This window comes from Pseudomonas fjordensis (genome assembly GCF_976987115.1).
In genome coordinates this window covers 3,064,945-3,122,615 of record NZ_OZ336860.1, presented here as the reverse complement: position 1 = coordinate 3,122,615, position 57,671 = coordinate 3,064,945, and the positions used below count along the sequence as shown (strand labels likewise).

The following is a 57,671-nucleotide window of genomic DNA, read 5'->3' as shown; positions in this document are numbered from 1 at the left end:
GGTTTCTCCTTCGGCGCTTCCTGCTGGCCGGACAACGCGCGCAGCACGTCTTGGCTGGGCCCGAAGGCTTGCAGATGCCCGTCGTTGAGTACCAACAGCTTGTCGGCCTGGGCCAACGCCGAAGAACGGTGGGTCACCAGCACCACACTGCTGCCCTGGGCCTTCATCTGCACGATGGCACTGGCCAACGCCGCTTCTCCGACGGTATCGAGGTTGGAGTTGGGTTCGTCCAGCACGATCAGGCGCGGTCCGCCGTACAGGGCGCGGGCCAGGGCCACGCGTTGTTTCTGGCCGCCGGACAAGCCACCGCCGTTGTCGCCCAGCACGGTGTCGTAGCCTTGGGGCAGGCGCAGGATCAGTTCATGCACGCCGGCCTGTTGCGCAGCCTTGACCACCCGTTCCGGGTCGGCTTCGCGAAAGCGCGCGATGTTGTCGGCAATGCTGCCGCTGAACAGCTCGATGTCCTGGGGCAAATAACCGATATGCGGGCCGAGGTCGTCGCGGTTCCAGCGGTGAATATCCGCGCCGTCCAGGCGTACGGTACCGGCCAGGGTCGGCCACACACCCACCAGAACGCGAGCCAGGGTGGACTTGCCGGAGCCCGACGCGCCGAGTACACCCAGCACCTCACCGGCCGCCAGGTTGAAGCTGACCTGGTGCAGGGTCGCCATGCGCCGCCCCGGTGGGCCGGCGCTGACCTGTTCGAAACTGACCTGGCCGTTGGGCGCAGGCAAAGCCATGTGCTCGGCCTCTGGCGGGAATTCACGCAGCAGTTCGTCGAGGCGCTGGTAGGCCAGCTTGGCCGAGCTCCATTGTTTCCACACCGCAATCAATTGGTCGATGGGGCTGAGTACCCGGCCCATCAAGATGGAGCCTGCGATCATCATGCCGGCGGTCATGTCGCCCTTGATCACCAGGTAGGCGCCCAGGCCCAGCACCAAGGATTGCAGGCACAGGCGCAGGGATTTGCTTAAGGAGGTGATGATCGAACCGGTGTCGCTGGCCTGGTTCTGCAAGCCCAGGAACCGCGAATGCACGCCAAACCAGCGTTGGCGCAGCGCGCCGAGCATGCCCATGGCCTGGATGGTTTCGGCGTTGTGCAAATGGCTGGTGGCCAGCTGGGTCGACTGCTGCGAATAACCGCTGGCCTCACCCAATGGCTTTTTGGTCAGGTATTCGTTAAGGCACGCCAGGCCAATCAACAACACCGCGCCCGCAGTGGCCAGTACGCCGAGCCACACGTTGAACAGGAAAATCACGAACAGGTAGATCGGGAACCACGGCGCATCGAAAAACGCGAACAGCGCCGGCCCCGTGATGAATTGGCGCAGAGCGGTCAGGTCGCCCAAGGATTGCCCGGCATGCCCCTGGCCGCGCTGCAGGTTGCGCTCGAACGCGGCTTTGTACACGCGCAAGTTGAACCGTCGCTCCAATTGGCTGCCGATGCGGATCACGATAAAGCTGCGCACCACTTCCAGCAGGCCGATAAACGCAAAGAAGCCCACGACCATCAGCGTCAACATCACCAGAGTGGTTTCATTCTGGGAGGACAGCACACGGTCATACACTTGCAGCATGTAAATCGAGGGCACCAGCATTAATAGGTTAATCAATGCCGTGAAACAGCCAACGCTGATCAAAATACTCTTGTACTCACCCAGCGCCCTGAATAAGGGCGCAACCCCATGGGACTTCGCCATATTAATTGTTTTTCCTTGCAGCGAATTACGCAAAAGGGTCACCCCTACCAAGTAGGGTACGGCCGCCTAACAAATCGAGTTATATGCTTATAACTTTTAATTAAGGTTTTCGTTGCAGCGTTACAACTTCGCCAGCTTTAGTGCGGGCTTGATAGTCGCCCTCTTTCTGGCGATTCAAATGGGTGATCCCTGAACCTTCAGCGTTAAACAGCCAGATACCATCCGGCGTGGGTGACCATGTCTGCGGCTTGTCGCCCAGCCATTGCTCGACACAGGCGATATCGCCTTCCAGGGCATTGGCTTGCTCCACTAACTTGAGCGCGCACACCTGATCCTGCTGCTTCAGCTCCCACTGCCCGGCAAGCTGCGCGGAGGTAGGTAATACAAGACTGCTAGCCATTGCGTGGGCTCCTGCCGACACGAACAACACCTGCACGACGCAGGCGACCAAATGGGGAAAACGTGGCATATCCAACTCCAGCCTGGAGCGCGGTGCCGAAGCACCGCGCGCTTTACATCAGGCTACGATGTCACTGGCAGCCGCCTGGCCAACGGTGGTGACGAGGAAATCCGCCACGCCGTGCCCGGAGAAGTCCACCGCCAAGGTGCCCAGGTTGGTACCTGAGGCATAGGTCAGTACAGCATCGCCGGCATGCCCGGTAAAGGCGTTGACGAAGGTCACGCCCGCACCCTTGGTGATACCGGACAGGTCGATCTTGTCAGAACCCGAGGTGAAGTCGAAGATCTTGTCCGCAGCCCCTGGCTTGGAGTCGGAACTGGCACCGTACACGAAAGTATCGCTGCCCGCGCCGCCCCACAGCTGGTCCGCACCGCCGCCGCCGTAGATGAGGTCGTTGCCGGCCCCGCCCTTGATGGTGTTGGCGACTTGGTTACCAATGATCAGGTCGTTGCCCGCACCGCCGAACGCGTTCTCGATGGTGACACCCTTGGCGATGGACACGTTGCCCACCAGGCCGCCCACATCAGAGAACGAGGTGGCCGTGAGGTTGATCTTCTGGTTCTGGGTGAAACCGGAGAAGTCCAGGGTGTCGTTGCCGCCACCGTCCCATACCGAGAACACCAGCTTGTCGGCATTGGAAGTGGCGCTGAGGAAATCACGCCCGGTGTTGGAGTTGAACCCGTAGGTGGTGTCCGTGGCGCGGGTGCTGAGGTTGGCACCGTAGAGCTTCTGGATCGCGGCGATGTCGTCGATCAGCGGGCCGGAAGCGTAAGCTTCGACGCCGCCTTTGCTGAAGTTCTGGTTGGTGTTGCTCTCGCTCCAGTAACTCATGAGGCTATAACCACGCGTGTCCTGTCCATAGGTGGCGTCGTTATAGGTCGGGTTGCCGTTCCCGGCGTTGTAGTCGCCAGGGTGAGCCAGGCCCAGGGTGTGGCCGATTTCGTGGGTCAGGGTCTGCCGGCCATAGTTGTTCAGGTCCGGGGTCTTGTTCGGCGTGTAGCTGTTGTTGGTCAGGTACCACGAAGTGCCGTCGTAGCCTGCACCGGTACCGGGCAGGTAAGCGAAGGCCGCGGCGCCGTCCTGGCCACTGCTGTAGTTGCCGAAGGTCATGTGGCCGTCACCGCCGGAAGCCTTTTCGGTAAAGGTCACGTTGGCGACATCCGCCCAGGATTGCATGGCCAGTGCGGCCTGTGCTTTCTGCTGGGTGTTGAATTGGCTGAACCCCGAGATGCCATGTTTGTTCATGGTGCTCTGGGTAGCCGAGGTGAGGAAGGTGTAGGTCAGATCGATCTTGCCGTTGCCATCAAAGTCCCGGTACGCAGCACCATCCCGCAGCAGCTGGGTCGCTGCCTGGTCCACGGTGTAGGACGGTTTGCCATTGACCGTGAGGTTGCCGCCACGGTCATACAAATGGCTGAAGCTATCGATTTGCGAGTAAGCAGTGCTGGCTTGCGCGGCAGATACAATAGCTTTGTCTTTTACTTTTGACATAAACGTACTTCCTTGTTTGCAAGTGCATCAGTCTTTGTTCGATAGGAACCTCGCGGGCGAGGATAGTCCTATCACTCACCTCTTTTGAAGGCGTAAGAAAACTGACACAACTTGAAATCTTTCGTCTACATCTATTTCCATCGCACAACTGTGACGCAGGTTCAAGTTGCAGAAGTCCCACGCAGTGTTTATTGGGGGGCGTTGCGTTTGTGTGGCCGAATCGGCGCACAGCACTATTTAAATATTAAATACAAGTAAAGCCGCTCTAAGTGAGCGGCCTACTTGATTAATGGATCCAATATATTGTCACGGTGTCATTAGCAACATTAAAGAGCCACTATCGGCACTATTAAAGTGCGCTGTCCCCCATTACCGGGACACTCCAGCCACACTGTTTCAACGCCGCCAAGAGGGTTTCGCCAGCCAGGCCCGGTACCTTGATGCCGTCCTGGGTGGTCATGTCTTCACCTGCCAGAATCGCATTGATGATCGCCTCCTCCACCGCCTCTGCCGCCGCGCTGAACAGCGGCGAAATATGATCATTGTTGACCATCTGCAAGCCAGTGCTGAGCGGCAGGTCCTTGCGCCCATAGTCCGCTGGTGGCAAATCCTGGTTACCGGTGGCAAACGCCAGGAACAGGTCACCGCTGGAATCCTCGGTGCCACCACCGGTGCGCGCGATGCCGATGGACGCGCGCTGCGCCAGGCGCTGGCACTGGTGGGGCAGCAAAGGTGCGTCCGTGGCGATGATCACCACGATGGAGCCCATGCCGGGGGTACCTCGCTCGGCAAAGGGCGAAGCAATGTCCATCAAGTGACGGCCCACCGGGTAGCCATCGACCCGCAGCTCCTGGCGCTTGCCATGGTTGGCCTGCACCAGTACGCCGACGGTCCAGCCGCCCTGCTCCGCTGGCAACCGCCGTGACGCGGTGCCGATGCCGCCCTTGAACTCGTGGCAAATCATGCCGGTGCCACCGCCTACCGCGCCTTCCTGCACCGGGCCGCTTTCAGCCTGCTCCAGGGCCTGGCGCACATGCTCAGGGCGAACATGCTGGCCCCAGATGTCGTTGAGCAGGCCATCGTAGGTTTCCATGACCACCGGCATGCACCAGTACACCGCAGGGTCCGCCAGGCGCTCGCGCTCCAGGGCGATCAGGCTGTCGCGCACCACCCCGATACTGTGGGTGTTGGTAATGGCCATCGGCGTGGTCAACAGCCCCGCCTCGCGGATCCACTCCAGCCCCGTGGCGTCGCCATTGCCGTTGAGCACGTGGTAGCCGGCAAAACACGGTTGATGCCGCGCTTCCCCGGCACGCGGCTGGATCAGCGTAACGCCGGTACGCACCTGCTTGCCGTCGACCTGCGCCTTGAGCGTGGCATGGCCGACGCGAACCCCGGGAACATCGGTGATGGCATTCAATTCGCCGGGCATGCCCAACCCCAACGTAATGCCCAATTGACGTGCACGCATACCCACTCCTTACAATTTCTGAAACGCCGGACTCAACCGGCCACTGATGCAATACAAAATAACCGACAGGGCCAGCAAGCCGATGATGATCATGATGTCGCGTACCGAAGCCTCCAGGATCAAGGTGACCAGCAGGTAACCGGCACCCAGCACCGCCAGCAATGCCGGCAGCGGCCATAACGGCATGCGATAGGGATGCTCGCGATCCCGCAACAGCACCCGGCTCATCAGCGCGCTCAGCGCCACCACCAGGTACACCAGCATGATCAGCAACACGCTGAACGAGGTCAGGTCGGCCAGGTTGGAGCTGAAGCTCAACAGCGCCGAAGGAATCGCCAGAAACAGTGTCGCCAGCCACGGCGAGTCCCAACGCGGGTGGATACGTGTGAACAGCTTGTTGATACTCGGCGTCCACAGCGCATCGCGACCGCTGCTGAACACCACCCGGCCAATCTGGATCACGATGGCGACGATGGCATTGAACACCGACAGAAAAATCCCGGCACTCACCAACCGCGACAAGGTTTCGTTGCCATGGCTGGTCAATAAATAGCCGATCGGGTCGGGGCTGCTGATCATCTCGCTCAGTGACGGCGCGCCGATCAACAGCGCAGTGATAGGCACCAACTCGATCAGCACCACCAACCCCAACGACCACAGCACCGCCTTGTGCACGCCCTTGCCGCCGCACTTCATGTCTTCGGCCAGCAACACCGCCGGGCCGTAGCCGTTGAACGAGAACAGGCCGATACCGACGGCGCCGATCACCAACGCCCAAGGCGCCAGGTGCAACACGCCGTTTTCGACGATCTGCGGCTGCAACAACACACTGGCCGGCTGCACCGGGTTACCGAAGCCGATCACCACAATCACCAGCAACGCCGCCACTTCCAATAGCAGGCAGGTGCCGGTAATCCAGGCGTTGAGCTTGATATTGAGGATGCCCAGGGCGTAGCTGCACACCACGATCACCAGGGCGACCGTTTGCGCGTCAAACTGGGTGCCCAGGGCGTTATTCAGATAAGTCGCCGCACCGGTGGCCAATACCGGCGGGATAAACAGCAACATCACCAGCACCGTCAGGAAGGTGGCGTAACCAGCCATGCCGCCAAATACGCGCTTGGCATACACGTACTCGCCACCAGCGCTGTTATGGGCGCGGCCGAGTTCGGCGTAACAGAAGGCAAACATCAACGCGAGTAACGCCGCCATCACAAACGCCAGGAACACGCCACTGCCCGCCTGCTGGATGGCAAACGGGGCGATCACAAAGACGGAACTGGCCGGCGTTACCGCTGAAACGGTAATGGCCACTACATCAAAGACGCTCAGGGTGGGCTTGAGCACGCCATCGGGCGCGGGGGTAGCACTCATATCGTTATCCTCTGTCGTTGTTTTTGGTGTGAGGCAGAAACGAAAAATGATATTTGCTCGGGATATGCTTCCCGTTGAATAGTGGCGACGTTATCGGCTGACGGGCCTGTCGGCCAATTCCCCTATTGGCGTACTCCCCTTGACGGTGCCCGCCAGAAGCCTAACCCTTGGGCGATCATTTTAGGGTGGGGATGGTTGGATGAGCCTGTTCCGGGAAGTGGGTATGCATGCGGGGTTGGGCCGCACCTTGTCTCAGATCGGCACCGAGCGGTTCTGGAAGCAACTGGTGCTGTTGTTGCACCAGTGCCTGCCCTTCGATAATGCCCTGGCGATTTTCTACCCGCTGGATGGCCCACCCCAGGCCCTGGAAGAGTACGACGCCCAACCCAGCAGCAAGCCGGCGTCGATGCTGGTGTACCTCAACGGCCTGTACCTGCTCGACCCGTTTTACCAGGCGTGCCGCGAGCACTATGCCAGCGGCGTATACCGCCTGGAGGAAGTGGCGCCGGACCATTTTCGCCAAAGTGAGTACTTCCTCAATTACTTCCACGACAACGTGCTGGAAGACGAAGTGCAATTGATCCTGCAATTGCCTGGCGCCGGCACATTGTCGTTGTCACTGGGCATGCAGCGGGGCTTCAGCTTTGAAGAAACCGGGCTGTTGACCACGCTGTCGGCCTGGGTGTTGCCGCTCATGCAGCAGCATTGGCAGCAAAGCACCCAGCGGGCACCGGCTATGGACAGTCAGATTCGCGATGCGCTGAGTCATTTCGGCAGCGGTGTGCTGTCGGACCGCGAGCTGGAAATCGCCCGGCTGGTGTTGCGTGGGTTCTCCTCCAAGGCCATGGCCGAACGCCTGAAGATCTCGCCAGACACGGTAAAAGTGCACCGCAGGCATTTGTACGCCAAGCTGGACATCTCGTCGCAGCCGGAGTTGTTTTCTCTATTCATTCAGTCGTTGGGCCATGACCTGGAGAATCCATAGGCTTAATCCGAATGAAAGAAATTAATATGCTGCGGCAATAAATGTACGCCATCAACGCGTACAGAAAAGTTCGGCTCCTCAGGGTTTACCTTGATATTCAACATGCTCACGCCAAACTCATGGGTCAGTTGCACATCCCCCACTTCCACGGGCGGGCCTGGCTGAATATTAATAGCTGAGATGTTGTTGTCTTTTAATATCCCGGATACATCGATTTCATCCTCCTTGGGGTTGAAGTTCAGGATCGTGTCGGGGTCATCGCTAAGGGAGTCGGTGCTTTTTTCATATTTGAATGTATTTTCACCTTGCCGGCCTACCAGTTGGTCGGCACCGCCACCACCGATGAGCACCGAGGGCTCGCCGCGCTTGGCTTCCAGACGCTCACGCTGGTCTGTGCCGCGCAAGGTCGGCGGGCTGTTTTCCGGATGGGTCCACGTGCCGCCAGTGGGAAGGCTTTCTATTGAGGACATATAAGTCACCTGTCAGAGAGTGAGTGTATGTGAAAGTGTTACGCGCTGCGGATCGAAATCTCTCACGCAGGCAATAACACTTTCCACTCTAAATAATTGACATCAAATGTCTTAACTATGACGTGATTATTTATCTCGCCCGTACCAATGACTTATCGCCCTTCACGCCAGCGCTGTTTTGTCATTAATCATCGCCCCGTGCGAATGGTGTTCCAAACCCGAGTACGCACCCGGTCGATGTTCAACGGCATGGCTTCCAGTGCAAATAACTTGCCCATCATTTCCGCGCTTGGATACACCTTGGTATCGGCCTTGATTGCCGGGTCTACCAGGCTGTCGGCCGCCGCGTTGCCGTTAGCGTAGTGCACGTAGTTGGTGATACTCGCCATCACGTCGGGGCGCAGCAGGTAGTTCATGAAGGCATAGCCGGCTTTTTCATTGGGGGCGTCGACGGGCATAGCCACCATGTCGAACCAGATTGCCGCGCCTTCCTTGGGAATGTTGTAGCCGATATTCACGCCGTTCTTGGCTTCCTTGGCGCGGCTTTCGGCCTGCAGGATGTCGCCGGAGAAACCGACTGCCACGCAGATATCGCCATTGGCCAGGTCGGCGGTGTATTTCGAGGAATGGAAATACGCCACGTAAGGTCGCACTTTCATCAGCAGGGCTTCGGCCTTTTTGTAGTCCTCGGCTTTTTTGCTGTGGTGCGGCAAGCCCAGGTAATTCAGCGCGGCCGGCAGCAGTTCGGGGCCGTTGTCGAGGATGGCGACGCCGCATTTTTGCAGCTTGGCCATGTTTTCCGGTTTGAAGATCAAGTCCCAGGAATCCACCGGGGCGTTGTCGCCGAGTACCGCCTTGACCTTGTCGATGTTGTAGCCAATGCCGGTGCTACCCCACAGGTACGGGAAGCCGTGGGCGTTGCCAGGGTCGTTATTTTCCAGGGCCTTGAGCAGCACCGGGTTGAGGTTTTTCCAGTTGGGCAACTGGCTCTTGTCGAGCTTTTTCAGGGCGCCGCCCTGGATCTGCCGCGCCATGAAATGGTTGGAGGGGAACACCACGTCGTAGCCCGATTTACCGGTCATCAGCTTGCCGTCGAGGGTCTCGTTGCTGTCGTACACGTCGTAGGTAAAACCGATGCCGGTGTCTTTCTGGAAATTCCGGGTAGTGTCCGGCGCGATGTAGTCCGACCAGTTATAGATCTTCACGGTCTCGGCGGCCTGGCTGATAGAGGCCACCAACATCAAGGGCAACAGGGCAATGGCTTTCATGGTTCGATTTCCTGGCGGTTTTAGGGCTGTTTTTATGGCAGGCGATCAAGGATCAAAGCGTTACAGAATCAGGACGTAGGTCTTGCGCACGGTTTCCTGGATATCCCAGATACCGGTGCTATTGGCTGGCAACATCAGTGCGTCACCGGCTTGTATGTGCAGGGTTTCCCCGTTATCAGGCGTGAAGGTGCAGCGCCCTTCGATGAAATGGCAGAACTCCTGGGACGTGATCTGCCGACGCCAGCGCCCCGGCGTACACGCCCAAATGCCGGTCTCGACGCCGTCGTTGCGCTCCACGCTCAGTGTGGAGGCCACGGCGATGGGCTCGCCCAGGGGCGCCGCCACCGGTGATGAGTCCGGCAGCGGGGTGTTCAGCGTGTCTTTGAATTGGGTGATGCTCATGGGGCTTCCCCTGTGGGTGGAATGGGTTAGTGCATGAAACCTTCCATGAAACCGGCAATGCTGGTTGCCAGCTTGCGGCGCCAGGGCGGGGTATTGGGGTTGGCCAAGACCTGGTCTTCATGGACAAAACTGCGAATGATCGCGTTGTAGCCCAGCCAGCGGCACGGCTCGGGCTCCCAAGCCTTGAGCGCCTGGAGGCCGCCTTCGCGAATCACCCAAGGTTGTTGGGTCAGCAAAGTGTCACGGCCCAGGATCAAATCGGCCAGGGTGCGGCCGCCGAGGTTGGTGGCACCCACGCCCTCCCCGCCATAACCGCCGGACAGTGCGATGCCAGTGGCAGGGTCACAGAGCATGTGCGGACGAAAACGGCGCGACATGCCGAGGTTGCCGCCCCAGGAGTGGGTGATCCTGGCCTTCTTCAGCTGTGGGAAGAGCTCGCCAAACAGGTAACGACGTAACTCCACTTCGCTGTCCGTCAGGTCGAAGTTGTGCCGTAACTTTCCGGCAAATTGATAGCCGCCACGGGCGCCGAACACCAGGCGATTGTCGGCCGTACGCTGGCCGTAGGTGACTTGTCGGCTGCTCTCGCCAAAAGCCTGGCCCTGGCTGAGCCCGATGTCTGCCCAGGTGCTGGCCGGCAGCGGTTCGGTGGCGACGATCAAACTCTGCACCGGTAACTGGTAGCGGCCCAAAGGCGGCAAGGTATTAGCGTATCCCTCGACCGCAGGCACTACCCAAGCGGCGCGCACGCTGGCCTGGCCGGTGCGCAGGCTGCCGGACTGCCAATGGGTGACGGGGCTGTTCTCGTAGATGGCTACACCCAGGTTCTCAACGGCCCGCGCCAGGCCACGCACCAGTTTCGCCGGGTTGATGGTCGCGACGTGAGGGGCATAGATGCCGCCATAAGGCTTGGCAATACGGACCTGCTCGGCCAATTGCTGCGGGCTGAGCCAGCGGTAGTCGTCTTCGGTGAGGCCCTGGGCGTACAGCTTGTCCAGATAGCGGCGCAGGCTGCCTTCCTGCTCGGGGTAACGTGCGGCGCAATACAAGGCGCCACCTTTGCGGTAATCGCAGTCAATGCCTTCACGGGCCAGCACCTGGGCCACTTCATCGGGAATACCGTGCAGCAGGTCAAACGAAGCGCGCCGCTGCTGGGGGGCAAGCCCTGACAGCAGACGGTCTTCCCCCAAGAGGTTGCCCATCAACCAGCCACCATTGCGCCCGGATGCGCCGAAACCGGCCGTTTGCGCCTCGATGATTGCAATTTTCAACTCGGGGGCCTGGCGCTTCAGGTAATAGGCGGTCCACAGGCCGGTGTAGCCGGCGCCGATAATCGCCACATTGACGTCCAGGTCGTGCTCCAGCGACGGCCGCGCCACCAGCGGGTCGTCCAGCTGGTCCATCCATAAACTGATACTGCGCCATGCCGGCATGCCAGGTTCCCCTACCTCGGTTCGATAGGGTCGATCCTAGAGCGCCGCGTCAGGGACTGTCTTGCGCGCGTGCACGCAGAGAAATTTGTTTGAGGTACGCCTTGGGCGATTGCCCGGTGTGCTGGCGAAAAGCGCTGTAGAACGCCGAAAGTGAATTGAAACCGGCGGCAAAGGCCAGATCATCCACCTTGATGGGCGGTGTGGCGCAGTCCAGCGCGGCCAGCAAATGCTGGAGTCGCGCCTGGTTGACGTAGCGATAGAAGCTCTGCCCCAGCACCTGGTTCAGCAGGTAGGACATCTGGTTGCGACTGTAGCCACAGGCCTTGGCGACCCGCTGCAGATCCAGCTCCGGGTCCAGGTACGGTTGCTGACGCTCGAAATATTGTTGCAGGTCATTGGCCATATAACCCAACTGCTGGGGCGACAGGCCCAGGCGGCTGACCGTCGGGCGCAGCGCCTGGGTCGGTTGCTCATGCACCAGGGACGCATATTCATTCACCCGCCAGATCAACCCGTCGCGCACGGTAATGGCCTCACTGGTGCGAAACGACACCAGGCCCTGGCCGCCACGCAAGGTAATGCGGTACTGGATAAACGCCGTATCGCCATCGGCGCGGATGCGATCAGTGTGTTCAATCGCCTCGTCTGCCTCACGGGGCATGCTGGCCTGCAAGTACTCACGCAACTGGGCATAGCCCACCACACGGTTCTGGAAGAAATCGTGGTATTGGATCTCGGGGTGATAGTAGGCCATCACTCCATCCAGATCGCGATGGCGCCAGCACAAGTGATGGCGCAGCACCAGCGCGCCGGTAGCGTGGGAATTCTGATACTCATCGTCTGGAGCGATGTCGGGCATATCGGGCTCTACCGCGGAAAAAATACTTGAGACTGCCGAAGTTTACCCGCCTCTTCAAGAGTCAAATCGAGCGCCTGACTGATGGCCTTTTGCCCATTCCTCTGTAGGACATGATCCATATCAAAATTAGGCGAAACAACCGCTGAACGGGCCCAAAAAAGTCACCTTGCCGTTGCGAACGAATGCTATTTTTAAGCCCTTATCTGTCATGACCAGTGAAGGTCCTGGCCCCTGCCGCGAGCTAAAGGAAGCGCTCAATGAACAAGGTGGGCAACATGAACAAAGTGACATTCCCCAACGCCTGCCAGCTGATGCGCTGGCATTTTCACCCGATGGGCTTCGAGGGCAGCATGGACGCCCCCGGCAGCATGATCGCCCGCCTGTTCGACCGGGCCAGCGGCGAGACATTGATCGCCATCGCCGGGATCCCCTGCGCCACGGTGATGAACGCGGCTGATGTGGAGCGCATCATCGAGGCCGTGGAGGATGAATTGGAGAGTTTTGTGCCACCGGTTTCGTTGCGGGCGTGAAACGGAGCAACAAGCCGTAGCGACCCACTCCAACGGTAACCACGATGCGAAGCGAGCCGCTCTTGATCTGCTTTTGATCTGCTTTTGATCTTGATCTCAGGCGCCCCGTTAAACCACGCTGGCCGAACGCAGGCTTGAATTCGTGGGTAACCCGGCAGGACGCCGGGTTAGCCGTCCTGGGCCAAGGATGGCCCATGACGGCGGCCCACGGATTCAAGCCTGCGTTCGGGCACACCGAGCCTAGGCGAGGTGCCGAGTGGTGGGGCAAGAGCGTTTTGCTTACTTTTGCGCTTTTCAAAAGTGAGCCGCCGTCAGGGCGGAACCCTAAGCGGCCGTTACCGCAGCAATGGATATGTACACAATCCAACTGTGTTGACTGCCAGGCCGCCTTCGCGAGCAAGCCCGCTCCCACATTTTTGATCGTGGGGTTTCAGGTAGATAGGTATCGGCTGGTAGGCCGTCATCGCAGGCAAGCCAGCTCCCACATTTTCGATCGCGGGGTTTCAGGTAGATAGGCATCGGCTGGTAGGCCGTCATCGCAGGCAAGCCAGCTCCCACATTTTCGATCCCGTGTAGGCTGTTGGGCCTCAACGTAGGTCAGCCAGCCCCCTTCACTGCACGTTGATCATCAAAAAACACCTTCCTGCCATCCACCCGCTCAGACGCCCTCGGCACATTCACACCCTGGCCTTCCGGCTTCTCCACATACCAATAACAATGGCTGACCGCCCGGGTAATCCCCACGTAGGCCAGGCGCAACACTTCGTCTCTCTGCGCATTGTCATAAGGCTCGCTGTCCCCATCCTTGCCCAAACCCGCCATGCGATACACCTGGTTCTTGTACGGCGAACTGGTGACATGCTGACAATCACCCAGCAAAAACACCGCATCCGCCTGCAAGCCCTTGGCACTGTGATAAGTCAGCTGTTTAAGCCTGCGCGCCTGAGGCGCCAAGCTAGAATCCACATTAACTACAGACTGAATATGCTCTTGAATCAATAACTTATCGCTACTTTTTCGATAAAGCATCAGGATCGAATCGCCCCGCTGATAATGCTCCAACAACCGCTGCCCCAGTGCCGCGTCGTCACGCTCCAACACCGTGACGGGCACCAATGCCTTGGGCTCGCCACTGGCCTTGGCCTTCTTGCCCGGAATGGCCGGTGCACTGCGTACGATATGTTCAGCAGCGTCGATGATGTGCTGGTGGCTGCGGTAGTTTTCCCCCAGCATCACGCGGGTAGTGCTGGGCGAAACAAACTCCTTGTTGAACTCCATGAAGTACTTGGGCGAACTGCCGCGCCAGCCATAGATCGATTGCCAGTCATCCCCCACGCACAGCAACGATGAGCGTTGCGCCCCACGCCCGACATGCATGGCCGGCCCGCGGCTGCGGATTTCCCGCAGGCTGGCGCGGATCCAGGACACGATCTGCGGCGACACGTCCTGGAATTCATCGATCATCAGGTGCGACATCGGTCGCAACAGCGGATCACTCAGCAGCTTGAGGTTCTCCGGGGTGTTTTCGCCAAACAGCGAGAACATCCGGTTGTAGGTCATGATCGGCGGCGACTGTTCCAGCAGGTGATCTTCCAGGGCCTTCCAGAAAATGCTCAAGGCCTCGAAGAACAGCCGGTCCGGGTCGTCCTTGGCAAAGCTCATCTGGCCAACCGCCGTAGGCACATCCAAACCGAGGTTCTCGATAAACCCGGCCGCCATGACAAAACTGTCCAACAGGGGCGCCGAAGCGAGCTCGCCTTTGACCTTGTAATCAAAGCCCGGCCCGGCCGTGGCATCGCCGCCCAGGCTGCTCAAAAGGCGCTTGGAAGATTCGTAATTATCCATCCATATCAGTGGCTTATTGCAGAAAGCTTGAAACAAGGTGCGCTTCACCGCCCATTCTGCACGCACCGAGAGTTTCGAATTCGGCCGACTGATCTGCGGGTTTTCGCGCCCATCGAACCCCAGCACCACCCAGGCATCCAGCTCCGGGATATAGCCGTGGCAATGAAATTGCGCGCCGTTGATTTCAAAGGTCTGACGGCTGGGTTCGATGCCTTTGATCGGCCAGGCGCCGGCGCGAAACCACAGGTCTTCAATCACATCACAGAGTTCTTCATCGCGCTTGGCCGCCAATTCAGTCACGGCCATGCGCTTTTGCACGTCTGGATGATCGCGTTCCAACTCCTTGAGCTGCAGGCCATGGCGGGCCAGGGGTGCAATCAACTCGCGAAAACGCTGATGGCGGCCATACAAGCGGTGATAACAGGCGTTCATCTGCTGGCGCTGGGCGTCGCTGATACGCAGGTCGAAGGCGTTGCTGTCGGCGTCTTCAAAACCACCGTTGAGGTTCTCAAAGGCTTGCAGTCTTTCAAAGCCCGGCAGGCTGCGCACCATCGGCAGGATGCGCGAATGAAAGGTGCGCACCACCGCCTGGGCTTCTTTGCTGCCAAGGGGTTGGCCCCACAGGCTGAGAATCTCCATGAGCTTGTTGATGAAGTCCTTGCGCGACTCGCGAGTGAACGTCACCACCGTCATCGAACTTAGCTCAAAGCCCAGGTAATGGCTGATCAGCAGGATGCGCAGCACCAAGGACGTCGACTTGCCGGCGCCTGCGCCCGCAATCACTGAGGTCGAGGGTGTGTCGCTGAAGATCATCTTCCATTGCGCCGCACTTGGCTGCGCGTGGGCTGGCAGCAGGCGCGCGACATCGGCCTTCATGCGTTTCTTCACCTCTGCGGTGAGCGGCAATCGCCAATCGTCGAACAGGCTGTCATCTACGCCTGGCGCACGGTGCTCATCGGGGCGAAAGTCACGAATCAGCAGGACCTGGCGGCCCTCTTCAATGCCATCGGCCTTGCCCTCGCGATAACCGTATTCAACGCCCGCCTCATGCCCACTGCGAAAGCCGTCGGCCTGGCCATGCAACCAGGAAAACCGATGCTGCGCGCGCAAACGGGTGAGCCCATGGCCGAACAGGCGAGCGGCAAGCCGCTTCAACAGCGGCATTTCAGCCAGGGGGCGCAGTTCGGGGGGTAGATCAGGCTGTTGTTGCGACACGCGGACTCCTGCGGTGAGCTTGTTTTGACCAGGCCACCATGGTCGCCGGAAACGCCGCTCAGTTCCAGCCAAATGCTTTGCTGTCATGCAGTTAGGCGATGAAGTGAAAGTAAACACCGGGGTAAAACATCGAACAAATAGATAATAATCCGGCAGTTTTTTCGCTTTTTCTCGATCATGCGCTGCTGGATGATAGGCCCATCAACAGGAGACGATCATGCTTGAACTTCGACCTTTCAACACCCTGGGCGGCGCCCATCATGGCTGGCTTGACGCTCATCACCACTTTTCCTTTGCCGAATACCACGACCCCAAGCGCATGCACTGGGGCAACCTGCGGGTGTGGAACGACGACATCATCGCCCCCGGCAGCGGCTTTCCCCAGCACCCGCACCGCGACATGGAAATCATCACCTATGTGCGCGAAGGCGCCATCAGCCATGCCGACAACCTGGGTAACAAAGGCCGCACCGAAGCCGGCGATGTGCAAGTAATGAGTGCAGGCACCGGCATTGCCCACAGCGAGTACAACCTGGAGGCCACGCCGACCAAGATCTTCCAGATCTGGATCATCCCCAATGAGGCGGGCTTGCCGCCGTCATGGGGCGCCAAGCCGTTTCCGCAAGGCAACCGCGAGGGCTTTGTAACGCTGGCCAGCGGCAAGGCTGGCGACAGTGAAAGCTTGCGGATTCGTGCGGATGCACGCTTGGTGGCCGCGAACCTGAAGGCCGGGGAAAGCGCGGAGTACCGGTTGGACAGCGGTCGCCGTGCCTACCTGGTGCCTGCCACGGGCGTGATTGACGTCAATGGTGTGCGGGCACAGGCACGAGACGGTGTGGCGGTTGAGGATGAACAAGTGTTGCGGGTGACGGCGATCGAGGACAGCGAAATCGTGCTGGTGGATCTGGCCTGATCATGTAGGAGCGAGCTTGCTCGCGAAGAACTCACCGGCGCCGCGTTTATTCAGGAAGCACGCGTTATCGTTGACGTTTTTCGCGAGCAAGCTCGCTCCTACATACAGTGTCAGTTATTGGCTGATTGCGCCGTCTACCAACACCTGCGCCTCTTCCACCAGTTGCTTGAGGTGTTCTTCGCCGATAAAGCTCTCGGCGTAGATCTTGTAGATGTCCTCAGTGCCCGAAGGCCGTGCGGCAAACCAGCCGTTTTCGGTCATGACTTTCAAACCGCCAATCGCCTGGTTGTTGCCCGGCGCATGGCTGAGGATCTGCTGGATGCTCTCCCCGGCCAATTGCGTGGACGTGACCTGCTCCGGTGACAGTTTACCCAGCAGGGCTTTTTGCGCTGGAGTGGCCTTGGCATCCACGCGAATGGCGAACGGCTCACCCAGGGCATCGGTCAAGCCACGGTAGATCTGGCTCGGGTCCTGGCCTTTGCGCGAGGTCATTTCCGCGGCCAGCAAGGCCGGGATCAGGCCGTCCTTGTCGGTGCTCCACACGCTGCCGTCTTTACGCAGGAACGAGGCGCCGGCGCTTTCTTCGCCGCCGAACCCCAACGAACCTTCGAACAAGCCATCGGCAAACCACTTGAAGCCCACCGGCACTTCGTACAGGCGACGACCGATGCGCGCCGCGACGCGGTCGATCAGGCCGCTGCTGACCACGGTCTTGCCCACGGCCGCGTCGGCACGCCAGTCCGGGCGATTCTGGAACAGGTAGTCGATGGACACCGCCAGGTAGTTGTTGGGCGCCAGCAAACCACCGGAAGGCGTGACGATGCCGTGGCGGTCGTGGTCCGGGTCACAGGCAAAGGCAACGTCGAAGCGTTCCTTGAGCCCGATCAGGCTTTGCATGGCGTAGCTGGAGGAAGGGTCCATGCGAATCTGGCCATCCCAGTCGACGCTCATGAAGCGGAAGGTTGCGTCGACCTCGGTATTCACCACGTCGAGGTTCAAGCGGTAATGCTCGGCAATCGCCGACCAGTAGCGCACCCCTGCTCCGCCCAATGGATCCACGCCCAAGCGCAGGTCAGCGCTGCGGATCGCGTCCATGTCGATCACATTGATCAGGTCGGCCACATAGCTGTTGAGGTAGTCATGGCGATGGGTGGTGTCTGCCTTGAGCGCCTGGGCGTGAGTGATGCGCTTGACCCCGGCCAACTTGTTGGCGAGCAGTTCGTTAGCCTTGGCTTCGATCCACTTGGTGACGTGGGTGTCGGCCGGGCCACCGTTAGGCGGGTTGTACTTGTAGCCGCCACTTTGCGGCGGGTTGTGGGACGGTGTAATCACAATGCCGTCCGCCAGGCCGCTGGTACGGCCACGGTTGTAGCAGATGATGGCGTGGGAAATCGCCGGTGTCGGCGTGTACTCGTCGCCCTCGGCCAGCATCACGTGCACGCCGTTGGCCGCCAGGACTTCCAACGCACTGGCACCGGCTGGCGTCGACAATGCATGGGTATCCAGGCCGACAAACAATGGGCCAGTAATGCCCTGCGCTTCGCGGTACAGGCAGATGGCCTGGCTGATAGCCAGCACATGCCACTCGTTGAAACTCAGTTCGAACGAACTGCCACGGTGCCCGGAGGTACCAAAAGCCACGCGCTGAGTGGAGATCGCTGCATCAGGCTGGCCGGTGTAGTAGGCCGTGACCAGTCGCGGGATATCCACCAGCAACTGGGCTGGCGCCGGTTTGCCCGCAAAAGGACTGATAGTCATGCATAAACCTCGAAAAGAAGGATTCGGAAAAAATGACAGTTTACTGGGACTTGGACTACTGCGCGACGGTATCGATCCGACAGCCTGAAGAGAAATTTCGGATAATTGAGGTGAGGATATGCACTCGGCCTGACAGTCTGATCGGCTGTCAGGCCCCTATCGCAGTATAGGTATCGACGCCGGACCTGTGGCGAGGGAGCTTGCTCCCGTGACGGCCCTGCAGCCGGCGCTGATCTAACTGACGCGCCGAGATCTAAATGTGGGAGCTGGCTTGCCTGCGAAGGCGGCCTGACAGTCAACACAGTTGGACCGTGTATATATCCATTGCTGCGGTAACGGCCACTTAGGGTTCCGCTCTGACAGCGGGTCACTTTTGGAAAAGAGCCCCAAAAGTAACCAAAAGGGCTCTTGCCCCACCACTCGGCACCTCGCTTAGGCTCGGTGTGCCCGTAATCCGCCAGTGATTTGGGGGGCCGCCGCCACGCGCCATCCATGGCGCGGGGCGGCTAAACCGGCATCCCTGCCGGTTTACCCCCCAAATCCCTGTCGAATTCCGGCCAGCGTGGTTTAACGGGGCGCCTAAGATCACAAGCAGATCAAGAGCGACTCGCTTCGCATCGTGGTTACCGTTTGCTGCTACAGCCCACAAAGTTGTGTAGATACCTATATCCCACATTGGATAGTTGTAGGAGCGAGCTTGCTCGCGAAAAACTCACCGGCGCCGCGTTTATTCAGGCAGCGCGCGTTATCGTTGACGTTTTTCGCGAGCAAGCTCGCTCCTACTCAGTCTGCGCCTGCCGTAGTGACTGAGCCAGCGTATTCAGGGCGATGTCGAGGTTGGGATGGCCACTAAAGGTATGGCTCAAGCGCATATGCTGGTGATGCAAACCGCTGAGGCTGAACAGCTCGCCCGGGGCAATCACCACCTGCTGGGCGAGCATGCGCTGGAACACCAGGCGCATGTCCACCGGCGCCGTCGACTGCAACCAGAAACTCGCCCCGGCCACGGGCATGCGGTAATGCACACGCCCTTGCAGACGCACATCCAAGCGGTGACTCATGGCATGGGCCTGCTCGTGAAGGCGCTGACGCAGCGTCTGCAGATGCTGATCAAACCGCCCACTCTCATAAAGCCGGGCAATGGCGCGTTGTCGGATAGCGGACAGTCGAAATGAACGCAGCAAGAATTGGCGCTGCAATTCGCTGCTCATCTGCCGCGCCAGCAGGTAACCAAAGGGGGCTTCCGGGCCCAACACCTTTTCGAACGAAGAAAACACGATCAGCCGCTCTGGGTTGACCAGGCTGCGCAAGGCCGGCCCGGGCGGCGCGAAGCTCAGGTCACCGAAGGTATCGTTCTCCAGCAACCAGCAGCCGTGCTGGTCGAGCAGTCGCGCTACGTGCAGCCGCTCGGGTTCGGTCATGGTATTACCCGAGGGCATGCTGACCACGGATGAGAGCAGCACAAGGTGCACCGGTTCATGGCGCAGCAGGTGCTCCAATGCGGCCAGGTCCGGTCGGCCGTCGGCACGCCAGGGCCATTCAATAACCCGCACGCCAGCGGCCTGTAGCAGGCGCAACACCAGGTAATCGCAGGGCGATTCAACCACCACCACGGTGCCTTTGAGGCCCAGGGCATCAATGAGGATGCCCAGTACACCTTGAAGGTCGGCCCCCACATACACCTCATCCGCTTGCCAGCAACGGGTGGGCGACGAGGTATAGCGGGCGGCCAAGGCGGCGCGCAACTCCCACACACCGCAGGGTTGCGACGGTTGCAGGTGATGGGGATACCGGCGTACCAGTTGGCGCTCCAGCGCTAGCAATGCGCCATCGAGCGACCCCAACAACGCCGGTTCATCACCACTGAGCACCACCATCGCCGGGCGCCGTGCAGCCGTGTACAAGCGTTCGAGCAAATCAGTACCGGCCATAAGGGGCGCGTTTGCAGCCACGGGCCAGGCGAAGTAGCCGGACTTGGCCACCGAGTACACTCGGCCTTCCTTTTCCAGCAACGAATAGGCGTACTGAATCGTCGATATCGACACATTCATACGCGTCGATAACTGCCGCAACGACGGCAGTTTCACCGGCGTTTCCCGGCTGACTTCGTTGATCAGGTTGGCCATGTAGCGGTACACCGCCTGATAGGCAAAGTCTACTTGCCGCTCCCCGCGAAGGTTCATCGTTGCTAACGCCCCGACACTTGGGCGACGCGCGCCTGGGGCCGCGCGAAAGCTCGTTTGCGCGCCCGCGTGCCGCGTCCTTCCAACAGCGGGCGCTTACGATACAGGTGCTGCAACAGCGGCAGCGGCAACCCACTGGTATCCACCAGCCACTGGTGCAGGATGTCCGCTGCGGGTTTGCCCTGTAGTGCCTTGTGGAGTTCGGGGAGCGCCACCAGCATGCCGGGATGGCATTGACGCAAGAAACTCTCCAACCGCTCGCCATGCTGAACAAAGGGTGCAAATAACAGGCAGGTCAGCTGGTTGTCGTCCAGACCCGAGAACTCCTGGATGTAGGCGGTGGACAGCAACTGCCCTTCTCGCCCGGACGCTTCTTTGATCAGCGCGACCGGCACTTGCCTGCGGTGCAGGAAGTCTGCCGCACGTCGAACAAACCCCGCGACGCCATGTTCGTAGGAAAGCTCACGCAGGCACTGGGCCTGCACGCCGTGCAAATGCGCCATGAGCAATGGGTTGGGATAGACAGGATGGCTGAAATGGAACTCAAACGGGTCCCGCTTGTGGGCGAGAAACCCGGTGAGCAGTGGCGCATGCCCGACGTCGGCGTCTTTGAGCAAGTCGGCGATGCCGATATAGGCCAAATGACGATGCCCGCCCCGGCCCGGACTTTCGTTGCCCGCATAGTGCTCGCCATAGAGGTCCCGATAGCAACCCACACTCCACTCCTCCATGCGTGCAAACCATGCATTGAGCGACGAGGGCTTATTGGGCGCAAAGGCAAGGCCGGTCGCCAGCGCGCTTTTTTTCAGCCACGCGATGTATTGGCTTTGCTTGCGTGCTGAATCACCGCTGACCAGGGCATGCACGCCGCCGTTCCAGGTAGCGACCCGCTGATAGAAATCGCCCAGGGCCAGGAGCGTGTCGTCGCACAGGGCGGCGCGGATATCCCCGGACGTCAGGTGCCCGATCATCAGCTTGTTACGCTGGCTGATTTCCCGAGCGGCACTGGATGCCGGGCGCTGATGGTTGAACGGCAGCACCTCATGGTTTTCCACCATCAATAGCTCTACCCGTGGGTCGTCATGGAAGAACAGCGCTGCGTAGCCTTGATTCAGGGAGTCGAGCGTTGCCTGAGTCATACCGGCATGCCGCAATGTTGCCACCCGTATCTGAAACGTCTTGGGCGAGCGGCCAGCAATGGTCAGTTGCGCCGCACGCAGCAACGCGAGGGTGTAGCTGCTCACTTCGCCGCCACCATGGGCGATCAGTACTTTGTAATTGCCCACTTGTTCCATGCCGCCTGCGGCCACCACGATTCGCTGAACGAGCAATTGAAGTGACGTTCGTTCGGCGCGCGTAAAGTGCCCGATTAAACGTTGCAGAACTTGCTGGTAAACATAGCTCATGGCTTGTTCATGAATAGTGCTCATCGTTCTACTACCTGAGTTGAAATATCAGTTTCAAGCAACTACCAAACAGCGTTGCTCGACCTATTACATCTGTAGGCTTGTCTTCCATTGCGCAGCACAAGTTTGAGTCAACATTAGCACCTTGCAACAAAAGCGCAGGTGAGAGCATTGAGGGCGCCCATGGCCGCCCCGCCGGAGAATCCAGCGCCTGCGCGGGCTCCAGCAAAATAGCTGTTAGCCTTAGGAATATTCCGACAACGTCCTACACTGTTTTAACTAAGAAATTAGAGAAGCGTCCGACGAATATTAATCATCTGCGCACCTTGGCTGCGTGCAAGGCCACAGGGTATTCGTTTTGCACTTTGCGGGAGAAACAATCCGAGCCTCGTTAGTTCTGAAGGTGCGTGACGCAACTGCCGTGTAATCAATCATGGCTCAATCCTTGAGATGACAATGAAGACTCAATTATCGGCACTCAAATAATGATTAACAGATACAGAACGGCGTCAAAAAGCAGCTCAGATGACCTGCCTGCCCAACTTAAATGACGCCCACACACAAGCGCCGCACTGGATTTCAGGGCGGCGCACGGCAATAACGGTATTGTTTGCGGGGCGCAGCGCCCCTGCGGCGGCTCAACCCCAGTGCGGGTTAAGCCCTGTCAAATGGCGCATTTGCCTCATCAGCTCAGGCGCCAGAGCATTCATTTGCGAATACTCCTACAGCTCAAACAGCTTCAACCTGCAACGCCACCCGTTCGCGACACGGGCATTCATCCATGTATCGGTGCGCTTCGACGAACTGACTGAACGGAAATACCGTGGTTTTCAGTGGGACAAGCACCCGGTCGGCCGTCAGCTGGTTGATATCGCGCAACGCACGCTGCAACGCCACCTGGTCCTGGATAATGCCCAGCTCCGGCTTGCCGGTGAAGTTGCCGATACAGTGCACAAAGAACTGGATGTTCTTCTGGAACGCCGCACAGGCCGGGAATGGCGTCTGATTGCCACCTTGCAGGCCATACAGCACCAGGCTGCCACGCGGCGCCAGGACGTCACCGAGCAGCGACATCTGCGGGCCACCCAGGCCATCGAACACCACGTCGACGCCACGGTTGTCGGTGAACTTGTTGATCTGCATCAGCAGGTCTTGTTCTTCGGTCACGATGACTTTTTCTGCCCCGAGAGACAGCAGGTATTCGCGTTCAGCACTGTCTTTGGTGGCGGCAATCACCCGCACACCCAGGGCCTTGCCCAGCTGCACAAACGAAGGGCCGGCACAGTGGCTGGCGTCGGTCACAAGGGCAAACTGGCCGGGTTTGACCCGCGCCAGGTCCATGTAGGCAAAGTACGCAATCAGCAGCGGCGTGTAATGCACGCTGGCTTCAATCGGGCTCAAGACATCCGGGTAGCGGGTCAGGGCCGAACGGGGCAAGACGATCTGCTCGCCATACACCGGGTAATCATTGGGGCTCTCGGCCGGAAAACTGGCCACCTTATCGCCCACTGCCAAGTCATCCACGCCGTCGCCGAGGGCAACTACGACACCGGCCATTTCATGGCCCAGGCCAGAAGGCAGGCGTGCATGGGAAGACGCCAGGTTCTGGCGCCACAGAATGTCGTACCAGCTGATACCGATCGCGTCGACACGCACCTGCACTTCGCCCGGTGCGGGCTGCGCGGCTGCATGCTCTTCGCATTTGAGCACCTCGGCCGGACCAAACTTGTGAAAACGGATCGTGCGGGACATCGCAAACCTCGTCAAAGTAACCTCTAATGCCATGAACTTTATCTGGGCTTTGGGGGTAAGACCACCGGTCACCATTAATAGTCGACATGCCTGTCATTGATTCCGCGAAGGAGGAACACCCCTCAACTATCGTAGGAAAAATCAATTAGCCGGTGCAGAGTACCAGCCTTTCCCCGTAAGATTCATGCCGGTCATCCTTCTGAATCGAACCTCAGGGGTTGCTACGTGACCGCTCACATCAAGTTTGCTGACTCTTCCAGGACACAAGATGAACCGTAACGACCTGCGTCGTGTCGACCTTAACCTCTTGATCGTATTCGAAACCTTGATGCATGAGCGCAGTGTGACCCGCGCCGCCGAGAAATTGTTCCTCGGCCAGCCGGCCATCAGCGCGGCACTGTCACGCCTGCGCGGATTGTTCGATGACCCCCTGTTCGTGCGCACCGGGCGCAGCATGGAACCCTCGGCCCGCGCCGTGGAAATCTTCGCCCTGCTCTCCCCGGCCCTGGACTCGATCTCCACCGCCGTCAGCCGCGCCGCCGAATTCGACCCGGCCACCAGCACCGCTGTGTTTCGCATTGGCCTGTCCGACGACGTGGAATTCGCCCTGCTCCCGCAACTGCTCAAACGCCTGCGCTCCGAAGCCCCCGGCATCGTGCTGGTGGTACGCCGCGTCAACTACATCCTGATGCCCAACCTGCTCGCCTCCGGCGAAATCTCCATCGGCGTCAGCTACACCGCCGACCTGCCCGCCAACGCCAAACGCAAGGTACTGCGCCGCAGTCTGCCAAAACTGCTGCGCGCCGACAGCGTACCGGGCTCGCTGAGCCTGGATGACTTCTGCTCACGGCCCCATGCGCTTGTGTCTTTTGCCGGGGACTTGAGCGGGTTTATCGATGAAGAGCTGGAAAAACTCGGCCGCAAGCGCCACGTTGTACTCGCGGTGCCGCAGTTCAACGGCCTGGGTACGTTGCTGGCGGGTACGGACATTTTGGCAACGGTGCCGGATTACGCGGCGGAAGCGCTGACCTCGGCGGGTGGGTTGCGTGCCGAAGACCCACCGTTGCCGGTGCGCTCGTTTGAGCTGCATATGGCGTGGCGGGGGTCGCAGGATAATGATCCGGGGGAGCGGTGGTTGAGGTCGCGGATTCAGATGTTTTTTGGGGATCCGGATAGTCTCTAGTGGCCGTCTGGCGGGCTGTTTATCTGATCATTTCTGCCTTTTCATAGACCATGAAGACCCATCCATCTCCAGTGGATTGCTCCATTGGGGCACACCTGAGGGCATGCCTCGAATGGTTTGAAAAGGAGAGTCCATGTCATCTGATGGAAAAAGCCTTAGCCGAGGTCGCCGCCGCCCACCGGCAAGGTCACGCCGGTGATGTAGGAGGCCTCGTCGCAGGCCAGGAACAGAATTGCGCCAGCTTGTTCGTCGATGCTGCCGTAGCGTTTCATCGAGCTGCTCTCGAGGGTCTGGTCGACGATCTGCTGGTACCACACACGCTCCTGCTCGCTCTGCGGCTGGCTGTTGCGCGCGATGCGCCGTGGCGGTGCTTCGGTGCCGCCGGGCGCGGTGGCGTTGACGCGAATCCCGCTGCCGGCAGTCTCCAGGGCCAGGCAGGCCGTCAAGGCATTCACGCCGCCCTTGGCTGCGCCATAGGGCACGCGATTGACCCCGCGCGTAGCCACGGAAGACACGTTGACGATGGCGCCCGCGCCCTGCTCCAGCATATAGGGCAGCACGCAATGGCAGCACCACAGCGTAGGGAACAGCGAGCGGCGCACTTCGGCCTCGATTTCAGCCTCAGCGTAATGCTCAAAAGGCTTGGCCCAGATGGTCCCGCCGACGTTATTGACCAGCACGTCGATGCGCCCGAAACGCGCCGTGGCGGCGGCCATCACCCGCGCGCACTCGCTGTATTGTTCCAGGTCGGCGGTCAGCAGTAGCGCTCGCTCATGCTGCAATTCATGCACAAGCTCGGAGCGATCCACCGCGACCAGCCAGGCACCCTCCTCCAGCAAGCGTTCGGCGACACGCCGGCCGATGCCTTGCGCAGCGCCGGTGACCAGCGCGACCTTGTTGTTAAACCGTTGAGTCATGCGGCAGTCCTCAGGCGGCATCGCACGGGGCGACGGCGTTAGGGGTGAATTTCTCGTAATGAAAGCTGGCCGGGGTCACGCTCTGCTGCTTGAAGTGCTCGCGCACCGCATCGACCATCGGCGGCGGGCCGCACAGGTACACGTCGACATCGCCGCCATTGAGGGCTTCGTCGGCCATGTGCTGGGTCACGTAGCCCTGGCGCGGGTGAGTGGTGTGCGGATCAGCCACGCAGGTCACCAGGTTGAAGTCGGGCAAACGCGCGGTAAAAGCTTGCAACGCCTCAATCATCACCAGGTCCTGATCCCGCGTTACGCCGTAGATCAACCGGATCGGGCGGGTTTCCTGGCGCTGCGCGAGCACTTCAAGCATCGACAGGAACGGCGCCAGGCCGGTACCACCGGCCAGTAACAGCAGCGGCCGCGCCACCTCACGCAGGTAGAAACTCCCCAGTGGGCCGGTGATCGCCACGCTGTCGCCCGGCTGGGCGCGCTCGAGCCAACTGCTCATCAACCCGCCGGGCACGTGCTTGATCAGGAAGCTGGCGCGCGGGTCGCCCGGGCGACTGCTGAAGGAGTAAGCACGTGTTTGCCCACTGTCGGGCACGCTGATATTCACGTACTGGCCGGGCAGGAATACCGGCGCTTGGTCCAGTTCGAAACTCACTTCCAGCGCGGCATCGCCATGTCGGGTGATGCCGGCCAGCGTCGCGGCAAAGTGCGTGGTGCCGGTCTTGCAGGCGCTGGACGGCACCGGCACGGCGATCACGCAGTCGGACTGCGGCACCATTTGGCAGGTCAGTACCTGGCGCGCCTGCGCTTCGTCGGCGCTCAGGGCGTCGTCGATAAAGTCGTCGCCCAAGTCGTAGGCGCCGGTTTCACAGCGGCATTTGCACGTACCGCACACGCCGTCCGAGCAGTCCATGGGCAGGTTGATGCGTTGGCGGAAGGCGGCATCGAGCACCTTTTCCCCCATCTTGCAGTCGATGAAGCGGGTCACTCCATCCTCGAAGTTCAGGGCGATGGCATACGTCATGGCGGTGTCCTCAGATGTGGTAGATGTCGATGACCTGGTGGATGTAATCGTTTTTAAGCACCACCTTCTTGCGCGTTATCAGCGGCTGCTCGGCACGGGTGTCGAGGCGATAGAAGGAGGTACCGAAATAACTGTCGGTGGTTTTGTAGCGGTGGCTGAGGGTGTGCCAGTTGAAACGCAGGTCCACCTGCGCGCCGTCGTCGGCCAGCACTTCGAGGTTGCACAGCATGTGCACGGTGCGCGGCTCGGGCGTGCTGGCGCTGGAGCGCTCAGTCTTGATGCGAAAGATGCGGTCTTCCAGGCCGTCACGGTTGGGGTAGTAGATCAGCGAGATTTCGCGCTGCGGGTCTTCTGTGAGGGTGTCGTGATCGTCCCAGGCGGGCATCCAGAACTCGGCCTTGGGCGAATAGCACGCCAGCCAGTCATCCCATTGGCGGTCGTCGAGCAGGCGCGCCTCACGGTAAAGAAAATCCAGCAGGTGGTCACGGGCAAGGCTCATGGCTGCACCTCACGGTCGCTGGCAATCAGCCCTTGCTGTTCGCGCTCGATCGCACGCTGCAGGCTTTGGGCCCAGTGCGCATGCTGGCGCACAAACAAGCCCTCGTCCTCGGTCTTGACCCCGCTGAGCTGCGGTTGCATACCCATGGCCAAGGCATTTTCGTCCGCGCCCTCGACCCACTGCTTGGCGCCACGGCTCAAGTCATTCCACAGGGTGCTCGCGCCCTGGTAACCGGTCTGGCAGGCGCGGAACTCCTCGAGGTCATCCGGGGTGCCCATGCCGCTGACATTGAAGAAGTCTTCGTACTGGCGAATCCGCGTGGCGCGCTCCTGGGCGCTTTCGCCGATGGGCGCCATGCAATAGATTGTCACTTCGGTTTTATCCACGGCGAGGGGCCGCACCACGCGGATCTGGGTCGAGAACTGGTCCATCAGGTACACATTGGGGTAGAGGCAGAGGTTGCGGGTCTGGTCGACGATAAAGTCAGCGCGCGCTTGGCCCAGGCGTTCGGCCAAGGCCTCGCGGTGAGCGTGCACCGGGCGCACTTCGGGGTTGAGCAGGCGCGTCCACAGCAGGATATGCCCGTGGTCGAAGGCGTAGACGCCGCCCAGGCTTTTCGACCAGCCATTGGCGTCGACGGTGCGCGTGCCTTCGGCGTCGTAGTTGCGCCGGCCCATGGTCGCCGAGTAGTTCCAGTGCACGGAACTGACGTGGTAACCGTCGGCGCCGTTTTCGATTTGCAGCTTCCAGTTGCCGTCATAGACATAGGATGAGCTGCCGCGCAGCACCTCCAGGCCCAAAGGGGCCTGGTCGACCATCTGGTCGATGATGACCCGGGTTTCGCCTAAGTAATCGCTGAGTTCCGGCACCGCATCGCTGAGGCTGGCGAACAGGAAACCGCGGTAGTTTTCAAAGCGCGCCAGGCGCTTGAGGTCATGGGAGCCGTCGCAGTCGAAGCTATCCGGGTAGGCGCCGGTCTTTGCGTCCTTTACCTTGAGCAGCTTGCCGGCGTTGCTGAACGTCCAGCCATGGAAGGGGCAAGTGAATGAGCCCTTGTTGCCTTGTTTGCGCCGGCACAGCATGGCGCCGCGATGCGCGCAGGCGTTGACCAGACCATGCAGCGCGCCGTGCTTGTCACGGGTGATGACCACCGGCTGCCGGCCGATCCAGGTGGTGAAGTAATCGTTGATCTGCGGCACCTGGCTTTCATGGGCCAGGTAGATCCAGCCGCCTTCGAAGATGTGTTTCATCTCCAGGGCAAACAGGTCGGGGTCGGTGAAGATGTCGCGGCGGCAGCGGAACACCCCAGTGGCGGGGTCTTCCTGTACGGACTCGCGCAATTGGCAGGCGAGTCGGTCGAGTGTACTGATCATGGGGCGGGCCCTCCGTTGTTCTTGTATCAGGCGCCCTCACCGTACGTGTTCGCCCTGCCCGTCAATATCCGCTGCCTGCACATCGCTATCCGCCAGGCGCACGTCGCTTAACGATGGCGTTTCCAGGTCTGCGACGGTAGTTCGCCGAAGCGTTTGCGATAGGCCTCGGAGAACCGTCCCAAGTGCATGAACCCATGGTCCAAAGCCACCTCGGTCACGCTGCGCGTGCTGCTCAGTTGCAAGCGTGCATGTACGCGTTCGAGTTTGCAGCGGCGTACGTAATCGCGCGGCGACAGCCCCACCTGGCGCTCAAACATGCTGTATAGCGAACGTTCACTGACGTTGGCCACGGCCATCAACTGTTCGACGCTGATGTCATCGCCCAAGTGCTGCTGGATAAATTCGTGCACCGCTTCAAACCCACCGCCGTGGGCAGTCCGGGGTGTCTCTCGCAACACATTGCTGCCCAGCAATGCCAGCAGCTTGTTGGCCACGATGCGTTCGTACAGGCCTTGCATGTGGGGCTCGGCAGCGTTTTCCGCCTCATGGCAGATCAACCCGAGCAACGGCAGGAAGCCGCCCATTTCACTGAGCGCGTGGCGGGCGGTCGTGAAGCGGACCCCCGCCCGCGGCAGGCTCCAGTGCTGCTCCAGGCAGGCGTTTTCCAGCAGGCGCACCGGCAGTTTGATGATGAATTTTTCGCAGTCGGCGGAATAGGTCAGGTCTACCGGGTCGTCCGGGTTGATCAGCAGAATTTCCCCCGGCCCGAACACATCATCCTCGCCACGGGAGTTGGAGCGGCAATGCCCGCTCAAGAGGATCTGCAGGTGGTAGATGGTCTCCAGCGCCACCGACGTGACCCGCACCGGTGCGCCGTAGCTGATGCGGCACAGGTCCAGGCTGGCGAAGGTGCGATGGCTGATACTTGCCCGGGGCCGGCCCCTGGGAGGCAGGCGAATGCAGTGGCTGCCCACATGCTGGTTGACGTAGTCCGACACCGCGTAGGCATCGGCGCCCTGGAAAATCTGGCTGCGCTCACTCAATAGCACGGTCATGGTCGCGACTCTTTTATCGTTATTGGGCTCAGGCTGACGCTTGGGTAGGGGGGCGTCCAATATGGATAAAGTCTGGAGGGATACCCTGGAGGTATCGTCGGGCGTGGCGCTCGCGACCTAGCGATACCCCCGCGCCTGAACATCGAACAACTCGGCATAGCGCCCACCCGCCGCCATCAGTTGATGATGACTGCCCTCCTCCAGGATTCGCCCGCCGTCCAGCACGATGATGTGGTCGGCATTGCGCACGCTGGAGAATCGATGGGAAATCAACAACGTCATGCGGCCCTTGGCGTGTTCGCGAAAGTGCTCGAACACCGCCGCCTCGGCGCTGGCGTCCAGCGCCGCCGTCGGCTCGTCAAGAATCAGCAGATCCGCCTCCTGGCGCATATATGCGCGTGACAAGGCAACCTTCTGCCATTGCCCACCCGACAACTCCTGGCCGCCAAGCCAGCGCCCTAACTGTGTGCCGTAGGTCTTGCTCAGGCGTTCGATGAACTCGGCGGCCACCCCCTGGGTTGCAGCCGTGCGCCAGCGCGGCTCGTCGTTCAGCGCATCGACGTCACCCACGCCAAGGTTCTCGCCGACGGTCATCTGGTAGCGGATGTAATCCTGGAAAATCACCCCAATGCGCTGGCGCAGTGTCTGTTCATCCCAGTCTTGCAAGTCGCTGCCATCCAGCAGAATACGCCCCTCGTGCGGGGTATACAGGCGCGTGAGCAGTTTGATCAGGCTGGTTTTGCCCGAGCCATTCTCGCCCACCAGGGCCAGGCTTTGCCCCGGCGCCAAGTGCAGGTTGATGTCAGCCAATGCCGGCCGCTCAGCGCCGGGGTAACTGAACCCCACGTGCTCGCAACGCAGACCGTCGCCGGGACGCGCGCCCTGGGTAAGCCGGCCACTCGGCACGACCACTGGGGTTAGCAGGTACTCATAAAGGTCTGAGAGAAACAGACTGTCGTCATACAGGCCGGCAATCGCGCTGAGGCTGGCGGTGATCGCGCTTTGCCCCTGCTTGAACAGCACGATGTACATGGTCATCTGCCCCAGGCTGGTCTGGCCGCGCACGGTGTCCAGCACCACCCAGGCGTAAGCCACATAAAACGCCGCGGTGCCCAGCAGGCCCAGGGCAAAGCCCCAGGCATCCCGGCGCACCGTCAACTGGCGGTCTTCGGCGTACAAGCGCCGGGCGTTGTCGCGGTAGCGCTTGAGGAACAGCGGCGCCAGGCCGAACAGCTTGACCTCTTTGGCGTGGGTCTCGTGGGACAGCAGCGATTCCAGGTAATTCTGTTGACGGGTCTCCGGCGCACGCCGGTGGAACAGGCGAAACGCATTGCCCGAGAAATGCGTCTCGGCGAAGAAAACCGGTAAGGCGCCGACCACCAGAATCACCAGCGCCCACGGCGAAAAGTGCACTAACAACACGGCAAAGCTGACCAGCGAGATCAGGTTCTGCACCAACCCCAGGCCCTTGGTGACCAGGCTCAGCGGCCGTGTCGACGCGCCCTGGCGCACGCGCACCAGCTTGTCGTGGAACTCGGCGTCTTCAAATTGCGTGAGCGAGAGGGTCTGGGCCTTCTCCAGAATCATCAGGTTGACCTTCACCCCCAACTGCACACGCAGCAAAGATTGCTGCATTGACAACGCACGCTGAGCGGCGGCCAGCAGCCCCAACACGCCCGCCTCGGCCAGCACGTATTGCATCACTGGCCACACGGGTGCCTGGCTGCCGGCTGCATGAATCTGCATCGCATGCACCACGCCGTCGACAATACGCTGGCCGATCCAGGCAGCCAGCGCAGGCAACAGACCTGCAACGATGGTGGCCAGCAGCAGGCCTATGAATAAGGGGCGCGACGTCCCCCAGACCAGCTTCAGTGCCCTGCGCGCCTGGATGGAAAACGCGCTCAATCGATTGAACAGCACCATCAATGGCATGGCCTCCGTGTGGGGGTTAGGGGTGAGACGGGTGGATTATGACAGGCGATGACGTCGCGCACATCCAACGGCGAGCAGACACGCCGCACCAGCCGGGTAATAAAAATAGGTGATCTTATAAAACTACAAGATAACAATATCTAATAATTAGCTTATTCTAAAAAAGACTTTCCCCGCAGTTTTTTATAGAGATATCTTCACTTCACAGACCGACCCCATGCCTGGCGGAGGACGTACCCCCGACATGGATCTCTCTCGATATGCCCGATATTTCTCACCCCGCCCCGCTGAAAAAATTCCACCTGTCGCTGTTGACCAGTTCGCTGCTGCTGGCGGCGGTACACCAAGCTGGCCTACGACTTCTGATTCACATCGCCAAACGAGGGCACCCCATTGAACACCTCCAACTTGATGAGCCGTCTGCTGGCCCCCTGCGCCCTGGCGATCAGCCTGGCCGCCTGCTCACCTTCGGGCGACCAGGCGCAAGCGAACAAAACCCTGAACATTGCATTTTTTGGCGACAACACCACCCTGGTCAGCGTCGACCCATTCCAGGTGTACTGGCTGGAACACCGCGTGCTGCTGCGCAATGTCGCCGAGTCGCTCACCGACCAAGACCCGGCCACCGGCAAGATCATCCCCTGGCTGGCCAAGAGCTGGGACATCAGTGACGACGCGCTGACCTACACCTTTCACTTGCGCGATAACGTGACGTTCAGCAACGGCGAGCGCTTCGACGCAAAAGCGGTAAAAAACGCGTTCGACAGCGACAAGGCACTGGCCACCCAGCTGCCGGCGACCTTCGGCGCCACCTACCTGGCAGGTTATGACCACGCCGAAGTGGTCGACGACTTCACCGTCAAGCTGGTGCTGGCCAAACCCAACGCGGGCTTTTTACAAGCCACTTCTACCACCAACTTGGCAATCCTTGCGCCCGCGTCCTACGCACTCACGGTCAAGGAACGCTCTCTGGGCAAGATCATCGGTACCGGGCCGTTTGTGCTGGCCAGCTATACCCCGGAAGTCGGCGCGCGCCTGACAAAACGCAAGGGTTACGCGTGGCCCTCGGCGAATATGAAGAACCCGGGTGAGGCACACCTGGACGCCGTCGACATCAGCTACATCCCCGAAGAGAGCGTGCGCAACGGCCTGTTCTTGCAGGGCAAGGCCGACATACTGTGGCCACGCAACCCGTTTTCGGAGGTCGACCTCAAGCTGTTCCAATCCAAGGGCGCGACCATCCAAAGCCGCTCGCTGCCGGGCCCGGCGCTGAACCTGTACCCCAACACCCGTGGCGAGCGCATCCTCGCCGATCAACAAGTGCGCCTGGCCGTGCAGAAGTCCATCGACCGCAAGAGCTACGCCAGCACCGTATATAACGCCGAGTTTCCAGTGGTGGATGGCATTTTCGACGTAACCACGCCTTACTTCAAAAGCCAGGGCAGCAAGCTCGGCTACGACCCGGCAGTTGCCGAAAAACTGTTGGATCAAGCCGGCTGGGCCAAGGGCGCGGACGGTTACCGCAGCAAAAACGGCAAGCGTCTGAGCCTGAGCTACAACATCAGCCCGGCCGAAACCGCGGGTGACGTGCTGATCCAGGACCAACTGCGCAAGGTCGGCATCGAGCTGAAGCTCAACGTGGTGACCCGCGCCGAATGGGTGGCCAACAACTCCGCCGGCAACTACGACCTGACCATCAACTATATGACTCGCGCTGACCCGATCATCCTGCAAACCATCCTCGACCCGCGCAGCGCCAACAGTTCCACCGTGGCCACTAACACCTACGAACCGGCCACCCTGGAAAAAGCCAAGGGCTTGTTCGAAGCCGGCATTACGGCCACCCAAGGCGCACAGCGTGCCGCCGCCTATGGCGACCTGCAGGACCTTCTGATCGACGAAAGCTCTGCGTTCCCGGTGTACGAGCGCGTGTGGCAGGCGGCAACGTCGCCGAAGGTGAAGAACTTTCGCTGGACTGCCGAGGGCTTCGCGCTGCTGGGTGATATCGAGATCGGCACACCATGAGCCGCTACCTGATCGGACGCGTCGGCCAGGCTCTGCTGGTGCTGTGGGGGGCCTATAGCATCACCTACTTGATCCTCTATCTGCTGCCGGGCGACACGCTGTCGATCATGCTCAGTGCTTCGGGCATGGAGGCCGATTCACTGTCGGTGGCCGACCTGGCCAAGGCGCGGGCCTATTACGGCCTGGACAAGGGCCTGTTCGAGCAATATGTCGACCTGCTGCTGGGCGCCTTGCACGGCGACTTCGGCCAGTCCCTGTCGCTGAACCGCCCGGTATCCGAGTTACTCGCCGAGCGCCTGCCGCAAACCCTGTCCCTGGCCGGCCTGGCGATTGTGTTGTCGCTGGTCGGCGGCATCGGCCTGGCCTACCTGACCGCCTACATTCGCTGGCAACCGCTGAAAAAAGCCTTGGCGCGCCTGCCGTCCCTGGGGTTTTCGGTGCCGGTGTTCTGGATGGGCCTGTTGCTGATCCAGGTGTTTGCCTTCGGCCTCGGCTGGTTCCCCGCCACCGGCAGCCGGGGCTTTGAAAGCCTGGTACTGCCGGCGATCACCCTGGCGATTCCAAGTGCGGCGGTGTATGCCCAAGTGCTGCAGCGCAGCTTCCAGGGAGTGTGGCAGGAGCCGTATATCGTCACCGCCTACGCCAAGGGCCTGAACCGTGGCCAGGTGCAGGCGCGCCATGGGTTTCGCAACGCGGCGCTGCCGATTCTCACCCTGATCGGCCTGCAGGTGGGCAACACGGTGTCCGGTGCGGTGCTGGTGGAAACCATCTTCGCCCGCTCCGGCATCGGCCGCCTGGCCCAGGAGGCCGTGCTGCGCCAGGACATCCCGGTGGTGCTGGCGATTGTCGCGGTGTCGGCGGCAGCCTTTGTGCTGGTCAACCTGCTGGTGGATTTGCTGTACCCGTGGCTCGACCCGCGCATTTCCCACACGCCAAAGGTGTCCTAGACCATGACGATCCTTGAGCAAAACCTCGGCCTTACGCCCCCACTCTGGCAACGCCGCACCCGCCGACAACGTGCCACGGCGACGATCATGCCGTTGCTGCGGCGACCGGGCTTCAGCCTGGCAGTGTTGATTGTGTTGTTTTCATTGCTGGCCGCCGTGGCGCCCCAGTGGTTGACCAGCTTCGACCCTTATGCCACCGCACCTGCGGTCAAGCTCACGGCGCCGAACCTGACCCACTGGTTCGGCACCGACGAGCTGGGCCGCGACCTGTACACCCGGATGGTCTACGGCTCCAGCCTGTCGGTGCTGGCGGCCTTTCTGGCGGTGGGGATCGCGTTGTTGGGCGGGCTCGGGCTGGGCATTCTGTCTGGCTTTGCTGGTGGGCGTATCGACGCGGTAATCATGCGGATTGTCGACGTGTTGCTCGCCTTGCCCGGCTTGCTGCTGGCTCTGGCGATTGTCACCGCCATCGGCTTCGGCACGGTGCCGGTGGCTATCGCCGTGGGCGTCGGGATTATCCCCGGATTCGCCCGCACCACCCGCGCCGAAGTGCTACGCGTCAAGACCCTGCCGTACGTGGAAGCCGCACGCCTGGGCGGCGCTAGCTGGGGCCGCACCTTGCTGCGGCACATCCTGCCCAACGCATGGGGCCCCGTGGCGGTACTGGCGACCCTGGATTTCGGCGCAGCCATCCTCGCAACCGCCGGCCTGAGTTTTCTCGGTTTTGGCGCCGCGCCTCCGGCCGCCGAATGGGGCACGTTGATCGCCAACGGTCGGCACTTTCTGATCACCGCCCCCTGGGTGTCGTTGCTGCCCGGCCTGTTCCTGGTCGCGGTGGTATTCAGCCTCAACCACATTGCCCGCACGTTCGAGGAGGTTCAGCGATGAATGCTTTAGTTGATGTTCGCCAGCTGAGTGTCAGCTACCGGCACGGCAACCTGGCGGTAAACCAGCTGTCACTGACCATCACCCAAGGCGAGACGCTGGCGATTGTCGGCGAGTCCGGCTCGGGTAAATCCACCCTGGCCAACGCGATTCTCGGCCTGTTGCCGGGCAGCGCAACCATCAGCGCCGGCGAGCTGTGGGTGGACGGCAACAACCTCACCCACGCCAGCGAACGCCAGAGACGCGGCCTGCGCGGGCGCACCATCGGCCTGGTGCCCCAGGACCCGATGGTCAGCCTCAACCCGACCCTGCGTATTGGCCAGCAGATTGCCGAGGCGCTGATCTTGGCCAAGGGCAAGCGCTACCCCGGCGTCGATGCGGATATCGTCGAGCTACTGCAACAGGTCGGTATCGCCAAGCCGGTACTGCGCGCGCGCCAGTACCCGCATGAACTCTCCGGGGGTATGCGCCAGCGTGTGCTGATCGCCATCGCCCTGGCCGGCAACCCACGCTTGATCATCGCCGACGAACCGACCAGTGCCCTCGACGTCACCGTGCAGCGCAAGATCCTCGACCACCTGAAACGGCTGGTCAGTGAGCGCGGAATTTCGTTGCTGATCATCACCCATGACCTTGGCGTGGCGCTGGATCGCGCCGACCGCGTCCTGGTGATGCAACAGGGACAAGTGGTGGAGCAAGGGGCACCACGGCAGATTCTCGGCGCGCCGCAGCATGACTACACCCGCGCCTTGATCGCCGCCGCGCCAGCGTTCGCCACGCGCCGCCAGCCGCTGGCCAGGCCGGCCCCGACGCAGCCGCCGATCCTGCAGCTGCAAAACGTTGGCAAGACGTTCGTGCTGCCCAAGGTCAAGGGCGAAGACGCGACCTTTGTCGCGCTGGAGGACCTCAGCCTCCAGGTCTACCCCGGGCAGACCCTGGCGATTGTCGGCGAGTCCGGCTCAGGCAAAAGCACCGCGCTGCGCATCGCCCTCGGCCTGGAAAAACCCAGCCACGGGCGGGTGTGGTTCGAGCAACAGGACGTCACCGACCTCAGCTGGCGCGACTTCCGCCCGCTGCGCCAGCGCCTGCAACTGGTGCAACAAAACCCGTTTGCGGCGCTGGACCCACGCTTCACAGTGTTCGACAGCATCGTCGAACCGCTGGTGTCGTTCGGCTTGCTCAAGGGCCCTGCCCTGGAACAGGCCGCGCGCGAGCTGATCAGTCGCGTGCATTTGCCGGTGAGTTTCCTCGATCGCCTGCCGCGCGAGCTTTCCGGCGGCCAGTGCCAACGGGTCGCCATCGCCCGCGTCCTGGCGCTGAAACCGGATCTATTGCTACTGGATGAACCGGTCAGCGCCCTCGACGTGTCCGTGCAGGCGCACATCCTTGAACTGCTGCAAGAGCTGCAACGGGACATGGGCATCGCCTACGTGCTGGTGTCCCACGACTTGTCGGTGGTCGCCAACTTCGCCCATGAGGTGCTGGTGTTGCGCAATGGCCGGGTGGTCGAACAGGGTTCGGTGGAGCGCATCTTCAACCGCCCGACCAGCGATTACACCCGTGAGCTGATTGGCGCCATCCCTGGCCAGCACGCTATCGCGAGCGCCGCCTGAGCGGCGCTTTACTCGGCAGTGCAGTCACGCGCCGTGATGCCCTTCTCCTGGGCATTGTCAATGGCCATTAATTTTGACCCACTTTTGGCCAATAGAATTGACCCACTTGCTCACCGCTAACCGCCGGTTTTCTGCTTCAAACGATAGCTCTCACCTCCCAGCATAAAGATGTGTGAATGGTGGATCACGCGGTCGATGATGGGCACGGCCACGTTGTCGTCATGGAAGAACTCGCCCCAGCTGGTGAAGTCCTTGTTGGTGGTCAGGATGACCGAGCGGTACTCGTACAGGTTGTTGATTAACTGGAACAGGTTGTACCGGGCTTGGCGCGTCATCGGCAGGTAGCCCAGCTCATCGATGATCAGCACGTCGTATTTGCTCAGCTGATTAAGGCGCTTCTTCAGCTCGCCCTTCATTTCCGCCAGCTCCAGATCCTCGACCAACGCCAGAGCCGTGCGGAACAGCACCTTGTAGCCCGCCTGAACCGCCTTGTGGCCAATCCCAATGGCCAAGTGGGTCTTGCCCACACCCGGTGGTCCGATGAACACCAGGTTGTCGCGGTTGTCGATAAAGCTGAAGTCCAGCAAGGTGCTGACCTGGCGCTTGGTGATGGTGGTCTGGTGCCGGTAATCGAAGGCCTCCAGATGCTTCTCCGAGGGGAACTGCGCCTGCTTGAGGTTGCGGCTTACGCGGCTACTGGAGCGGGCGTTAAGCTCATGCTCGACCAGTGACTGGGCGAAGCTCAGGTAGGACAGTTCATTGGCTTCGGCTCTGGCCAGCAGGGTGGCCAGCTCACCCGCGGTCGCGCTGAGGCGCAGGCTTCGGTACTGCGCGATAGTGCTGTCGAGCAGGCTCATTGGGTCACCCCGTGGCCAGTCGACTGGCCAATGCGGGCATAAGCGTTCAGGTCGGCGTGACTAACCTGGCTACCGGCCTCTGGCGCATAGTCATGGTCGCCGATGATCCGGCCCCGCGCCTTGGCTTGCTGCCATGCTTCGAGGTAGCGCTTGAGCCCGGTGGCGGTCAGTTCACTGCGCTCGCACAACTCGCCGAGCAACGCCGTATCAACCGGCGCATGGGCCATGAGCAGGTCGCGTGCAGCAACCAGCTGATCCTTGTAGATACGCGGCGAAGTACGCTTGAGCAGTTGGCACAGGGTTGCCCCAAGGGCATCGGGCAGGATCGAGTCGATGCCGCGCTCCAGGTCGGTAATGCGCTGGGCATGGTCTCGGTAATGGTTGTTGTTCTTGATCATCCGGCCCTTGGCCTTGCACAGGTCATGGGTGGCTATGAGTTCACCGCTCTCCAGGTCATGGATCAGCAACTGGTTGTCCTGTGCGCTGACACCGACACGGGCTTGCTGCCAGGCCATGGGTACCGAGTACTTGTTGGCCTGCCATGAGATCAAGCCGGTCTTGTCGACCTTGCGGGTCTCCCTTGTCGGCGCCACGTGCAGCAGGTTCTGCGGGACGAGATAGGGCTTGAGCTGACTACGCTCCAGTGCCTCGAAATGCGCTCTTGGATGCTGCCCCGTCGTGCCGTGCACGCGTGCGTTGGCGACAGTCTCGAGCCAATCATTCAGGTGCTGTCGGACGGCGGCCTCGTCCTGGAAGTGCTCGCCGTAGAAGCAGTCACGCTTGACGTACTTGACCCCGGCCTCCACCTTGCCCTTGCTCTCCGGGTCATAGCCCTCGCAGGCATGGATGCGGTACCCGACGGTAGTCGCATACTGGTGGAAGCGCTGGTTCAGCGTCAGCTCACGGTACTGCTCGTTGATCACCACCATCTTGGTCTGATCGTAGATGCACTCCTCGGTGACGCCGCCGAAGTAGCGGAAGGCCTCGTCGTGCATCTGGATAAACCGTTCGGTATCCAGCGGCCGGAAGTTCAGACCGACATACATCAGCCGTGAACAGGACAGCACAAACACCACAAAATGAACGACACGCTCCAGGCCGCCAATCATGACGCCTCGCAGCTCACCGGGGTCGACCTGACACTGCACGCCAGGCACTGACTCAACGACCGGCTCGTAATAGCGCAACTGGCCACTGGCAACCTGCTGCTTGAGCGCTTGCACATAGCGGCGAATGCTCCGGTCTGACACCGCCAGCTCGGTGGTGCGCTCCCTCAGGCGACGGGCCAGCTTGACTGCGCTCAGGGCTGGAAACTGACCCAACTGATTAATCAGATAATCGCGGTGCTCGTCGAGCACCTTGGTGCGTGAAGGGTCAGCAATGGTAGCGCTGATCTGCATCTCATCCAGGTGGAGATACTTGCGTACGGTGTTCCGGGAAATCCCCAGCTCACGACTGATGGCACGGACCGACAGGCCTCGGCCCTGGTCATACAACCCCTTGATCTTGTGAATCACAACCCACTCCTTCAATGATCTGTCCCCGGCCTGTGCATAAGGCGGGTGACGCTACATGGTCGGTGGCCAATGCCACTATGGGTGGGTCAAAATTGTTGGCCAGAGGTGGGTCAGTTTAATTGGCCATTAACAGGCATACGCGGTCTGACGTGAAGCAATGGCACAGCCGCACGTTCTTCGTTTCGCCCGTGGCATTGACCGCATCGAACACTTCCCGGACAGCCAGCCGCCGAGTCTGCAGCTTGAGAAAACCCGCCAGCCAGATTTGCTGATAACGTTTCATTTGGTCTTCAGTCAGCGGTGAAAGCTGGCTCCGCGCTTATCGCTTGAGGATTCTTCGCAGCACAGAACCGATACGAACGCCTGTGACACTGCTCGCTCAAGCCTGCGTGTTACACCTCCTGCCGGACCTGATCCGCTTCAGATTCCAGCGCAACCACTGTCGCACCATGGTTGGTAATGCCGAAAGGAATGTGCACAGATGGCGCAACTGCGCTAGTCGATTGTAGGTGCCCAGATTGATCATCAAAGAAGATGTGCGGTTTCAATACACCTAAAATCCTGCCTTTCTCAATGCCACCCAGAAAGAACGCGTCGTTAGCCATGACACCCCAACTCTTGAGTGTATTCATCGCACGCTCATGAGACGGAGCATTGCGGGCTGTGACGATCGAGACGCGTATGCGGTTTTCGTATTCAGGATTGAGCTTTTTGTGCTTCTCCTCGACCGACTGGATTTTGGATATCCGCACCATGAATTCCTTCAGCGGCCCAGGGTTATGGGGCTGCATGACGTTTTTCACTTCGTGCGCATGGAACTCAGACAATCCAGAGGCCTGCATGATTGTTTCGGACTCATCGCCGGCAAGCACGCCGTCAAAGTCGAATGCGATGCGTAGGGTTTTATCAGTCTCGTCGTCTTCAAATTTTGAATCGAGAACCTGGCCAGCCGGGTACCCGGCCCTGATAGCTGCTTCCACGTCTTTTTTGTCACCCGACAAAAATAAAGCGATATTCAGTGCTGGTATGTATTCATAAGGAGATTTTCCCTGCATGAAAATCGCCCTTGTCATCCCAAGCCCGTAGTGCTCGATAGTCTTCAGTACGCGCAGGCCAGTGTCGGGATCATTACGCGAAAGAAGTATTACCTCGACGAGCGGATCCGTAGGATCGACGCTAAGGTCATTCACTGACAGTAAGCGCTTGATGAAGGGGAACGCTATCCCCTTAGGAAGCGGGACGTGAAGATTTTTTTGCTGAAACTTGCGGTATTCCTCCTCCCCCTGACGCTGAAACACTGCGTCCGATGCCAGCAAATCAAACACAGCGCTGGAAGCGACGCCGATCACTAGGCGATTTTCTAACTCGTAGGGCATTGGAACCTCTCTTGATGCCTCTAAACGCAAATATTGATGGGCATCGAACATGCCGATCGATTTCAGGGCGGATCGAGAAGCACACATCGCGCGCCTCCTCCCACGCACAGTCAGGCATATCAATCTTCAAATCAATCTGCCGGTTGCTTTCATTATGGGAAGATGACTTTGAACCTTGATGATTGGCGCCGAGTCAGCCGTCACCTGATCGCCGGATGTCGGCCCCAAGCTATTCTCCTGAGCGAAATTGGCATAATATGCCAACATCAAAAGTACTTGTTTTGCATAGAACTGGAGCTAGTTATGGCGACGCGAAACGTTGTACTCACCCCTCACCAGGAACAGGTTATCCATGACTTGGTACAGTCCGGCCGTTATCAGAATGCCAGCGAAGTGATGCGAGAAGGTTTACGTTTATTGGAGCAGCGCGTCGCCGAAGACACCGCCAAAATTGAGGCACTGCGTCAGGCGACCTCGATCGGCATCATGGATCTTGAGCACGGGCGCTTTACTCAGGTGAACGAGGGTGATCTGGAGCACTACCTCGAGAGCTTGAGCCTGGAGGCAACCCTCCCTGCGAGAGAGAAACACTGAGCATGCCGCAGTATAGGATCTCCAACCCGGCTCGTGCCGACATTGTCGACATCCTTAGGCTCTCCCAGACGCAGTTCGGCGATCAAGCACGCCAGCGCTACCAGGCGCTAATCCTCGCGGCGCTGCAAGCGCTTGCCGACACGCCTTATCGCATTGGCAGCCACGACCGCGATGAACTTGCACCGGGCCTTCGCAGCTATCACCTCATCTATTCACGCCAGCAGACCAAACAACCCCATGGAACAGTCAAAAGCCCACGCCATATCGTGTTCTATCGTGTGACAAACGACGACGTGATCGAGGTCGTCAGACTCCTTCATGACGCCATGGAAGTGCAGTTGCACTTGCCTAACGGTTGATCAGCAACCTGGCCCAACGACCTAACTGGCCAGGAATAGCGAAGTCCGTCGGAGATTGCCATTCGCGATCACCCGTTCACTCGGTACGAATGGGGGCAAAATTGGGGGCAAACAAAAGTTTTATCGACCTAAAAGCATCGTCCTAGAGCCCAGTCAAAATGTTTTTTGGGGATCCGATAGTCTCTAGGCGTAGCTGGTAAAGCTGATCATTCCTGGCTTTTCAGAGGCTCGCTACCCGGCAAAAGCGCCCCTTCTCTCAACGATTTAATACCCCGCCAACCTCAATCCCGGCGCAAAAGCGTATTCGGTGCCACCCCAAACGCCTTGCGAAACGCATGGCTGAAATGCGAAAAATCAGAAAACCCAAAGTCCAGCGCCGCCTCGGACACACTGCGCACCTGGCCCCGCTCGATCGCTTCTCGGCTGGCATTCAGGCGCTCTTTCCAGATCTCTGCAACGGGGGTTTTCTGGTAGCGGGCGAAGGCCCGTGTAACGGTGCGGGTGGATACATTGTGGGCTTTGGCGATGGCTTCGATCGACAGATCCGGCTCGGTCAGGTGGCGTTGAATGTATTGCATGATGCGGCCGTAGAGGTCTATTTCCTGATGGCTGGTTTTCAGGTCCTGGAGTTCCAGGCTGATCACCAGCAGATCAAGCACAGCACTTGAGTAACGATTGGAGATGCGCTCATCCTGCAGCGACGCGGGCGTGCTCGCGGCCTGGTGCAGCATTTCGCGCAAGGGCACTACACCTGGGCGCCGGTCGTCGAGGACCATCGCGGTGTACTCGGCAATACGCGGCAGGCGCTCGGTGAGCAACGCTCTTGGAATACGGATCAAGTGGTTTTCGGTACCACCCAGGCTGAAGCGAAACGCCTGTGTTGCGTCATAAAGAAACAAATTGCCCGTTGCCAGGTTGGCTTTTCTTGAGCCTTGTTCGATTTGCCCATGGCCCTTTCGAGCGAAACCCAACCATAAATCTTCAGCCGGGCCGCTGCGCAGGTGCTGCTCGGAACGCTCCCAGTAATGCAACGGTGACGACAGCGTACAGATGTCCAGCGCACCGACTGTATTAAGGGTGAGCGAGCCATCAAAGCGGCTCTGGGACAAGGGTTTGCTATCGGCCGCCAGGCAATGGCGGCAGACCACTTCTTTCCAATAATCAAACCGACGTGTTGCAGGGACGGCAAGGGTCGAATACTGAGTGTTCGGGTTCATGACGCTGACCTCGACAACGATGCAATAGGCGCGCGAGAAGTTGTAACGAGCGGCCGATTGTCAGCCATCAAAGCAATTAACGCGCCAAATGCAGTGGCAGGCCGGCTTAGGTTGCAGCCAACGGTAACCACGATGCGAAGCGAGCCGCTCTTGCTCTTGATCTGCTTTTGATCTTAGGCGCCCCGTCAAACCACGCTGGCCGGAATTCGACAGGGATTTGGGGGGTAAACCGGCAGGGGGCTCTTTTCCAAAGTGACCCGCCGTCAGGCGGAACCCTAAGCGGCCGTTACCGCAGCAATGGATATGCACACAATCCAACTGTGTTGACCGCCAGGCCGCCTTCGCGAGCAAGCCCGCTCCCACAAGTTTAACCGCGGGGTGTCAGGTAGATAGATATCGACTGGCAAGCCCGCTCCCACAGTTGGCCCGCGTCGCACCGCAGTTGTGGCCCGTTTAAGGGCACAGCACATCACATCATCAGCCCGCGTGCACCAACGCAGACCACAGGTAAACCTCCGTAGCCGGCCTGTCTTTGCCAACCAAGCGGTTGTCTCACCGAACAAAGCGCGCCCTCCTCTGCCGGCCTAATTTCCACCTCACAGCAGCTCATACCCCGCTGATGAGGTACGCCATGCATCGACACTCTTCACCCCGATTGGCTGACTGCTCCTGGCTTCTGCAACGGCGCGATCTCGCACCTGAGGAGTCGGCTTATTGGTTGATTGAATGGGGAACCATGCAGCTGCTGCACCGACGGCAGGCCGCCAAGCGCCCCCTGCCGCCGACGCGCTGACGCCCACCCGTAGGCCTGAACCAAAATAACGAGGACCTCAAGATGGAATCTGCAATCGACACACATCTCAAATGCCCACGCACCCTGTCCCGCCGCGTGCCCGAGGAGTATCAACCGCCGTTCCCGATGTGGGTGGCGCGCGCTGACGAGCAACTGCAACAAGTGGTGATGGCTTATCTGGGCGTGCAATTTCAAGGCGATGCCAAGCACGAGGCTGCTTTGCAGGCGATGCGTCACATCGTCGGCAGTTTCAGCCAGGCCGACGGCCCGCAGAACTACGATTTGACCCAGCACACCGACAGCAGCGGCTTTGATAATCTGATTGTGGTCGGGTACTGGAAAGACCCTGCCGCCCATTGCCGCTGGTTGCGTTCACCCCAGGTGAATGACTGGTGGAGTTCGCCGGATCGCCTGGGTGAAGGCCTGGGTTACTTCCGCGAAATCACCGCGCCGCGTGCCGAGCAGTTCGAGACGCTGTACGCCTTCCAGGAGAACCTGCCGGGTGTTGGCGCAGTTATGGATGCCACCAGTGGCGAGATCGAAGAACACGGCTACTGGGGCTCGATGCGCGACCGTTTCCCCATCTCCCAGACCGACTGGATGAAGCCCACGAGCGAGCTGCAAGTGGTTGCGGGCGACCCGGCCAAGGGCGGACGCGTGGTGGTGCTGGGGCATGACAACCTCACACTGATTCGTTCCGGCCAGGACTGGGCGGATGCCGAGGCAGAGGAACGCTCGCTCTACCTCGACGAAATTTTACCGACGTTGCAGGACGGCATGGACTTCCTGCGGGACAACGGCCAGCCGTTGGGCTGCTACAGCAACAGGTTCGTGCGCAATATCGACCTGGACGGCAACGTGCTCGACCTGAGCTACAACATCGGTCACTGGCGCTCAGTGGAGAAACTCGAACGCTGGGCCGAATCCCACCCGACCCACCTGCGTATTTTCGTGACGTTCTTTCGCGTGGCCGCGGGCTTGAAGAAGTTGAGGCTGTACCACGAGGTGTCCGTGTCCGACGCCAAGAGCCAGGTCTTCGAGTACATCAACTGTCACGCGCAAACCGGCATGTTGCGCGACGCCCTGCCGCCCACAGCCTGAGCGCCCTCGGCGTTTAACCCCCAGCTTCTACCGCCTTGCCACCCTTCACGGGTGGCCCGGTCCCCTGTGCGAGGAATAAACGATGAATAAGATCCGCCTGCTGACCCTCTCCACCCTGTTGCCCGCCCTTCACGCGAACGCGGGTGAAGTCGCGCCTGGCGACTACGAGCAATATCCGGTCGGTGCCACTATCGGGGCGATTTATTACCAGCACGCCACTACGGACTCGGCTTACGCCAACGGCCACAAGGCCAGCTCTGACTTCAGGGTGACCTCCGACGTCGGCATCCTGCGTCTGCTCCATGTGTATGCACTCAGCGACACGGTCACCATCGACCCGCAATTTCTTTTGCCTTTCGGCCACGTCTCCGGCGCAGGTGACGCCTCTTCACTGGGCAGTACTCGCGGCGTGGGCGACTTGATCCTCACCGCGCCGGTGAAATGGCGGTTCAACGAAGCCCGCGACACCCTCAGTATCGCCCCCTATGTGTATGTGCCTTCGGGCACGTATGACAAGGACGACGCGCTCAACCTCGGGGAGAACCGCTGGAAATTCGAACTGCAGAGTGCCTACGTCAAGCACTTCACAGAGAAATGGGCGATGGACCTGGTCGGCGGCGCGACCTGGTATGGCGACAACACCGATTACGGTGCCAATGCCGACCGCCTGAAGCAGGACGTGTCCTACGCCGCGCAGATCATGGGCCGCTACATGCCGGACGCCACCACCACCTTTGGTATTGGCTTTGGGCGCACCTGGGGAGGCGAGACAAACATCGAGCACGTCAATCAGGACAACGAGTTGGGTACCACCAATTTGCGCCTTACCGCCACCAAATTCGTCACCCCCACCGACCAGGTGCAACTGCAATTGGGCAAAGACCTCTCGGTGGACAACGGCACCCGCGAAGACTTCCGCATGAACCTGCGTTACGCGCACATTTTTTAACGCCAGACACTGCGAACGCGCGCCCCTGGCGCCAGGGTGTCCGGCTCAGCCAAGTCGATGTCTTTCTCAACCAAGCCACCGGCTGGATGCGCGGACTATCTTGAGCCCCAGGCCCGCTGATAGTGAGCATGCAGTGCTCTTCGGCCATTTACGATAAGGACAGCCAACCATGGCAATCGCTCGCCCCACCCTTGAACAGCTATTGGCTATTTCGAGCAGCTTGCACATGCAGCTCGATGCGCAGCAAGCCGATGAATACCTGGCGCTTATGCAGGCAAGCTTCGATGCCTATGACCTGGTTGACGAGCTGCCGGACTTCATCCCGCCGGTGCGTTATGAACGCAGCTCAGGCTACCGTCCCTCGGCCGCACACAACCCGCTCAACGCCTGGTACTTCCGCACCGAAGTCAACGGTGCGCGCGAAGGCAAGCTGGCGGGTAAAACGGTCGCCCTCAAGGACAATATTTCGCTGGCTGGCGTGCCCATGATGAATGGTGCCAAGCCGCTTGAAGGCTTCGTCCCTGCATTCGATGCCACCGTCGTCACCCGCTTGCTGGATGCCGGCGCCACCATTCTCGGCAAGGCAACGTGCGAACACTACTGCCTGTCCGGCGGCAGCCACACCTCCGATCCTGCACCGGTGCACAACCCCTATCGCCAAGGGTTTGCCTCGGGTGGTTCGTCTTCCGGCAGCGCAGCGCTGGTCGCTGCCGGCGAGGTCGACCTGGCCGTCGGCGGTGACCAGGGCGGGTCAATCCGCATCCCTTCCGCCTTCTGCGGCACTTACGGCATGAAGCCGACCCACGGCCTGGTGCCCTACACCGGCATCATGGCCATCGAGGCGACTATCGATCACGCCGGCCCCATTACCGCAAACGTACGCGACAACGCCTTGATGCTGGAGGTGATGGCCGGCGCCGATGGGCTTGATCCGCGACAAGCCGCGCCGCAGGTCGACGCTTACAGCGATTACCTGGAGCGCGGTGTCAGCGGGCTGAGGATCGGCATCCTGCGCGAAGGTTTTGAATTGGCCAACCAGGACCCGCGTGTGGCGTCGTGCGTACGCCAGGCCATTGCAGCGTTTGCGCGGCTGGGCGCGCAGATCGAGGAGGTGTCGGTGCCTGAGCACAGCATTGCCGGTTCGCTGTGGCACCCCATCGGCTGCGAAGGCTTGATGATGCAGATGATGCACGGCAATGGGGCCGGCTTTAACTGGCAAGGGCTGTATGACGTCGGCTTGCTGGACCAGCAAGCCGGATGGCGCGCTCAAGCCAATGAGCTATCCGCCTCTCTCAAGCTGTGCATGTTCGTCGGGCAATACGGTCTGGAGCGCTACAACGGGCGGTTCTACGCCAAGGCACAAAACCTCAGGCGCGTGGCACGCGCCGGGTATGACGCCGCGTTGGCGCGCTATGACCTGCTGGTGATGCCCACCGTGCCGATCATCGCCCAGCCCCACCCGCAGCCGGGTTGCTCGGTTACCGAGTACGTCGCCCGTGCGCTGGAAATGATCGGCAATGCCTCCGCCCAGGACATCACCGGCCATCCGGCCATGTCGATTCCCTGCGGCCTGGTAGACGGTCTACCTGTCGGGCTGATGCTGGTTGGCAAGCACTACGCCGAAGGCACGATTTACCAGGCCGCCGCAGCGTTCGAGGCGTCGGTTGATTGGAAAAACGGTTAGCCGGTAATCCCGCGCAGCGCAAAAAGAACAAGCCGCCAGGCGCTGCCCAGAAGCTCAACGATGAGGAGTCAACTTATGAGCGCACATCAAGCAACCACATCAACACCGGGCGAACGCGCGCAAGCGCTACTGCAGGTGCTCAAGCAGAAGGATCTGATCCCCGACGGTTACATCGAACACATGACACAGCTGATGGCGCACCAATGGAGCCCGGAGAACGGAGCTCGGGTGGTGGCCAAGGCCTGGGTAGACCCGCAGTTTCGCGAACTGCTGCTCAAAGACGGCACCGCGGCGTGCGCCCAATTTGGCTATACCGGCCCGCAGGGTGAATACATTGTTGCGCTGCCAGACACGCCCAGCGTGAAAAACGTGATTGTGTGCAGCCTGTGCTCCTGCACCAACTGGCCTGTCCTCGGCTTGCCGCCGGAGTGGTACAAGGGCTTCGAGTTCCGCGCCCGACTGGTGCGCGAAGGGCGCACCGTGCTGCGGGAGCTGGGCACCGAGCTGCCGGCCGACGTCATCGTCAAGGTCTGGGACACCAGCGCCGAAACCCGCTATCTGGTGCTGCCTGTACGGCCCAAGGGCAGCGAAGCCATGGATGAAGAGGCGCTGCGAAAACTGATCACCAAGGATGTGCTTATCGGCGTGGCCCTGCCTTACGTGGCGTAACCGGTGCCCTTTGTTTTTTGCATTTTTCAGAGGTATTCACAATGGATGGCTTTCACGATCTCGGTGGGTTTCAAGGCTTTGGCAAAGTCCCTCACACCATCAACAGCCTGAGCTACCAACCCGTGTTCAAGCAGGACTGGGAGCACCTGGCCTACAGCCTGATGTTTGTCGGCGCCGATCACTTGAAAAAGTTCAGCGTGGACGAAGTGCGCCATGCCGTGGAGCGCCTGGATGTGCGCCAACATGTCGGCACCCAATACTACGAACGCTATGTCATCGCGACCGCCACCCTGCTGGTCGAAACCGGTGTAATCACCCAGGCGGAACTCGATCAGGCCCTGGGCTCGCACTTCAAGCTGGCGAACCCCGCGCATGCCAGTGGGCGCCCAGCAATCACCGGCCGCGCGCCCTTTGAGGTGGGCGACCGGGTGGTGGTGCGAGACGAGTATGTGGCCGGGCATACCCGCATGCCGGCCTATGTGCGCGGCAAAGAAGGCGTGGTTGTGCACCGCACCACGCAAAAGTGGCCCTTCCCCGACGCGATCGGCCACGGTGATCTGAGCGCGGCGCATCAGCCGACCTACCACGTCGAGTTTCGCGTGAAAGAGCTCTGGGGCGACGCAGCAGATGAGGGGTTCGTGGTGGTCGACCTGTTCGAGAGCTACCTGGACCACGCCGAAAGCACGGTGAACGCATGATGGGCGGCGCCCTGACAGGCCGACTGCCGGTGACGGTGCTTTCCGGCTTCCTCGGCGCCGGCAAAACCACCCTGCTCAACCATATCCTGCGCAATCGCGACGGCCTGCGCGTAGCGGTCATCGTCAATGATATGAGCGAGGTCAACATCGATGCCGAGCAGGTGCAGCGCGACGTGGCGCTGCACCGGGGTCGCGATGAGTTGATCGAGATGAGCAATGGCTGCATCTGCTGCACGCTGCGCGCCGATTTGCTCGAGCAGATCAGCGCCCTGGCGCGCCAGCAACGTTTCGACTACTTACTGATCGAGTCCACGGGGATCTCCGAGCCGATGCCGGTAGCCGAGACGTTCGCCTTCCTTGACGCGCAGGGCTTCAGCCTCAGCGAACTGGCGCGGCTCGACACCTTGGTGACGGTGGTCGATGGCAGTCGCTTTGAAGCATTGCTCGAATCGCCGGGCATAGTGGCCCGCGAGGACGCCCCCACGCGCCATCTGACCGACCTGCTGATCGAGCAAGTGGAATACGCCAACGTCATTCTCGTCAACAAACTGGACCTGATCGACGAGCCCGGCTACCAGGCCGTGCACGCGATCCTCGCCGGCCTTAACCCAAGCGCGCGGATCATCCCGATGGCTCAGGGTAACGTGGAGTTATCCGCCATCCTCGGTACTCACCTGTTTGATTTGCCTAGCCTTGCGGCCTCGCCCGGCTGGATGAAAAAAATGCAGGCCGACGACGCGCCGGCCTCTGAATCGGACACCTATGGCGTGACCTCCTGGGTGTACCGCGAGCGTGCCCCGTTTCACCCACAGCGATTACTCGATTTTCTCCAGCAGCCCTGGCACAACGGGCGCCTGTTGCGCAGCAAAGGTTACTTCTGGCTCGCCAGCAGGCACTTGGAAACCGGCCTGCTGGTGCAAAGCGGCAGGCAGTTCCAGTGGGACTACGTCGGGCATTGGTGGAACTTCATCGAGCAGTCGCAATGGCCGCAGGATGAATATCGGTTGCAGAACATCATGGCCAAGTGGGACAGCATTGTCGGCGATTGCCGGCAGGAGCTGGTCTTTATCGGCCAGGGCCTGGACACCCAAGCGCTGCAGCGCGCACTCGACAATTGCCTGCTGAGCGCTCAGGAAATCGCCGCTGGCCCCTCGGCCTGGCAGGCGCTGCCGGGGGCGGCAATCTTTGACTCCCAGGCCTTATCGGCGCCGATGTCGTCCTTGCAGGCTGACCCCATTTTGCCGAGGTAGAGGTGCCCGCGCAACCTGCGTGGGCACAGCACAAATTCCAACAATAATAATCAGGTACGTTATGCGCGATTACGACTCAGCAGTCTCATCCTTCGATTATCTACACCTGGCTGCCCAGGACTTGCACGGCGAACTCGGCGCCTTGAATGCTTGCATTGAATGCTGCGACCGGCACGCCCAGGACAATGCCGTGGCGTTGTATTGCGAAACGCGCGATGGCCGCGCCACGCAGTACACCTTCAGCGAACTGCAGGCGCACGCGGCGCGCTTCGGCAACTTCCTGCGCGCCCATGGCGTGCAGCCGGGGGATCGGGTTGCCGGCCTGATGCCACGCACGGTTGAATTGGTGATTGCCCTCCTGGGAACCTGGCGCATCGGGGCGGTCTACCAACCGCTCTTTACCGCGTTCGGCCCCAAGGCCATTGAACAGCGACTGGACTGTTCCAACGCGCGCTGGATCGTGACCGACGCCCACAACCGTCCCAAGCTGGACGAGCTCCTCGACTGCCCCCGCGTCATCGTGACCGACGCCACCCCACAGCGCCCCAGCGACTACGCGTTTTGGGAGGTGCTGGAGCATCAGCAACCCGACTGCACACCTGAGCTGCTGGACGCCCGTGCGCCGTTCCTGCTGATGTGCACCTCGGGCACCACCGGGCCGGCCAAGCCGCTGGAGGTGCCTTTGAGCGCCATCCTGGCCTTCAAAAGTTATATGCGCGATTCAATCGACCTGCGCGAAGACGACCGTTTCTGGAACCTCGCCGACCCCGGCTGGGCCTATGGCTTGTATTACGCCGTGACCGGGCCACTGGCCTGCGGCCGCGCCACGTTGTTCCATGACGGCCCTTTCACCGTACAAAGCACCAGCCGGATTATCGCCAAGTACGGGATCAGCAACCTGGCCGGCTCGCCTACGGCCTTTCGCCTGCTGATTGATGCCGGGGCGGAGTTCGCCGACGCCGTGCGTGGCCAACTGCGTATCGTCAGCAGCGCCGGCGAACCGCTCAACCCGCAAGTCATCCGTTGGTTCGCCGAACAGCTCGGCGTGGTCATTCACGACCATTACGGCCAAACCGAAATCGGCATGGTGCTGTGCAATCACCATGGGTTACGCCATCGGGTCCGTGAGGGTTCTGCCGGTTATGCGGTGCCGGGGTACCGGATTGTCGTGCTGGACGATGCGCAGCGGGAGTTGCCGACAGGCCAACCGGGCGTCCTCGCGGTGGATCGCGAGCGCTCGCCCCTGTGCTGGTTCAATGGCTACCTTCACATGCCCACCAAGGCGTTTGTGGGCCGTTACTACTTGAGCGGCGATATCGTGGAGCTCAATGAGGACGGCAGTATCAGCTTTGTCGGCCGTAACGACGATGTGATCACCACGTCCGGCTACCGCGTGGGGCCTTTCGATGTAGAGAGCGCGCTTATCGAACACCCGGCAGTGGTCGAAACCGCGGTGATCGGCAAGCCCGACCCGCAACGTACCGAGCTGATCAAAGCGTTTGTCGTGCTCAACCGCGAGTACCTGCCCAGTGTCGAGTTGGCGGAAGTCTTGCGCTTGCATGTCCGACAGCGCCTGGCCGCACATGCGTACCCACGGGAAATCGAGTTCGTTGAGCAACTGCCCAAGACCCCCAGTGGCAAATTGCAGCGGTTCATCCTGCGCAACCAGGAAATTGCCAAGCAGCAGGCACTCGACACATGAGGACGGCTCCCGCGCTCAGCCGCTCGGAGTTCCAGCGCAGAGCCCTGGAGCTGTTCAAGGAGCGTAGCTTCAGCCAGGTCAGCATGCGCGAATTGGCGGCGCATGTCGGCATCAGCCCGGGCGCGATTTATCACCATGTAGAGAGCAAGGAAGCCATGCTGTTTGAGTGGCTGACAGAGCTGTATCAGGCGCTGTTGTCGCACGTCGACCGGATCAACACCCGTAGATTGACGCCCGCGCAACGCCTGGCAAAGCTGATTGAAGGCCACCTTCAATTGCATGAACAGATGACCGGGCACTTCAAGTTGGCGGTCATGGACGCCACTTGCCTGGGCGCGCCGATGCAGGCGAGCGTTGAGCGATTGAGGCTAGCCTACGAGTCGGAACTCATGAAAGTGGTCGGCCAACTGGGCCATCAGCCCGGCGGGCCGTTGCGCGAGGGCGCGCTCACGGCGATTCTGCCCGTACTGAACAGCCTGCCCACATGGCTGAGCCCAAAGATTGATCACCGTCAGCGTCGGCTTATTACAAAGACCATCGCCGATGCGGTCATAAAGGCGATAAATTCCCTGCCATGAGTGACCACACCCAACGGTAACCACGATGCGAAGCGAGCCGCTCTTGATCTTGATCTGCTTGTGATCTTGATCTCAGGCGCCCCGTTAAACCACGCTGGCCGGAATTCGACAGGGATTTGGGGCCCCAAATCACTGGCGGATTACGGGCACACCGAGCCTAAGCGAGGTGCCGAGTGGTGGGGCAAGAGCCCTTTGGTTACTTTGGGCTGGGCCGGCATTCCGGCTCTTTTCCAAAGTGACCCGCCGTCAGGCGGAACCCTAAGTAGCCGTTACCGCAGCAATGGATATGTACACAATCCAACTGTGTTGACTGCCAGGTCGCCTTCGCGGGCAAGCCCGCACAGTGGGATCGTTAGGGTGTCAGGTAGGTAGGCGTCGGCTGTTAGGCCGTCGCGGGAGCAAGCTCCCTCGCCACAGGTTCGGCGTCATCCCGAAGTTGTGTTCATGTCCAGCACCAAGCGCTCTAGAGGCGCTTGACGACTTCACTCGGCTTGCTGAAGCTTAAATCCAACATAACCTGTACTTATCCCCTTCTGCGCCAGTTAGCGCCCAAAATTATAGAATTAGCATCAGCGCCTATTAAGTCGGATAACTCAAGTCAAAAAAAGCAGACGAGGCCCACAACCGTATTCTGAGTGACGACTGTCTTGCGTCCGACCCGCCCCACGCTTGAATCCAAACCCGCCCAGGCCTACCCTGCACGCGTCGAACAATCACCCAACACGTCAAGGAAGACTTCAAATGTGGGATGGCAGCGTTACCTTTGGCGACTCATGGGCCGGTTACATTGGCCGTGCGGATCAAAACACTGCTCACTCCCATGTCGCCATCCAACTGTGCATCGGCGTAGGCCAACCCGCCACCCTGGAGCTGCCCGGAAAAGTCATCCGTGCGGCAGGCGTGATCATCGGTCCCAACGTCGAACACCGTGCCGTGGCCGAGAGTCATCCGGTGGCATTTTTGTATGTCAGCCCGGACACGGCGTTGGGCCGTGCGCTCAATGCGTTGCTGCAAGACGATGGCATCGCCCTGGCCAGTGATGAACTGCTGGAGTGCTTTCGTCGTAGCACGTCCCTGTCGCACTTTGTCGACGCCCTCTCGCGGCTGCTGGCAATTACCCCGCCGATCGACCATAGGCTTCACAAAGCCTTGAATATTCTGCGCCTGGACCGCGACGGTCCAGGTTGCGTCAGTCGCGCTGCCCAGGCGGTGGGGTTGTCCAGCCCGCGCTTGCGCTTCGTCGCCACCCACCAGATGGGTGTTTCCCTCTCTCAGTGGATCATCTGGAACAAATTGGAAAGGGCCTCCAAATCCCTGGCCGGGGGTTCGACGTTGTCGGACGCCGCTGCCGACGGCGGTTTCTCCGACCAGGCGCATCTGGCTCGCATGATGCGCCGCATGATTGGCATGACGCCGCGCACTGCCGCTGAGGTTTTGCGCAAGACAAGCGTTTCGTTCAAGACGCACTGACAGCAAAACGCCAACATCCATCGCATCTGATTCGCAACAACGTCAACTCCCTCCTGCAGAACACTCAGCCCCACTGAAAGTGAATAAAAGAGTGTTCGCCCGGACGCCCGTGTCTGCGAATCGACTATTTGGTCGCAAGTGCCCAGCCCACCGTGGGTCGCCCTGCACGGAGGCCCACACCGTTTCTGAGCCTGCTTGACCTCAACGCGCATCGACAGGGAGTACCACATGACCAAAGGCAAGTTGATAAAACTGACGCTGTGCGCCGTCGTGGTCGGCGGGTTGCTGGTGCTGGGCTGGCAGCGCTGGCAGTATTCCAGCACCTACGTGAGCACCGACAACGCCGAACTCGACGGGGTGATCATCCCGGTACGGGCCAAGCTTTCGGGCGTGGTGATCAGTGTGCCGGTGGTGGACAACGTCAGGGTACAAAGCGGCGACCTGCTGTTTCAGATCCGTGACAGCGAGTACCGCTATCAGTTGCAGCAGCGCGAAGCACAGTGGCAAGCATTGCTCGCCGCCGCCGGGCGCGCAGGCGTGCCGGGCGCGCTGGACAGCCAGGTGCTCGGCGCGGTGGCCATGCGCGAGGCCGCGCAGGCGGCCCTGGCTCAAGCGAGCGCCAACCTTGAGCAAGCACGCAATGACTATCAGCGTGCCCGTCGCCTTGGCGCCCAAGGCGCGCTGAGCACCCAGGACCTGGAAGTGGCCAAGGCGCGTTTCGACGCCCTCAGTCATGCCCAGGAGGTGGCGCGCAAAAACGCCCAGGCCGCCGCCCAGAGTACCTTGGCCAACAAGGCCGAACTCAAGGTGCAGGACTATCGGATCGCGGCCGCGCAAGCGGAGCTGGAACAATCCAGGATCCAGCTCAACGACACCCGCCAGACCGCGCCGATGCGCAGCATTGTCTCGAAAAAAGAGGTGGAACCCGGCCAGTTTGTGGTCGCTGGCCAAAAGCTCATGAGCCTGATCGCCACCGACGCACTGTGGATTACCGCCAACTTCAAGGAGACCCAGGTGGGGCGCGTGCGCGTGGGCCAGAATGCCCGTGTCACCGTGGACGCCTTCCCCGGGCACGCCTTCGACGGCGTCGTCGAAAGCCTGGCACCGGCCACCGGAGCCAAGTTCTCATTGCTGCCCCAGGAGAATGCCACGGGCAACTTCACCAAGGTGGTGCAGCGCGTGCAGGTGCGGATCGCGCTCAACGATGTGCCAGATGACTACAAGTTGTTGTTGAGCCCGGGCATGAGCGCGTTTGTCGAAGTGGCCGCACCTGACGACACCGGCCAGACGCTATGAAGTCGCCTTACCTGATTGCGCTGACCGTCACGCTGGTCTCGATGATGGAGTTGCTCGATGTCACCATCGTCAACGTAGCGATTCCCAGCCTGATGGGCACCTACGGGGCGTCGGTGGATGAAATCTCCTGGGTCTCTACCGGTTATGTGGTGGCCAACGTGGTGATTCTGCCGGTCAGTGGCTGGCTGTCGGCGTGGTTCGGCCGGCGGACTTATTATCTGGTCTCTACCGCGCTGTTCGTACTGGCATCGTTGGGCTGCGCGATGTCTGCCGAACTCTGGCAACTGGTCGCGTTCCGGGTGCTGCAAGGCCTGGCGGGCGGCGGGTTGCTGGGGATTTCCCAGGCGATCATCTACGACGTCTTCCCCAAGGAAAAAGTCAGCAGCGGCATGGCGCTGTACGGCGTGGGCGTGATGATGGGGCCCACCTTGGGTCCGACCGTCGGCGGCTACCTGATCGACACCTTGTCGTGGCATTGGATCTTCTTGATCAACTTGCCGATCGGTGCCGTGGCCTTGTTGCTGTGCTGGCTGTGCATCAACGACTCGCCCAACGAACAAAAGCCTTCCAGTGTCGACTACAGCGGCTTCTGCTTGCTGGCCCTGGGCGTGGGCAGCCTGCAGATCCTGCTGGAGCGCGGCGAACACTGGGACTGGATGGCGTCCCACTGGACCGTGGCCTGCCTGTTGCTCAGCAGCTTCAGCCTGGTGGGCTTCTTTTGGTGGGAGCGGCGTGTGGCCAACCCGATCGTCAATGTCGCACTGTTCCAGAACCGCGAGTTCCTGATGGGGTGCATCTGTGCGTTCTGCGTGGGCTTCGGGCTGTACAGCACGTTGTTCATGGTGCCGCTGTTCTTGCAGACCTTACTGGCGCAAAGCGCTTACCAGAGCGGGCTAGTGATTTTCCCCGGGGCGGTGGCCAGCGCCATCAGCACCTTGGTGATCGGCAAGCTGTCCCAGGAAAACAAGATCGACGAGCGTGTGTTCGTCACCCTGGGCATTGTCATGTACTGCTATGCGATGTTCCTGCACACCCAGTTCACCCTCGACAGTAACCCCGACTCGCTGTACTGGCCCTTGGTGATCCGCGGCCTGGGCCTGGGCATGATCTTCGTGCCGCTGACCAACCTGGCGATGCGCCGCCTGCCGCTGACATTGATCTCCGGCGCCTCAGGCGTACTCAACCTGATGCGCCAGTTGGGGGGCAGCGTTGGCATCGCCATCGCAGCCACCTTGCTCACACGGTTCTTGTGGGAACGCTACCGCCTGCTTTCCGAGCATGTCACCGAATCGAGCCTGGTGGCCAGCGGCTGGGGCGGTGTGGAAACCGACCCGTTGTTTCTTTCCCTGGGCCTGGCGAGCCATCAACAAGCCCTGGCTCTGATGCCCTACCTGCAAGCGCGCGAACAGGGGCAAATGCTGGCGTTCAGCATGCTGTTCGGCACCTTGGGAGTGGTGATGGCCATCGGGATTCCCATGGTGCTGATGATGCGCAGAAGCCACATCAGTCGATAAATCTTTCAGTGGAGCACACCCCTTGCGTATTCCAGGCCTGCATCTCAACACCACCCCGCTGCTCATGCCGCTGTATTGGCTGGCACTCGCCTGCGCGCCCACCCAGGTATCGGCAGATGACTTGTACCACCTGTACCAGAAGGCGCTGACCCACGATATGCAGTTCGCCGCCGCACAGGCCCAGCAATTGGCCACGGCAGAAAAGGAACCGCAAAGCCGTGCCAACCTGCTGCCGGACCTGTCTGTCACTGGCGGCGCGGCCTGGGTCGATGCCGAGGATTCGTCCGACTATCATCGCAATCGCAATAACACCAACGCCTATGCCGTGGTCCTCACACAGCCGCTGCTGCGTTGGCAGAATGTGATCGTTCACGACCAAAGCAAACTGTTGATCAGCGCCAGTGAACTGCACACCGAACAGGCGCGCCAAGCCTTGATGCTGCGCGTCGCCCGCGCTTATTTCGACGTACTGCTCAATCAGGAACTGTTGAACACCCGCACACAACAGCTACAAACCCTGCGCGAGAGCCAGACGCGCAGCCAGCGACTCCTGGCCGACGGCGCCACCACAGCAAACGCGCTCGCCCAAGTGCAGGCCAAGTACGACCAGGCATTCGCCGAGCAGATTGCCGCCCGTGGCGCACTGGACATTGCCAACGAGACACTCACCCAATTGACTGCCGCACAGGCGGGCCCGTGGTCAGGCAAAGAGCCGCAGTTCAGCGCCCCGGTGCCCGCTGCCATCGATGATTGGGCCACGACCGCGCAACAAGGCAACCTCGCCGTACAGGCGGCGCAGATTGCCCAGCGCCTGGCCGAAATGGACATCGACAAGGAACGGGCCGGCCATTTGCCAACCCTTGATCTGATCGCCGCCCATGGCCGCTTCGCCTCTGTCGGCGGCGATGTCTACGATGTGACGTTGCCGGAAAACCGCTATAACCAGACCGTGGTCGGGGTCAAACTGAGCGTTCCGCTGTACAGCGGTGGCCGCACCAGCAGCCGCGTGCGCGAAGCCCATGCACTGCAAAGCAAGGCGGCGGACGAAGTCGAAGATGCACGTCGCA

General features: G+C 60.5%; 48 protein-coding genes (2 of these 48 only partly in view). 22 read left to right on the top strand and 26 right to left on the bottom strand.

Annotated elements, in window-relative coordinates:
- From ACWHXD_RS13945 to ACWHXD_RS13925, 5 genes are all read right to left on the bottom strand, one after another.
- Window positions 1-1,700 carry the 5' portion of a type I secretion system permease/ATPase gene (locus ACWHXD_RS13945; protein WP_138763009.1) on the bottom strand. The gene continues 52 nt to the left of window position 1, outside the view, so only the first 1,700 of its 1,752 coding nucleotides appear in the window; the start codon lies at window positions 1,698-1,700; its stop codon lies off the left edge, out of view.
- Between the two features lie 100 nt (window positions 1,701-1,800).
- Complete coding sequence (locus ACWHXD_RS13940) at window positions 1,801-2,169, bottom strand: AprI/Inh family metalloprotease inhibitor (protein ID WP_138763010.1); 369 nt, start codon at window positions 2,167-2,169, stop codon at window positions 1,801-1,803.
- Between the two features lie 48 nt (window positions 2,170-2,217).
- On the bottom strand, window positions 2,218-3,651 hold the full coding sequence (locus tag ACWHXD_RS13935; RefSeq protein WP_138763011.1) for a serralysin family metalloprotease: 1,434 nt from the start codon (window positions 3,649-3,651) through the stop codon (window positions 2,218-2,220).
- Window positions 3,652-4,000: 349 nt separating this feature from the next.
- On the bottom strand, window positions 4,001-5,122 hold the full coding sequence (locus ACWHXD_RS13930; RefSeq protein WP_138763012.1) for a DmpA family aminopeptidase: 1,122 nt from the start codon (window positions 5,120-5,122) through the stop codon (window positions 4,001-4,003).
- Window positions 5,123-5,131: 9 nt separating this feature from the next.
- On the bottom strand, window positions 5,132-6,496 hold the full coding sequence (locus tag ACWHXD_RS13925) for an APC family permease (protein ID WP_138763013.1): 1,365 nt from the start codon (window positions 6,494-6,496) through the stop codon (window positions 5,132-5,134).
- Window positions 6,497-6,695: 199 nt separating this feature from the next.
- Between ACWHXD_RS13925 and ACWHXD_RS13920 the strand changes: the two genes are divergently transcribed.
- Window positions 6,696-7,481 carry a helix-turn-helix transcriptional regulator gene (locus tag ACWHXD_RS13920; protein ID WP_138763014.1) on the top strand — a complete coding sequence of 262 codons (786 nt, stop codon included), beginning with the start codon at window positions 6,696-6,698 and terminating at the stop codon, window positions 7,479-7,481.
- 2 nt (window positions 7,482-7,483) lie between these two features.
- Here ACWHXD_RS13920 and ACWHXD_RS13915 read toward each other — a convergent pair whose 3' ends face one another.
- From ACWHXD_RS13915 to ACWHXD_RS13895, 5 genes are all read right to left on the bottom strand, one after another.
- Window positions 7,484-7,951 carry a M10 family metallopeptidase C-terminal domain-containing protein gene (locus ACWHXD_RS13915; protein ID WP_138763015.1) on the bottom strand — a complete coding sequence of 156 codons (468 nt, stop codon included), beginning with the start codon at window positions 7,949-7,951 and terminating at the stop codon, window positions 7,484-7,486.
- Between the two features lie 188 nt (window positions 7,952-8,139).
- Window positions 8,140-9,219: a polyamine ABC transporter substrate-binding protein gene (locus ACWHXD_RS13910; RefSeq protein WP_032897431.1), complete on the bottom strand. Its 1,080-nt coding sequence runs from the start codon at window positions 9,217-9,219 to the stop codon at window positions 8,140-8,142.
- Between the two features lie 60 nt (window positions 9,220-9,279).
- Window positions 9,280-9,621 (bottom strand): cupin domain-containing protein, encoded by a 342-nt coding sequence (locus ACWHXD_RS13905; protein ID WP_098951546.1) that lies wholly within the window; start codon window positions 9,619-9,621, stop codon window positions 9,280-9,282.
- Window positions 9,622-9,647: 26 nt separating this feature from the next.
- Window positions 9,648-11,054, bottom strand: a complete 1,407-nt coding sequence (locus ACWHXD_RS13900) for an NAD(P)/FAD-dependent oxidoreductase (protein WP_138763016.1) — start codon at window positions 11,052-11,054, stop codon at window positions 9,648-9,650.
- Window positions 11,055-11,103: 49 nt separating this feature from the next.
- The gene (locus tag ACWHXD_RS13895) at window positions 11,104-11,913 is read right to left on the bottom strand and encodes a helix-turn-helix transcriptional regulator (RefSeq protein ID WP_138763017.1); all 810 of its coding nucleotides are present in this window, start codon (window positions 11,911-11,913) and stop codon (window positions 11,104-11,106) included.
- A gap of 257 nt (window positions 11,914-12,170) precedes the next feature.
- Between ACWHXD_RS13895 and ACWHXD_RS13890 the strand changes: the two genes are divergently transcribed.
- The gene (locus ACWHXD_RS13890; protein ID WP_014718395.1) at window positions 12,171-12,443 is read left to right on the top strand and encodes a DUF1652 domain-containing protein; all 273 of its coding nucleotides are present in this window, start codon (window positions 12,171-12,173) and stop codon (window positions 12,441-12,443) included.
- Between the two features lie 597 nt (window positions 12,444-13,040).
- Here ACWHXD_RS13890 and ACWHXD_RS13885 read toward each other — a convergent pair.
- The gene (locus tag ACWHXD_RS13885) at window positions 13,041-15,503 is read right to left on the bottom strand and encodes a UvrD-helicase domain-containing protein (RefSeq protein ID WP_138763019.1); all 2,463 of its coding nucleotides are present in this window, start codon (window positions 15,501-15,503) and stop codon (window positions 13,041-13,043) included.
- A gap of 217 nt (window positions 15,504-15,720) precedes the next feature.
- Between ACWHXD_RS13885 and ACWHXD_RS13880 the strand changes: the two genes are divergently transcribed.
- Window positions 15,721-16,416: a pirin family protein gene (locus tag ACWHXD_RS13880; RefSeq protein ID WP_138763020.1), complete on the top strand. Its 696-nt coding sequence runs from the start codon at window positions 15,721-15,723 to the stop codon at window positions 16,414-16,416.
- Between the two features lie 114 nt (window positions 16,417-16,530).
- On the opposite strand, the gene pgm is transcribed toward ACWHXD_RS13880, so the two are convergent.
- The 4 genes from pgm to ACWHXD_RS13860 form a co-directional block, all read right to left on the bottom strand.
- The gene (pgm, locus tag ACWHXD_RS13875) at window positions 16,531-18,174 is read right to left on the bottom strand and encodes a phosphoglucomutase (alpha-D-glucose-1,6-bisphosphate-dependent) (protein WP_044273695.1); all 1,644 of its coding nucleotides are present in this window, start codon (window positions 18,172-18,174) and stop codon (window positions 16,531-16,533) included.
- Between the two features lie 779 nt (window positions 18,175-18,953).
- Window positions 18,954-20,357: an aminotransferase-like domain-containing protein gene (locus ACWHXD_RS13870; RefSeq protein ID WP_499084130.1), complete on the bottom strand. Its 1,404-nt coding sequence runs from the start codon at window positions 20,355-20,357 to the stop codon at window positions 18,954-18,956.
- A gap of 5 nt (window positions 20,358-20,362) precedes the next feature.
- Window positions 20,363-21,787 carry a hypothetical protein gene (locus ACWHXD_RS13865; protein ID WP_192901661.1) on the bottom strand — a complete coding sequence of 475 codons (1,425 nt, stop codon included), beginning with the start codon at window positions 21,785-21,787 and terminating at the stop codon, window positions 20,363-20,365.
- Between the two features lie 705 nt (window positions 21,788-22,492).
- Entirely contained in the window at window positions 22,493-23,515 is a 1,023-nt protein-coding gene (locus tag ACWHXD_RS13860) for a zinc-dependent alcohol dehydrogenase family protein (protein ID WP_032891964.1), read from the bottom strand.
- A 268-nt stretch (window positions 23,516-23,783) separates the two neighbouring features.
- Here ACWHXD_RS13860 and ACWHXD_RS13855 point away from each other — a divergent pair, with 268 nt between their 5' ends.
- Window positions 23,784-24,698, top strand: a complete 915-nt coding sequence (locus ACWHXD_RS13855; RefSeq protein ID WP_138763023.1) for a LysR family transcriptional regulator — start codon at window positions 23,784-23,786, stop codon at window positions 24,696-24,698.
- A 155-nt stretch (window positions 24,699-24,853) separates the two neighbouring features.
- Here the strand turns inward: ACWHXD_RS13855 and ACWHXD_RS13850 are convergent, their stop codons facing one another.
- The 6 genes from ACWHXD_RS13850 to ACWHXD_RS13825 all read right to left on the bottom strand — a co-directional run bounded on the left by ACWHXD_RS13850 (window position 24,854) and on the right by ACWHXD_RS13825 (window position 31,501).
- On the bottom strand, window positions 24,854-25,615 hold the full coding sequence (locus ACWHXD_RS13850; protein ID WP_032891965.1) for a 1,6-dihydroxycyclohexa-2,4-diene-1-carboxylate dehydrogenase: 762 nt from the start codon (window positions 25,613-25,615) through the stop codon (window positions 24,854-24,856).
- 10 nt (window positions 25,616-25,625) lie between these two features.
- On the bottom strand, window positions 25,626-26,648 hold the full coding sequence (benC, locus tag ACWHXD_RS13845) for a benzoate 1,2-dioxygenase electron transfer component BenC (protein ID WP_032891966.1): 1,023 nt from the start codon (window positions 26,646-26,648) through the stop codon (window positions 25,626-25,628).
- Between the two features lie 10 nt (window positions 26,649-26,658).
- Window positions 26,659-27,147 (bottom strand): benzoate 1,2-dioxygenase small subunit, encoded by a 489-nt coding sequence (gene benB, locus ACWHXD_RS13840; protein ID WP_032891967.1) that lies wholly within the window; start codon window positions 27,145-27,147, stop codon window positions 26,659-26,661.
- On the bottom strand, window positions 27,144-28,520 hold the full coding sequence (locus ACWHXD_RS13835; protein ID WP_032891968.1) for a Rieske 2Fe-2S domain-containing protein: 1,377 nt from the start codon (window positions 28,518-28,520) through the stop codon (window positions 27,144-27,146). Before ACWHXD_RS13835 ends, benB begins: the two co-directional genes overlap by 4 nt.
- A gap of 107 nt (window positions 28,521-28,627) precedes the next feature.
- Window positions 28,628-29,575, bottom strand: coding sequence for an AraC family transcriptional regulator (locus tag ACWHXD_RS13830; protein WP_138763024.1), 948 nt, complete (start codon window positions 29,573-29,575; stop codon window positions 28,628-28,630).
- Window positions 29,576-29,692: 117 nt separating this feature from the next.
- Window positions 29,693-31,501 carry an ABC transporter ATP-binding protein gene (locus ACWHXD_RS13825; RefSeq protein ID WP_056785714.1) on the bottom strand — a complete coding sequence of 603 codons (1,809 nt, stop codon included), beginning with the start codon at window positions 31,499-31,501 and terminating at the stop codon, window positions 29,693-29,695.
- Between the two features lie 420 nt (window positions 31,502-31,921).
- Between ACWHXD_RS13825 and ACWHXD_RS13820 the strand changes: the two genes are divergently transcribed.
- From ACWHXD_RS13820 to ACWHXD_RS13805, 4 genes are read left to right on the top strand one after another with little or no spacing between them, the layout of a single operon-like run.
- A complete protein-coding gene (locus ACWHXD_RS13820) occupies window positions 31,922-33,535 on the top strand; it encodes an ABC transporter substrate-binding protein (RefSeq protein ID WP_192901663.1) in 1,614 nt (537 codons plus the stop codon).
- Window positions 33,532-34,482 carry an ABC transporter permease gene (locus ACWHXD_RS13815; protein ID WP_032891971.1) on the top strand — a complete coding sequence of 317 codons (951 nt, stop codon included), beginning with the start codon at window positions 33,532-33,534 and terminating at the stop codon, window positions 34,480-34,482. The genes ACWHXD_RS13820 and ACWHXD_RS13815 overlap by 4 nt, the downstream gene beginning before the upstream one ends.
- Window positions 34,483-34,485: 3 nt before the next feature.
- Window positions 34,486-35,370: an ABC transporter permease gene (locus tag ACWHXD_RS13810; RefSeq protein ID WP_032891972.1), complete on the top strand. Its 885-nt coding sequence runs from the start codon at window positions 34,486-34,488 to the stop codon at window positions 35,368-35,370.
- Complete coding sequence (locus ACWHXD_RS13805; protein ID WP_032891973.1) at window positions 35,367-36,980, top strand: dipeptide ABC transporter ATP-binding protein; 1,614 nt, start codon at window positions 35,367-35,369, stop codon at window positions 36,978-36,980. Before ACWHXD_RS13810 ends, ACWHXD_RS13805 begins: the two co-directional genes overlap by 4 nt.
- A 116-nt stretch (window positions 36,981-37,096) precedes the next feature.
- Here the strand turns inward: ACWHXD_RS13805 and istB are convergent, their stop codons facing one another.
- The 4 genes from istB to ACWHXD_RS13785 all read right to left on the bottom strand — a co-directional run bounded on the left by istB (window position 37,097) and on the right by ACWHXD_RS13785 (window position 40,730).
- The gene (istB, locus tag ACWHXD_RS13800) at window positions 37,097-37,837 is read right to left on the bottom strand and encodes an IS21-like element helper ATPase IstB (protein ID WP_064491510.1); all 741 of its coding nucleotides are present in this window, start codon (window positions 37,835-37,837) and stop codon (window positions 37,097-37,099) included.
- A complete protein-coding gene (gene istA, locus ACWHXD_RS13795; RefSeq protein WP_081273177.1) occupies window positions 37,834-39,354 on the bottom strand; it encodes an IS21 family transposase in 1,521 nt (506 codons plus the stop codon). The genes istB and istA overlap by 4 nt, the downstream gene beginning before the upstream one ends.
- 115 nt (window positions 39,355-39,469) lie before the next feature.
- Window positions 39,470-39,637 (bottom strand): hypothetical protein, encoded by a 168-nt coding sequence (locus tag ACWHXD_RS13790; protein ID WP_499084124.1) that lies wholly within the window; start codon window positions 39,635-39,637, stop codon window positions 39,470-39,472.
- A 109-nt stretch (window positions 39,638-39,746) separates the two neighbouring features.
- The gene (locus tag ACWHXD_RS13785; protein WP_192901664.1) at window positions 39,747-40,730 is read right to left on the bottom strand and encodes a 5'-nucleotidase; all 984 of its coding nucleotides are present in this window, start codon (window positions 40,728-40,730) and stop codon (window positions 39,747-39,749) included.
- A 303-nt stretch (window positions 40,731-41,033) separates the two neighbouring features.
- Here ACWHXD_RS13785 and ACWHXD_RS13780 point away from each other — a divergent pair, with 303 nt between their 5' ends.
- Both ACWHXD_RS13780 and ACWHXD_RS13775 read left to right on the top strand, forming a co-directional pair.
- Window positions 41,034-41,324, top strand: a complete 291-nt coding sequence (locus ACWHXD_RS13780; protein WP_032891975.1) for a type II toxin-antitoxin system ParD family antitoxin — start codon at window positions 41,034-41,036, stop codon at window positions 41,322-41,324.
- Window positions 41,325-41,326: 2 nt separating this feature from the next.
- The gene (locus ACWHXD_RS13775; RefSeq protein ID WP_032891976.1) at window positions 41,327-41,683 is read left to right on the top strand and encodes a type II toxin-antitoxin system RelE/ParE family toxin; all 357 of its coding nucleotides are present in this window, start codon (window positions 41,327-41,329) and stop codon (window positions 41,681-41,683) included.
- A gap of 281 nt (window positions 41,684-41,964) precedes the next feature.
- Here the strand turns inward: ACWHXD_RS13775 and ACWHXD_RS13770 are convergent, their stop codons facing one another.
- Window positions 41,965-42,900 carry an AraC-like ligand-binding domain-containing protein gene (locus tag ACWHXD_RS13770; RefSeq protein ID WP_138763027.1) on the bottom strand — a complete coding sequence of 312 codons (936 nt, stop codon included), beginning with the start codon at window positions 42,898-42,900 and terminating at the stop codon, window positions 41,965-41,967.
- Window positions 42,901-43,735: 835 nt separating this feature from the next.
- Between ACWHXD_RS13770 and oxdA the strand changes: the two genes are divergently transcribed.
- From oxdA to ACWHXD_RS13710, 12 genes are all read left to right on the top strand, one after another.
- Complete coding sequence (gene oxdA / locus ACWHXD_RS13765) at window positions 43,736-44,794, top strand: aliphatic aldoxime dehydratase (protein ID WP_138763028.1); 1,059 nt, start codon at window positions 43,736-43,738, stop codon at window positions 44,792-44,794.
- An 82-nt stretch (window positions 44,795-44,876) separates the two neighbouring features.
- Entirely contained in the window at window positions 44,877-45,743 is an 867-nt protein-coding gene (locus ACWHXD_RS13760) for a transporter (RefSeq protein ID WP_138763029.1), read from the top strand.
- Between the two features lie 169 nt (window positions 45,744-45,912).
- Window positions 45,913-47,427, top strand: a complete 1,515-nt coding sequence (locus ACWHXD_RS13755; RefSeq protein WP_138763030.1) for an amidase — start codon at window positions 45,913-45,915, stop codon at window positions 47,425-47,427.
- A 75-nt stretch (window positions 47,428-47,502) separates the two neighbouring features.
- Window positions 47,503-48,096, top strand: a complete 594-nt coding sequence (nthA, locus tag ACWHXD_RS13750; protein ID WP_138763031.1) for a nitrile hydratase subunit alpha — start codon at window positions 47,503-47,505, stop codon at window positions 48,094-48,096.
- Window positions 48,097-48,137: 41 nt separating this feature from the next.
- Window positions 48,138-48,794, top strand: coding sequence for a nitrile hydratase subunit beta (gene nthB, locus ACWHXD_RS13745; RefSeq protein WP_138763032.1), 657 nt, complete (start codon window positions 48,138-48,140; stop codon window positions 48,792-48,794).
- Window positions 48,791-50,044 carry a GTP-binding protein gene (locus ACWHXD_RS13740; protein ID WP_138763033.1) on the top strand — a complete coding sequence of 418 codons (1,254 nt, stop codon included), beginning with the start codon at window positions 48,791-48,793 and terminating at the stop codon, window positions 50,042-50,044. The genes nthB and ACWHXD_RS13740 overlap by 4 nt, the downstream gene beginning before the upstream one ends.
- A gap of 61 nt (window positions 50,045-50,105) precedes the next feature.
- Complete coding sequence (locus ACWHXD_RS13735; RefSeq protein WP_138763034.1) at window positions 50,106-51,746, top strand: AMP-binding protein; 1,641 nt, start codon at window positions 50,106-50,108, stop codon at window positions 51,744-51,746.
- Window positions 51,743-52,324 (top strand): TetR/AcrR family transcriptional regulator, encoded by a 582-nt coding sequence (locus ACWHXD_RS13730; RefSeq protein ID WP_032891985.1) that lies wholly within the window; start codon window positions 51,743-51,745, stop codon window positions 52,322-52,324. Before ACWHXD_RS13735 ends, ACWHXD_RS13730 begins: the two co-directional genes overlap by 4 nt.
- Before the next feature lie 741 nt (window positions 52,325-53,065).
- Window positions 53,066-53,794 carry an AraC family transcriptional regulator gene (locus ACWHXD_RS13725; protein ID WP_138763035.1) on the top strand — a complete coding sequence of 243 codons (729 nt, stop codon included), beginning with the start codon at window positions 53,066-53,068 and terminating at the stop codon, window positions 53,792-53,794.
- A 228-nt stretch (window positions 53,795-54,022) separates the two neighbouring features.
- Window positions 54,023-55,090 carry an HlyD family secretion protein gene (locus tag ACWHXD_RS13720; RefSeq protein WP_138763036.1) on the top strand — a complete coding sequence of 356 codons (1,068 nt, stop codon included), beginning with the start codon at window positions 54,023-54,025 and terminating at the stop codon, window positions 55,088-55,090.
- A complete protein-coding gene (locus ACWHXD_RS13715) occupies window positions 55,087-56,604 on the top strand; it encodes a DHA2 family efflux MFS transporter permease subunit (RefSeq protein WP_138763037.1) in 1,518 nt (505 codons plus the stop codon). Before ACWHXD_RS13720 ends, ACWHXD_RS13715 begins: the two co-directional genes overlap by 4 nt.
- Before the next feature lie 22 nt (window positions 56,605-56,626).
- Window positions 56,627-57,671, top strand: partial view of a TolC family outer membrane protein gene (locus ACWHXD_RS13710; protein WP_138763038.1) — the 5' portion only. It continues 299 nt past the right edge of the window; the window shows 1,045 of its 1,344 coding nt (coding positions 1-1,045); its start codon is at window positions 56,627-56,629; its stop codon lies off the right edge, out of view.

Excerpts from the sequence above, each read along its gene's own strand:
- ACWHXD_RS13940 (WP_138763010.1), bottom strand. The coding sequence starts at position 2,169 with ATGCCACGTTTTCCCCATTTGGTCGCCTGCGTCGTGCAGGTGTTGTTC.
- ACWHXD_RS13935 (WP_138763011.1), bottom strand. The coding sequence starts at position 3,651 with ATGTCAAAAGTAAAAGACAAAGCTATTGTATCTGCCGCGCAAGCCAGC.
- ACWHXD_RS13930 (WP_138763012.1), bottom strand. The coding sequence starts at position 5,122 with ATGCGTGCACGTCAATTGGGCATTACGTTGGGGTTGGGCATGCCCGGC.
- ACWHXD_RS13925 (WP_138763013.1), bottom strand. The coding sequence starts at position 6,496 with ATGAGTGCTACCCCCGCGCCCGATGGCGTGCTCAAGCCCACCCTGAGC.
- ACWHXD_RS13920 (WP_138763014.1), top strand. The coding sequence starts at position 6,696 with ATGAGCCTGTTCCGGGAAGTGGGTATGCATGCGGGGTTGGGCCGCACC.
- ACWHXD_RS13915 (WP_138763015.1), bottom strand. The coding sequence starts at position 7,951 with ATGTCCTCAATAGAAAGCCTTCCCACTGGCGGCACGTGGACCCATCCG.
- ACWHXD_RS13910 (WP_032897431.1), bottom strand. The coding sequence starts at position 9,219 with ATGAAAGCCATTGCCCTGTTGCCCTTGATGTTGGTGGCCTCTATCAGC.
- ACWHXD_RS13905 (WP_098951546.1), bottom strand. The coding sequence starts at position 9,621 with ATGAGCATCACCCAATTCAAAGACACGCTGAACACCCCGCTGCCGGAC.
- ACWHXD_RS13900 (WP_138763016.1), bottom strand. The coding sequence starts at position 11,054 with ATGCCGGCATGGCGCAGTATCAGTTTATGGATGGACCAGCTGGACGAC.
- ACWHXD_RS13895 (WP_138763017.1), bottom strand. The coding sequence starts at position 11,913 with ATGCCCGACATCGCTCCAGACGATGAGTATCAGAATTCCCACGCTACC.
- ACWHXD_RS13890 (WP_014718395.1), top strand. The coding sequence starts at position 12,171 with ATGAACAAGGTGGGCAACATGAACAAAGTGACATTCCCCAACGCCTGC.
- ACWHXD_RS13880 (WP_138763020.1), top strand. The coding sequence starts at position 15,721 with ATGCTTGAACTTCGACCTTTCAACACCCTGGGCGGCGCCCATCATGGC.
- pgm (WP_044273695.1), bottom strand. The coding sequence starts at position 18,174 with ATGACTATCAGTCCTTTTGCGGGCAAACCGGCGCCAGCCCAGTTGCTG.
- ACWHXD_RS13870 (WP_499084130.1), bottom strand. The coding sequence starts at position 20,357 with ATGAACCTTCGCGGGGAGCGGCAAGTAGACTTTGCCTATCAGGCGGTG.
- ACWHXD_RS13865 (WP_192901661.1), bottom strand. The coding sequence starts at position 21,787 with ATGAGCACTATTCATGAACAAGCCATGAGCTATGTTTACCAGCAAGTT.
- ACWHXD_RS13860 (WP_032891964.1), bottom strand. The coding sequence starts at position 23,515 with ATGTCCCGCACGATCCGTTTTCACAAGTTTGGTCCGGCCGAGGTGCTC.
- ACWHXD_RS13855 (WP_138763023.1), top strand. The coding sequence starts at position 23,784 with ATGAACCGTAACGACCTGCGTCGTGTCGACCTTAACCTCTTGATCGTA.
- ACWHXD_RS13850 (WP_032891965.1), bottom strand. The coding sequence starts at position 25,615 with ATGACTCAACGGTTTAACAACAAGGTCGCGCTGGTCACCGGCGCTGCG.
- benC (WP_032891966.1), bottom strand. The coding sequence starts at position 26,648 with ATGACGTATGCCATCGCCCTGAACTTCGAGGATGGAGTGACCCGCTTC.
- benB (WP_032891967.1), bottom strand. The coding sequence starts at position 27,147 with ATGAGCCTTGCCCGTGACCACCTGCTGGATTTTCTTTACCGTGAGGCG.
- ACWHXD_RS13835 (WP_032891968.1), bottom strand. The coding sequence starts at position 28,520 with ATGATCAGTACACTCGACCGACTCGCCTGCCAATTGCGCGAGTCCGTA.
- ACWHXD_RS13830 (WP_138763024.1), bottom strand. The coding sequence starts at position 29,575 with ATGACCGTGCTATTGAGTGAGCGCAGCCAGATTTTCCAGGGCGCCGAT.
- ACWHXD_RS13825 (WP_056785714.1), bottom strand. The coding sequence starts at position 31,501 with ATGGTGCTGTTCAATCGATTGAGCGCGTTTTCCATCCAGGCGCGCAGG.
- ACWHXD_RS13820 (WP_192901663.1), top strand. The coding sequence starts at position 31,922 with ATGAGCCGTCTGCTGGCCCCCTGCGCCCTGGCGATCAGCCTGGCCGCC.
- ACWHXD_RS13815 (WP_032891971.1), top strand. The coding sequence starts at position 33,532 with ATGAGCCGCTACCTGATCGGACGCGTCGGCCAGGCTCTGCTGGTGCTG.
- ACWHXD_RS13810 (WP_032891972.1), top strand. The coding sequence starts at position 34,486 with ATGACGATCCTTGAGCAAAACCTCGGCCTTACGCCCCCACTCTGGCAA.
- ACWHXD_RS13805 (WP_032891973.1), top strand. The coding sequence starts at position 35,367 with ATGAATGCTTTAGTTGATGTTCGCCAGCTGAGTGTCAGCTACCGGCAC.
- istB (WP_064491510.1), bottom strand. The coding sequence starts at position 37,837 with ATGAGCCTGCTCGACAGCACTATCGCGCAGTACCGAAGCCTGCGCCTC.
- ACWHXD_RS13790 (WP_499084124.1), bottom strand. The coding sequence starts at position 39,637 with ATGAAACGTTATCAGCAAATCTGGCTGGCGGGTTTTCTCAAGCTGCAG.
- ACWHXD_RS13785 (WP_192901664.1), bottom strand. The coding sequence starts at position 40,730 with ATGCCCTACGAGTTAGAAAATCGCCTAGTGATCGGCGTCGCTTCCAGC.
- ACWHXD_RS13780 (WP_032891975.1), top strand. The coding sequence starts at position 41,034 with ATGGCGACGCGAAACGTTGTACTCACCCCTCACCAGGAACAGGTTATC.
- ACWHXD_RS13775 (WP_032891976.1), top strand. The coding sequence starts at position 41,327 with ATGCCGCAGTATAGGATCTCCAACCCGGCTCGTGCCGACATTGTCGAC.
- ACWHXD_RS13770 (WP_138763027.1), bottom strand. The coding sequence starts at position 42,900 with ATGAACCCGAACACTCAGTATTCGACCCTTGCCGTCCCTGCAACACGT.
- oxdA (WP_138763028.1), top strand. The coding sequence starts at position 43,736 with ATGGAATCTGCAATCGACACACATCTCAAATGCCCACGCACCCTGTCC.
- ACWHXD_RS13760 (WP_138763029.1), top strand. The coding sequence starts at position 44,877 with ATGAATAAGATCCGCCTGCTGACCCTCTCCACCCTGTTGCCCGCCCTT.
- ACWHXD_RS13755 (WP_138763030.1), top strand. The coding sequence starts at position 45,913 with ATGGCAATCGCTCGCCCCACCCTTGAACAGCTATTGGCTATTTCGAGC.
- nthA (WP_138763031.1), top strand. The coding sequence starts at position 47,503 with ATGAGCGCACATCAAGCAACCACATCAACACCGGGCGAACGCGCGCAA.
- nthB (WP_138763032.1), top strand. The coding sequence starts at position 48,138 with ATGGATGGCTTTCACGATCTCGGTGGGTTTCAAGGCTTTGGCAAAGTC.
- ACWHXD_RS13740 (WP_138763033.1), top strand. The coding sequence starts at position 48,791 with ATGATGGGCGGCGCCCTGACAGGCCGACTGCCGGTGACGGTGCTTTCC.
- ACWHXD_RS13735 (WP_138763034.1), top strand. The coding sequence starts at position 50,106 with ATGCGCGATTACGACTCAGCAGTCTCATCCTTCGATTATCTACACCTG.
- ACWHXD_RS13730 (WP_032891985.1), top strand. The coding sequence starts at position 51,743 with ATGAGGACGGCTCCCGCGCTCAGCCGCTCGGAGTTCCAGCGCAGAGCC.
- ACWHXD_RS13725 (WP_138763035.1), top strand. The coding sequence starts at position 53,066 with ATGTGGGATGGCAGCGTTACCTTTGGCGACTCATGGGCCGGTTACATT.
- ACWHXD_RS13720 (WP_138763036.1), top strand. The coding sequence starts at position 54,023 with ATGACCAAAGGCAAGTTGATAAAACTGACGCTGTGCGCCGTCGTGGTC.
- ACWHXD_RS13715 (WP_138763037.1), top strand. The coding sequence starts at position 55,087 with ATGAAGTCGCCTTACCTGATTGCGCTGACCGTCACGCTGGTCTCGATG.